The following is a 57042-nucleotide window of genomic DNA, read 5'->3' as shown; positions in this document are numbered from 1 at the left end:
CAGGGTTCTTCTGGCTGTTTAACTAAAAAACCCAGTTTCATATTCTCTGCGATAGCCGATTGTGACATAACCGCAGCGAGACCGATCGCCGCCAGTGCTTTAGTAAATTTGTGCATGGTAAACTCCAGCTTTAGTGCTCTTTTATGTAGGGAAAAATCTAATTTCTGAATTTATTCGGACATAAAACAACGCATTAGCATCGATCACAGCAACAATGCCCATGTGAGTTTATTAATAGCGGGAAATTAATTATCCATAAGAGAGCGCCATCACACCGCAGAATTACAGTAATTGAGTGCATAGATTTAGCGAGAAATGACATAATTTTTAACGTATTCATCATACAATAGCACCGGGCTATGGCAGAATTATCCATGCCACCAGCCAACTTATCCTCATCGGCCTGCCAGCACGGCATTGGCGGGCATTTTCGCTGTCGGGCGCCGGGACTTTTTCTGAAAGATTTTTACGCTGTGGCAAAAAGATCGCCAGATCTACAGAGAATTAACGAAATGCCTCATTCAGATTTTCTTTTATTTTACCGGTAACAATCATTTTTTTGTCATATTATCAGGCTCGTATTTTACAGATAATATCTTTGTATTAAATATCAGCCAGATACATTATATATATTTTAGAAAATGTCTTAAAAAGGGTTAATTCCGCACTACTGTAACCAAACGTAAAGAGTAAAATTTAGGTATTTTCTTATTCGATATTTCGCGTTATTATCTTGTCCGCGATATAAATCATATTTGGTATCGTCATCTCTCAACGTTATTACGTTTATTATTTATGGTGCACGCGCGCTGTTTACAGCTGCCGTGCGCGTGATTTCTACATGTAATTTAGGATATTAGTATGACTGTCAACGGAATGGCGCAAAAGCTGAATGCTCAGATGAACCTTGAATTCTATGCCTCTAACCTGTGCCTGCGTTTTAGCGAATGGTGCAGTGAGCGTCGTCTGAACGGCACCGCCACTTTCCTGCGTAATCAGGCACAACTGAACGTGACGAAAATGATGCGCATGTTTGATTTTATGAAAACGTCCGGCGCATGTCCGATGATTAAAGCCGTAGATACTTCCGATGCGACCTGTTCCACACTGGAAGACTTGTTTCTGAAATCGCTCGAAGAACATCAGCAGCGCAGCAATACGCTCTCCGCACTGACGGCAGAAGCAAAGGCCATTCAGGATGGTGCAACCCTGAGCTTCCTTCACCTGCTGGAAGAAGAACAGCAGCAGGATGGCCTGTTATTGCAAACGATTCTGGAAGAAGTTCGCAACGCTAAGCAGGCGGGTCTTTGCCCGGAACAAACCGACGAGCATGTGCTGAACGTCGTTAAATTCCAGAAACATTAATTGCCCCTGCGACAAACCTTCCTTTGAGACCGTTAAGTCTGGTGTCCTGCCGCGGCAGGACACCGGATTAATGGGCTTCGCCCTGCGGGGTAAATTTCAGTTCGATCAGCGCAATCGCTTTCTGAATGGCGCGGCGCGTCACCGGATCCACCCCCGCCTGCTGGCCGGAAAAATCAATCGACTTCAGCTGTGACGCCATCTTGTCGCGCACTTCAACCGGTGCAATCACGTCAATCACATCCAGAATTTGCTTAATCACCAGTTGGCAGGCCACGACGTCTGAGACCAGTTCATCATTAGCGGAAAGTTGTTGTGACATTTTTTACTCCTCCTTAGCGGAGCGCCATAGTACCCTAAAACGCGGTTGACGCGGGGCATAAAACTATCAATAAAAAATGGCAGTGGGACACCAACATTGAGCAGCGAAGGCAAACCAGCAGTACGTAACACACTTTCCACACAGGGATCCCGGGGAATTTCACCCGCCGCACTACTGGTTGCGGGGGCCTTTTTTATGGAGTTTCTCGATGGCACCGTTATCGCCACCGCCCTGCCCGATATGGCGAAAACCTTCGCCGTCCAGGCGGTGGATCTGAATATCGGGATCAGCGCCTATCTGATTACCCTCGCCGTGTTGATTCCGGCGAGCGGCTGGATAGCTGACCGTTTTGGCGCGCGCCACGTTTTCAGCCTCGCGCTGGCGATATTCACCCTCGCTTCGGTCTTTTGCGGGCTAGCCACCAGCGTCGACAGCTTCGTCGCGATGCGCATTTTGCAGGGCGTCGGCGGCGCGCTGATGGTGCCCGTCGGGCGACTCGCGGTGCTGCGCACCACGCCGAAACATCAGTTAATCACCGCCATCGCCACCCTCACCTGGCCCGCGCTGGTGGCGCCCATCATCGGCCCGGCGCTCGGCGGGTTCATCACCAGCTACGCCAGCTGGCGCTGGATCTTCTTTATTAATGTTCCCCTGGGTCTGGTGGCGATTGTGCTGGCGTTGCGCATTATCCCGGATATTCGTGAAACGGAGCGCCGCCCGTTCGATCTGCCCGGTTTTCTGGCGACAGCGCTGGCGATGGTTTGTCTGGTGTATGCCATGGAAATGCTGGGATCGACAACATCACAAACCCTGCAGACAGTGGCGTTGTTGCTGACCGGCGGGCTGGCGTTTGCCTTTGCGTTGCGCCATTTTCGCCGCACGCCCTGGCCGATGATCCGTCTGGATTCGCTGAAAATCGCCACCTTTCGCATCACCATGTACGGGGGTTCGCTGTTTCGTGCGTCGATCAGCGCCGTGCCGTTTCTGCTGCCGCTGCTGTTTCAGGTCGGATTCGGACTGGACCCTTTCCACGCCGGGCTGCTGGTGCTGGCGGTTTTCGTCGGCAATCTGACCATCAAGCCCGCCACCACACCGCTGATCCGCTGGCTCGGGTTTCGTAAATTACTGCTGATCAACGGCTCGCTGAACGTGCTGGCGTTGCTGGCCTGCGCGCTGCTGACACCGCAAACGCCCGTCTGGCTGACGTTGCTTATCCTCTACCTCGGCGGCGTGTTCCGCTCCATCCAGTTTACCGGTATCAGCACGCTGGCATTCGCTGATGTCGCCTCACCGCAGATGAGTTACGCCAATACGCTGTTCAGCACCGCGACACAACTGGCAACCGGGCTAGGGATCACACTGGGGGCGATAGGTATTCGTCTGGGGGAAAAGGCGAGTGTCTGGCTGGATCTGGCGACATTACCCGGCATCAGTTTCCGGCTGGCCTTCGTGTTCATTGCCCTGATTTGTCTGGCAGGCATGGCAGATACGCTACAGCTTACCCGCGATGCCGGTAGCGCTGTGTCGCGAAAAAGCCAGTAAAAACCCGGCGGGATGAGACTCGCCGGGTTGCGGTATTTCGCCGGTTACGCCAGTCTCTCGCGCACAAACGCTTCGATGGCGCTGTCCTGGCAGTTATCAAAGAAACACTGCTGGAAGCGCGGCCCGGAAATGGCGGTTTTCACCAGTTCAGGATCGATAGCGCGTAGCGTATCGAGATAATTCTCTTTCACTACCGCCGCTTTCACTTGATTCAGGATCCCGGCATTGCGCACCTGGGGCTCCTTGCGCTCCGGCGGATAGCCTTCGCCATTGCGCCCGGTGAACGCTTTCTCAAAGATAAAGCGCACGTTCAGTTCCGCGCCCCAGCCAAAGCCTTTGGCGAATGGCAGCGACAGCGCATTACCGTTGTTGATCTGGGCGAACAGGAAAGCATCCGCCGGATCGATGCAATAACCGCACACCACGCCCGGGTGGATGTTCAGCGACATCAGCGCCCCCTGCCCGGTACCGCAGCCGGTCACCACGAAATCCACCGCTTTTGAATTCAGCAAGATACTGGCCATAATGCCGAGGTGAATGTAGGTCAGATGATGATCCTGCTCATCGCTCATGCCGACGTTATACACCGGAAACCCTTTTTCACCGGCCACGGTATTCAGTTCTTTCAGGATGATGGCGTTCTTGCTCGCCTGGCTGTTTTCCATCATCAGTGCAATCTTCATGTCTTCACTCCTGATTACGGCGGGGAAACCCGCGATGAATAAGCACACTGGTTCACACCTTACTATCCAGTGAACTCACTTTCAAATTTAATGAAAAATAGTTTTATAAATCAGGAAAAATAAAGGCGAAAAGTTAATAAAAAGATCTACCCGCGTTGTGAACGGTTCGTTAAACTGATGAATACTGCCCGCTTTATTAGGATTGCTTCTGTGAATCGTCGATGGCGCCAGTTGCTAAAAAGGTCACGTTACGCAGTACAGGTTATTCTCTTCCTGTTCTGCGCAGCACCGCTGTTTGCCGCACAAAAACCAGTGCCGGTCTGGCTGTATGACGATGAAAATTTCGAATTCTGGCGTGATGCCAGTGGACATTATCAGGGTTATTACCAGGATCTCTTTCGCGCCATTAACGAGAAGTATGGGTATAACTTCCAGCTTCATCCGGTCGGTGGCGAAGAGATCAACCGCCTCTTTAATGACAACCACTATGGCCTGTATGCCGGTGTATTACGCACCGAAGAACGCGCGACCAGCAAAATCCTCTCCATGCGGTTATTTGATAATGAAGTGGTGGCCGCCAGCCTGATCCGCAATGTCAGTACGTCGGATGACCTGGACCACGCGCGGGTGGCTTTTCGTCGCAATGACGCCACCTTCGACCAGGTCAGAAAACGCTACCCCGAACTGAAATTTCGCAACGTGTTGCTGGTCGATGACAGCCAGTTGGGTTTTGACCTGCTGCGTGACGGTAAGGCCGATTACTATATTAACGATGACTCGGAAATGGATGACACACAGCACTATTACACCATTTCGCGTCCGTTCCCGGATCTCCGCATTCCGGTGACGATCGGCTTCAGCCCCGAATTAAAGAACGTCCGCAGCAATATCAATCAGTTAATCAGCGAATGGCAGCAAAACGGTAAACTGCGGCAACTGGAAGAAAATAGCCGACGCAATTATCTGGTGAGCCGCATTCAGTTGACGCCGCAGGAAAGCGCGTGGATCAAACAGAACACGCTGGATATCTGGCTGCCGAAAAGCGAGAACTTCTCGCCGCTGATCTGGCAGGACCGCAACGGCTATCACGGCACAGCAATCGATATGATCAAGGATATGCGGGACCTGCTGCATATCAACGTGAACGTGCATTACGTGGATAACTACGTCGCGCGCATGCGCGAGGAGAACTGGCCGGTGCGGCTGGTCGATATCCTGAACGACGAGAATCCGCTGCATACCCGCGGGATTATCGGACCATTGCAGTCCTGGCATAACGCCTGGTATACCCGCATCGATGAGCCTTTTATTCGCGACGAAGAACAGATCCGTTTTCAGCGTGTCGGGGTGCTGCGCAACTCCTATGCCAGCCTTTACCTGCGGCAGCGCTTCGGCAACGACATCACGCTGGTACCGGTCGATTCTGTTGATCAGCTGTTCGATGCCATCGATAACCATCGCGTCGACTACATTCTTGGCGATCTCAGCTCGCTGGAGCTGGCACTGCGCGGCAATGAGCTGTTTCGCGGTGTGCTGAAAGTGGCCGGGCTGACGCACTCTGATGACCAAATCGGTGCCTGGGTCGCGCCGGGGCATCCGCTGCATTCACTGTTAACCGAAGTTCATCGCATCTCCAGCCTGCGCGCCCAGTTAGAACGGCATCACGAGCCGCCAGCGACGCTGGACATCAGCAAAAACACGCTCAAAGTGATCAGCGTTATCCTGCTGATTACCGCCCTGTTCAGCCTGTTCCTGGTGCTGCTGTTGCGTCGGCAAATCAGAAAAAATCAGCTGGTAAACCGCAGCATCGTGGAAGCGATGGAAAAAGTGAACCGCGCGCATGACGATGAAACCGGCAGCCATATTCAGCGCGTATCGGCCTATTGCGGGTTGCTGGCGCGGGAACTGAAACTGCCGCATCGCACAGCGAGAGATATTGAGCGCTTTGCCTCGTTGCATGACGTCGGCAAAATCGCCGTACCGGAACGCATTCTGCGTAAAGAAGGGCCGCTGACGGAAGAAGAGTTCAGCGAGATGAAACTTCATACGCTGAAAGGCTGGCGAATTATTCGGGGGCTTGGCCTCGGCGCCATTGCCGAAAACATCATTCACTATCACCATGAAAAATGGGACGGTAGTGGCTACCCGGAAGGCCTGAAAGGCACTGAAATTCCCATCGAAGCACGCATTCTGGCGCTGGCGGATGTCTATGATGCGCTGCGGCAAAAACGCGTTTATAAACCGGGTTTCAGCCACGAGCAGGCCTGCGAGTTGATTTTCCCCGGCGCCGGTAAGCATTTTGACCCGCAGCTGATCGCGCTGTTTCGCCAGCTGCACCCCAAATTCCGCGAGATTTTCGACGCACGCGCCGATTAGCGCCGCCGTTGCGATAACTAAGCACCGATTCATCGGTTATTCTGCGGATTGCCGCCGCATCAGGCGGTTACGATAGGAAGATTTCAGTGCTTCCAGAGCGATACCATGAATAAATTTCTCCTTGCCGCTGCTGTTATTTCGTTGTCTGCCTGTACCATCACACGCCAGGCGGAGGTCAGTAACGTGGATGCGAACAGTGGCGTCGTGCGTCTCTCCTACGGGCAGGCCATATTGCAGTCCGCGCGGACCGATGATTATCTGGCGAACGGAACGGCGACGAAGCAATGTCAGCAGCTCGGTTACGCCACCGCCGTCAGCTACGGCCAGCCGATCGTCACCTGCACCACCACCAGCGGTTCGCTGTGCCTTAACAACAGCGTGACGATTCAGTATCAGTGCCGCGGTATCGCGATCACCCAACCCAAATATAACGGTTACTGGTAATAAAAATGGCCGACAACAGACTGTCGGCTTTTTATTTTAAAGCAGAATCATTCTTATTCTCTTTTTATTATTTACCGGTAATGCGTGTTATTCCCATTCGCATTTTTAATAATTACTTTTCTTATTTTACCTTTTGCAAATAATTAGATAACAATTTATAGTGAGCCGCACAATAATCTGAACAGTTTGTTTTTGCGGAGAAATACGATGCTGAAATCTGAAATGATTGAACAACTCAATGAGCAGATGAACCTTGAGCTCTATTCTTCCCTGCTTTACCAGCAGATGAGCGCCTGGTGCAGCTACCACAGCTTCGAAGGGGCCGCCGCGTTCCTGCGCCGTCACGCGCAGGAAGAGATGACGCACATGCAGCGCCTGTTTGATTACCTGACAGACACCGGCAGTCTGCCGCGTATTTCTGCCATCCAGAGCCCGTTTGAAGAATATTCCTCACTGGCTGAACTGTTCCGTAAAACGTATGAGCACGAGCAGCTCATCACGCAGAAAATTAACGAACTGGCACACGCTGCCATGACCTGTCAGGATTACCCGACCTTTAATTTCCTGCAGTGGTATGTCGCGGAACAGCACGAAGAAGAGAAACTGTTTAAATCGGTTATCGACAAACTGTCGCTGGTCGGTCAAAGCGGCGAAGGTCTTTATTTCATCGACAAAGAACTGTCGACCCTCGATACGCAAAACTAAGTGTGATGGCGGCAGTTTTTACTGCCGCTTTTTTTTGCCCTCCTCTGCAGCCCCGCTAACATCCGTAAACATATCAGTACACTCGCTGTAATTCATATTTGACGAAGCGGTAGATTTCCCCTACGCTGCGCGGCATATTTTGTTGTTATGACGTTCGGTAGCAGAGGAAAGCGTGAAGAACCGCATTCTGGGTAGTATTTTAATCGTTGCGGGCACCACGATTGGCGCAGGGATGCTGGCAATGCCGTTGGCGTCAGCGGGTGTCGGTTTTGGTGTCACTCTGGGGTTACTGGTGTGTTTGTGGGGGCTGATGTGTTACACCGCCCTGCTGTTGCTGGAAGTCTATCAGCACGTTCCTGCTGATACCGGGTTGGGTTCGCTGGCGCTGCGCTATCTCGGGCGCTACGGCCAGTGGGTAACCGGCTTCAGCATGCTGTTTTTGATGTATGCGTTAACCGCTGCGTATATCAGCGGTGCTGGCGAGCTGCTGGCGTCCAGCCTGAGCCAGTGGCTGTCGGTGAGCATGTCGCCTGCCACCGGCGTGTTGCTGTTCACCCTCGTCGGCGGCTGTATTATCTGCGTCGGCACTTCGCTGGTGGATTTCTTTAACCGTTTTCTGTTCAGCGCCAAAATCATCTTTCTGATCATTATGCTGGCGCTGCTGCTGCCGCATATTCACCGGATCAACCTGCTGACGCTGCCCGTTGAGCAAGGTCTGGCGCTGTCGGCCATTCCGGTCATTTTTACCTCGTTCGGCTTTCACGGTAGCGTACCGAGCATTGTCAGCTATCTGAACGGTGATGTGCGTAAACTGCGCCGGGTGTTTATCATTGGCAGTTTTATTCCGCTGGTGGCTTATATCTTCTGGCAGCTCGCGACGCTCGGCAGTATCGACTCGCCAGTGTTTAACGCTTTACTGGCGACGAACAGCGGTCTGAACGGGTTACTGCAGGCGATCCGCGAAGTGGTGGCATCTGCACATGTCGAACTCGCCGTGCATCTGTTTGCCGACCTGGCGCTGGCGACGTCTTTCCTCGGTGTGGCGCTTGGCTTGTTTGATTATCTGGCCGATCTGTTCCAGCGGAAAAACACCGTGCGCGGACGCATGCAAACCGGCGCGATTACCTTTCTGCCGCCGCTGATTTTTGCGCTGTTCTACCCGCGCGGATTCGTGATGGCGCTCGGTTATGCTGGCGTGGCGCTGGCGATACTGGCGCTGGTGATCCCTTCGCTGCTGGTCATGCGCAGCCGTCGGCGTCACCCGGAAGCAGCTTATCGCGTGGCAGGCGGCAACCTCGCCTTATGGCTGGTGTTCGCCTGCGGGATCGCGGTGATTGCCGTGCAGTTTTGTATCGCCACCGGGCTGCTTCCGGCAGTCGGATAACGAAAACGGCCTTTCGGCCGTTTTTTTATTGCTGACAGCAGTTTTTATACTTTTTACCGCTGCCGCACGGGCAGGGATCGTTACGTCCGATTTTCGCTTCGTTACGTACCGGCTGTTTGACGACGGCCGCTTTCGGGTGCGCTGTCCAGTAATCGAAAAGCGACAGCGCCGCAGGGGCAATTTTCTCAATGCTGTCGATAAATTCTTCCGCCGTGAACGTATCCAGACGAGCAAAATTCTCTTCTTTACCGTGCAGGGCGATAGCATCCAGCGCCTGCTGTTCCGCTTCCGGTAAGCCGGACCAGTCCGCCAGTGCCACACCACGCATATAGCCAAAGCACCACTCTTCGACAATCGTCAGGATCTGCCCCTCTTCTTCGCGGGTACCAAACAGCGGTTCGAACTGATCCGGGTATTCGCCAAGGCGCTCGGCGATATCGCTCATGTGTTGCAACGTAAGATTGATAAAACGATCGCGTTCGCGTTCATCCTTCCAGCGCGGAACCGCATCTGCCCCGCCCCACACTGCCAGCAACCAGTCGGCAGGTTCAATGTCATTCGGTGCCGACAGAATGGCAGTCAGCATGCCGTCCAGTTCAGAAACATCAAGGACGGATTTCTCGCTGCCGTGCGTCGCCAGCGTGTCGTCGAGCCACTCGAGTTCGTTTTCGTTCAGGGGGCCGGTTTTCATTACGGGATACTCTTCAGAAAATAGTGATGGGGCATTTTAATCAAAACCGGTAGAAATTTCTCTTTGTCCGGGGGATATTGTTATTACACACTGAACAGGAGACGTCCATGTATTACACGTTCGGCAACACCACCATCCATTTTTACCGTTATCAGAGTACGTTGTATGTCGCCCACTGGGATGGTGGCAATGTGAGCAGTGAGAATTTTAAGCAGTTTATCGAACAGATAACGCAGAAGACGGGCATTGACGAGAAAGAGATTGATGTCGCCGCGCGCGACTACTTCAATAATGTTGATTAGCGTACCCTGCCGCGATGGCAAAAAAAACGGCTCTCTGTAAAGAAAGCCGTTATGAGTGACATTGCTGCTAACGCGGGAATATCGATTTAAAGCAGGTCGAAACGATCCAGGTTCATCACTTTCACCCAGGCCGCGACGAAATCCTTCACAAATTTCTCGCGCGCGTCATTGCTGGCATACACTTCAGCCAGTGCACGCAACACAGAGTTAGAACCAAATACCAGGTCAGCACGGGTCGCGGTGTACTTCACGTCCCCATTCTGACGATCGCGCCCTTCAAACAGTTCGCCCGACTCGTCAGTCGCTTTCCATTCCGTCCCCATATCCAGCAAATTCACGAAGAAATCGGTGCTGAGAACGCCCACCCGATCGGTAAAGACACCGTTCTTACTGCTGTCAAAGTTGGTTCCCAGTACGCGCATCCCGCCGACCAGTGCCGTCATTTCCGGCGCCGTCAGCGTCAATTGCTGCGCTTTATCGATCAACAGTGATTCGGTGGTAGAAACATCCAGTCTTGCGCGATAGTTACGGAAGCCATCGGCAATCGGTTCAAGCAGTTCAAACATCCCGATATCGGTCTGATCCTGACGCGCATCGACGCGACCCGGCGTAAACGGTACGCTGATGCTGACGCCCGCAGCACTGGCTGCCTGTTCAACACCGACAACGCCCGCCAGTACGATAGTATCGGCCAGCGAGACTTTGCCCGTCGATTTCTGCAGATTCTCCAGCACCGGCAACACACGCACCGCGGCGGCGTTAACGTCCCAGTCACGCTGCGGCGCTAATGCCAGACGCGCACCGTTGGCCCCGCCACGCTTGTCACCGCCACGGAACGTAGAAGCAGAGGCCCAGGCAACGGAAACCAGTTCACTGACAGACAACCCGGACGACGCAATCGCCGCTTTCAGGTTGATGATGTCTTCTTCACTGGGGTGGCAGACGGGTTGCGGTAAAGGATCCTGCCAGATCAGATCTTCTTTTGGCACTTCCGGGCCAATGTAACGCGCTTTCGGCCCCATATCCCTGTGCGTCAGTTTGAACCAGGCACGGGCAAACGCTTCGTTAAATGCCTGTGGATCGTTGAGGAAACGACGAGAGATTTTTTCGAATTCCGGATCAAAACGCAGCGTCAGGTCGGTGACCAGCATGGTAGGTTTGCGCTTTTTCGACGGGTCGAACGGATCAGGAATGATTTCTGGCGCATCCACGGCTTCAAACTGGATTGCCCCAGCCGGACTCCGCGTTTGCACCCATTCATATTTGAACAGGTTCTCGAAGAAGTAGTTGCTCCATTGCGTCGGCGTTTGTGACCAGACCACCTCCAGACCTGAGGTAATCGCGTCCGCGCCCACCCCGCTGCCGTGGCTGCTTGCCCAGCCTAGTCCCTGAGCTTCAATAGATGCGGCTTCCGGATCCGGCCCGACGTGAGAAGCTGCCGCCATACCGTGCGTTTTACCGAGCGTGTGCCCACCGCCGATCAACGCTACGGTCTCTTCGTCATTCATTCCCATGTTGCCGAACGTGGCACGAATTGCTGCTGCCGCAGACAGCGGTTCACCGCTATGATCCGGCCCTTCCGGGTTCACGTAAATCAGCCCCATCTCTGTTGCGCCCAGCGGAGCTTTCGCCAGCGCTTCCGGATGACGGTGCGTCAGCCAGGCTTTTTCATCGCCCCAGTTCACATCGAGATCAGGTTCCCAGACGTCTTCGCGCCCCGCACCGAAACCAAAGGTGCGAAAACCTGCGTTTTCCAGCGCCACGTTGCCCGCCAGAATAAACAGATCCGCCCAGGAAATTTTTTGCCCATATTTTTGTTTGACTGGCCACAGCAAACGACGCGCCTTATCCAGACTGACGTTATCCGGCCATGAGTTCAGTGGCGCAAAACGCTGTTGACCGCGACCTGCGCCACCTCGTCCGTCAATGGAACGGTAGGTGCCTGCGCCGTGCCAGGCCATACGAATAAACAGACCCGCGTATGTGCCCCAGTCAGCAGGCCACCACGGTTGCGATTCGGTGAGAAGCGCCCGGAGGTCACCTTTGAGCGCGTGATAATCTAACTTGCTAAATTCTTTGCGGTAGTCGAAGTCCTCACCCAGGGGGTTCGAACGGCTGGAATGCTGGTTTAAGAGATCCACACGGAGTTGCTTCGGCCACCAGTCGCGGCTGGCTGTCCCCGCTCCGGCGCTCTGGTCATGACCGCCCTCATGGAACGGACATTTTCCGGTAGATAAGGTGTTATGGGAATCATCGGTCGTGCTCATATCCTAGCTCCTTCTATTATTTTAGAGTTACGATAAACACCAACAACAATAAAATATAGTCAAATCAGTCCATATATTCGATAGGCCATACCTCTTATATTTCCCGATTAGCCAAACGGCCCGATACAATCGCAAAATTCAGATCGTCCCGGTCGTTGACAGCCAGAATAAGGATTAATAATTCAGGATTAAAATGCGTTAAGTATGTCAGGAGCGCTTATTTCAGGCATAAAAAAACCGCCTGAGAAGGCGGTTACACGACACTGCTTATCATTGATTTTATTCGTCTTTCCCAATGGTACCCGGAGCGGGACTTGAACCCGCACAGCGCGAACGCCGAGGGATTTTAAATCCCTTGTGTCTACCGATTCCACCATCCGGGCTCGGGATGTAAAGTGGAGGCGCGTTCCGGAGTCGAACCGGACTAGACGGATTTGCAATCCGCTACATAACCGCTTTGCTAACGCGCCTGAGTACTGCCACACCCGCAAAATTGCCGATGTCTTAAACTGGAGCGGGAAACGAGACTCGAACTCGCGACCCCGACCTTGGCAAGGTCGTGCTCTACCAACTGAGCTATTCCCGCATCATCAAGCGTGCTTAATCACTTGATTTTATTATCGTCTGGCAATCTGCGCTGCCGTTCGATGCGTTGCATTCTACTTACCTGACGCACTGAGTCAACGATATTTTTCGCATTCAGGATCGTTTGCTGAATTTTGCGGCGAAACGATCACTGTTCAAGCAAATCGCCGCGCGCAGCGTTGAGATACTGCAACATGGACCACAGCGTCAGCACGGCAGCCACGAAGAACAGGCCAATTCCGGCCCATTCCACCCAGTCGTTCGGACGCCATAACATCCAGACCAGCGCGGTCATTTGCGCCGTGGTTTTCACTTTGCCGATCCACGATACTGCCACGCTGCTGCGTTTACCCAGCTCCGCCATCCACTCGCGCAGCGCCGAGATGATGATCTCACGGGCGATCATCGTTGCCGCCGGTAGCGTTACCCACCAGGTATGATAGTGCTCGGCCACCAGCACCATCGCGATCGCCACCATCACTTTATCGGCCACCGGATCGAGAAAAGCGCCAAAGCGCGTGCTCTGGTTCCAGCGACGCGCCAGAAAGCCATCGAACCAGTCAGTTACCGCCGCCACCAGGAAAATCAGCGCACACAGAAACGGCGCCCAGGTGAACGGCAGATAAAATGCCAGTACAAAGAATGGGATAAGGATGACGCGAAACAGAGTGAGCAACGTAGGGATATTAAATTGCATGGTGACGGTAACTATCTGTTGTCAGTAAAATATTAGCCCTATGTTGCTACAGGACCCCTAATGTTTCAACGAGTAGTAGATCTTTTCTGCCAGACCGTGCGATATGCCCGGCACTTTGGCAATGTCCTCGACACTCGCCTTCTGCAAACCTTGCAAACCGCCCATGTACTTCAACAGCATCTGGCGGCGCTTTGGCCCCACGCCTTCGATGGTCTCAAGCGTACTGGTGCTCTTAACCTTAGCGCGTTTTTTCCGGTGCCCGGTGATCGCGTGATCATGCGATTCGTCGCGGATATGCTGGATGACATGCAGCGCGGGCGAATCGGGCGGCAGACTGAACCCCTCGCCTTCCGGTTCGAAGAACAACGTTTCCAGACCGGCTTTACGATCTGACCCTTTTGCCACACCGAGCAAAATCGGGTGATGCTTGTCCCACGTGACATCCAGTTCGGCAAACACCGCTTTCGCCTGCCCTAACTGACCTTTACCGCCATCGATAAGAATGACGTCGGGGATTTTGTTGTCATCAATCGCCTTGCCGTAACGACGACGCAGCACCTGATTCATGGCCGCGTAATCATCACCTGGCGTGATGCCCGTAATATTATAACGGCGATAGTCGGCGCGCAGTGGCCCATTTGTGTCAAACACCACGCAGGAGGCGATGGTCTGTTCGCCCATCGTATGGCTGATGTCAAAACACTCCATGCGTTTAATTTCAGGCAGTTTGAGCACCGTCGCCAGCGCCGTTAAGCGCTGGGTGATGGTCGACTGCTGCGACAGTTTCGTGACCAGCGCGGTCGCCGCATTGGTACGGGCCAGTTTCAGGTAACGCGCCCGATCACCACGCGGCTTCGTCTGCACGTTGATCCGCCGTCCGGCGAATTCAGTGAGGGTATCCGCCAGCAGGGTTTTGTCCGCAAGGGCGAAATCAAGCAGGATCTCACCCGGCAGAGTTCTCGACTGGCTTCCCTGCAAGTAAAACTGGCCGACAAACGTCTCGACGATTTCGCCCGGCTCGGTGCCACCTGGTACTTTCGGGAAATAACTGCGGCTTCCCAGCACTTTCCCCTGCCGGATAAACAGCACATGAACGCAGGCCATACCGGCATCAAACGCGACGCCGATAACGTCGAGATCATCGCCAGTATTGGAGACAAATTGTTTTTCAGTGACCCGACGCACAGCCTGGATCTGGTCGCGAATGCGCGCGGCCTCTTCAAATTCCAGCGACTGGCTGGCTTTTTCCATCCGCGCGATCAACTGCGTCAGCACCTGATCATCTTTCCCGGAAAGGAACAGGCGAACGTAATCCACCTGCCGGGCGTACTCGTCTTCACTCACCAGCCCGGCGACACACGGCCCGAGACAACGGCCAATCTGGTATTGCAGGCAGGGACGAGAGCGGTTGCGATAAACGCTGTTCTCGCACTGGCGGATCGGGAAGATTTTTTGCAACAGCGCCAGGGTTTCACGCACCGCGTAGCCGTTCGGGAACGGCCCGAAATACTCCCCTTTCGCATGCTTCGCGCCACGATGGACAGCCAGACGCGGGTGGGTATCGCCGCTGAGAAAAATGAACGGATAGGATTTGTCATCCCGCAACAGCACGTTATAGCGCGGCTGATACAGCTTGATGTAGTTATGCTCCAGCAACAACGCTTCCGTCTCGGTATGAGTCACGGTCACATCGATCTGGGTGATTTGCGACACCAGCGCTTCGGTTTTGCGGGAGGCGAGATTGCTGCGGAAATAGCTGGAAAGCCGTTTTTTCAGGTCTTTCGCTTTACCGACATAAATAACCGTGCCGCCGGCGTCATACATACGATACACGCCGGGCTGGCTGGTCACTGTTTTCAGGAAGGCTTTCGAATCAAACACATCACTCACTGATTTGCTAACGACTCCGCATTGCACAGGCCATGGCGAATTGCCAGGTGTGTCAGCTCGACATCGCCATGAATGTTAAGTTTACTAAACATTCTGTAGCGGTAGCTGTTCACCGTTTTAGGACTGAGATTCAGTTGTTCTGAGATCTCATTGACCTTCTGACCTTTGGTGATCATCAGCATAATCTGCAATTCGCGTTCAGACAAACTGGCGAAGGGCGATTCTGTTTTGTCCGGCTCAATCTGACTCAACGCCATCTGCTGAGCGATGTCAGAAGCGATATAACGCTGACCGGCGAAGACCGAACGAATGGCATTAACAACTTCCTGCGGCGCGGCCCCTTTGCTCAGGTAACCTGCGGCTCCCGCCTGCATAACCCTGGCGGGGAGTGGGTTTTCAGTATGCACGGTCAGCATAATGACTTTGGTGTCGACACAGGCGCGGGCAATTTTCCGCGTCGCTTCGAGCCCACCAATGCCGGGCATGTTCATATCCATCAACACGACGTCGACAGCATTTGCGCGGCACCATTTAACGGCATCCTCACCGCAGCAGACTTCACCGGCAACTTTAATACCCTTTATATCTTCCAGAATGCGTCGTATCCCTGCGCGCACCAGTTCGTGGTCATCAACAAGAAGGACGTTGATCAAAGGAATAATCTCCAGAATAGGGATAACGCTACTGATTCTATATCACCACCATATTAACGGGTTTTATCTTAACTTTGAAACTTAAAAAATGTCCTGCTCCGCATTTTACTCCTTTTTCTGGAAATCAGACTGTACATCTACTGGAAAGTCACCTGAAACATTGGCTGTGCGTTAACTTTTTTTAAGAAATTTCCATACCCCACTTCCGAAAAACCCAAGAAAAGTCTGAGAGAATAATGGCGGAATTAAATATGTAACAAGAATTAACCAGAGAAGAACCTGATTTAAACAATATTGGCGGCCATATATCGGAGCGGCAGTTTAATGTCATCCACAATTGGATTTTTCATTGATAATTAGAGCAAAAAACAAGCACTCCATTTTTTGACTAATCTTGTGGTATACTTCGCCGCCTTAACTTTACGTAACGCATATATACACAATCATTGCCAACAAGCCGCCACCGGCGGGATGATGTGAGACGTGCGAAAGACCTTAACGAGGAACCAGATGAGCACACCGGATTTTTCCACTGCCGAAAGTAATCAACAACTTGCCCAGGAAGTGACCTGTCTGAAAGCGCTGCTGACGCTGATGCTGCAGGCAATGGGTCAGGCCGACGCGGGCCGGGTGATTATCAAAATGGAAAAGCAAATCACGCAGATGGAAGATGAGGCTCAGGCTGCCGTTTTTTCCAGCACTGTTAAGCAGATTAAACAAGCGTACCGTCAGTAATCACCTTCAGACCGGCTGATCACAACACGTCAGCCGGTTTCCCGTCGCGCATGACACTCAGATGATCCCCGTGGCAGCCGCATAGCAGGCAATCTGCGTTTTATTCGGCGCGTTGAATTTCTTTTGCATATTTTTCTGGTGAAAATTCACCGTATTCTCTGAGATGGAGAGGATCATCGCGATTTCTGCGGAGGTCTTGCCTTCCGCCGTCCATTTCAGAATTTCCAGTTCCCGCTTGCTGAACCGCATTTCCGCCGGAACCACCATCTCGTCTTCCAGTCGCAGCAGCGCCAGCAGGCTCTGTTCGGTCAGGGTCTGCAGCCGAAGCTCCATTTCATCGTCCTCACAGACAGCAACGTCCGGCTCGTTTTCCCGCGACACGGACAAAAAACCCATCGCCCGGTTCGGCAACATCAGACATTGTGTCACGCCGTTGCGTACCCCGTGATCCCGTGCGGAATCCCATAATAATGAAGCGTCGCTAAATAAGTCATCGTCCCAGCGTAAATGCCCGCGATGAAAATTCTCCGCTTTTAATACCGGATCGATAGTATGGAATTTCTCCGCCATATAATGCGACCACCAGCGCGTGGGATAGGTGGTGTGAATAGAAAGCTTCGGGCGGGTAAAAGGAACCGGGTGCCGGACGCACAGTGAAAAATAGTCATATTCCAGCCGTTCGGTTTGCTGCTGCAAAAGCGTATAGATCTGCTCGCTGGTTGTTATTGCCTGGAAATGTTGCAGCATTTCCCGCCGCCATCTGAAAAAATCATTATCCCTCATAGCCAACGAATAAACCTCTAAGTAATAATCATTATTATGAATCTCGAAATTAGCACATATTTCTTATTCGTATGTATGAAATATCCCATACCGTGAAATAAAAGGGTAATTCATTCTGCGGGAAATGTTAATGGCACAGGTGACCGAATGCGCGGACAACGCGCCTGCGGTGATGACCGGGCGCGTTGTCGGCAGCGGAGTCCGTTAGTGGACGAGTTACTTAATGAGAAATTTAGCGAGGAACTGGCGAGTACGCGGCTGCTTCGGATCAGTGAACAAGGTTTTGGCATCGCCCTGCTCCACAATGCGACCCTGATCCATAAAAATCGCTCTGTCCGCAACATCGCGGGCAAAACTCATTTCATGGGTGACGATCACCATGGTGCGTTTTTCCTTCGCCAGCTGGCGGATGGTATTCAGCACTTCGCCCACCAGTTCAGGATCCAGCGCTGACGTCGGCTCATCAAACAAGATCACGTCCGGGCGCATCGCCAGCGCGCGGGCAATCGCCACACGCTGCTGCTGACCGCCGGAAAGACGCCGCGGATAGCTGGTCTCTTTTCCTTTCAGCCCGACTTTTTCGAGCAGATCCAGCGCGCGTTCACTGGCGTTGGCTTTGTTTTCGCCTTTAACAAACACCGGCCCTTCAATGATGTTTTCCAGCACCGTGCGGTGCGGGAAGAGATTAAAGTTCTGGAACACAAAGCCCACATGCTGACGCAGACGGCGGATCAGCCCTTTCTGCTGACTGAGCGCCCGCCCGGTATCAATGGTGATTTCCCCGACTTTGATCGTGCCGCTTTCAGGCTGTTCCAGCAGGTTGATACTGCGCAGCAGCGTGGTTTTTCCCGAGCCACTGGGGCCGATGATCGCGACGACTTCACCCGCATTCACTTGCAGATCGATACCGTGCAGCACCGTCTGCCCATGGAATTTCTTCACCAGGTTTTTGACTTCGATAGCACTCATTTCGGATCACGCTCCTGGCGGTTAAGCTGATTTTCAAAATAGTTCTGCAACGTCGACAGTACCGTCGCCATCACCCAGTAAATCAGCGATGCCGCCAGATACATGGTGAAGACTTCCAGCGTACGCGAGGTGATGAGCTGCGCCTGACGGAACAGTTCCGGCACCTGAATCGTGGCGGCGAGCGAGGTGTCTTTCACCAGGCTGATGAAACTGTTCGACAGCGGCGGCAGCGCCACGCGTGCCGCCTGCGGCAGAATGGCACGACGCAGTGTCTGCCACGGGGTCATACCGATACTGGCAGCCGCTTCCCACTGCCCTTTATCAATCGACGAAATGGCGGCGCGCAGCGTTTCAGACGCGTACGCGGCAGTGTTGAGCGACAGACCAATCATCGCCGCCGGGATCGGATCCAGTTCGATGCCGAACTGCGGCAGACCGTAGTAGATCATAAACAGCTGCGCGATGAGCGGCGTGCCACGAAAGACCGAGATATAAAACCGGGCCAGCCATCTGACCGGCCACAAGGTCGACATGCGCATCAGCGCCAGAATGAACCCCAGCAACAGGCCGAAAATCATGCCACCGACACTGAGCTGAAGCGTAAAAATGGCCCCGTTTAACAGAAACGGCGCCGAATCGAGCACCAGTTGTATACTTTCTTGCATTATCGTTTTTCTGCGTTAGATGTGAGGATGGTAAGCAAACAGCGCTGGCGCCCCGCCCGTATGAACAAACAAAATGGCGCCGTCATCCCTGAAACGCTTCTGAGTAATGCCGTCGATAAGCCCGGCCATCGCTTTACCGGTGTACACCGGATCGAGCAGAATGCCTTCAAGCGAGGCCAGCAGTTTGACTGCCTCCATCCCCGCGTCGTTAGGGGTTCCGTAGCCAGGCGCGAAATAGTCATCCCACAGTTGAATGTCCGCTTTCGCATCAAGTTCGAGGCTGGCGGCAATCGCCTGTTGCAGTGCCACCACTTTCGGCTTCTGTTCCGCCACGGTGCGCGACACGGTGACGCCAATCAGCGAAACGTCCGGCAACAGTTGCTCAAGGCCCACCGCCAGCCCGGCGTGAGTTCCTGCGCTGCCGGAAGCGACCACAATGGCCGACAAATCCACCACATCTTCACACTGTTGCGCAATTTCCAGCGCACTTTCGACGTAGCCAAGTGCGCCCAGCGCGTTCGAGCCGCCCACCGGGATCACATACGGACGAAAGCCCTGCAGTTCCAGACGGGTTGCCAGTTCGTCGAGTTGCGCGGTCGGGTCGGTCAGCGCATCGCACATTTCAACCTGGGTGTTAAACAGATCCAGCAACAGACGGTTGCCGTTGGTGAGGTAGTTTTCTGCACGCGTATTGATCGGGTTTTCCAGCAGCGCGACGCAGTGCAGGCCGAGCTTTGCCGCGACCGCCGCGGTCTGGCGCACGTGGTTGGACTGAATCGCCCCGGCGGTGACCAGCGTATCAGCGCCTTCACGCAGCGCATCGGCGGCGAGAAATTCCAGCTTACGCAGCTTGTTGCCACCCATCGCCATGGGCGTGACGTCATCGCGCTTGATGAAAATTTCGCGGCCAAGGTGATCGGAAAGACGAGGCAAAAACTCCAGTGGTGTCGGTGCGCCAATAAATTCCAGCCGCGGAAAGCGTGTTAAATTTTGCAGTGACATAGCATCTCCTGATTCATCTGTTTTTATTATGCACGCACTTGCCGGGGAAATAAAAAAAGGCGCCAGAATCAGCGCCTTTTTTAACCAATGGTGCTTATTGGGTCACATCAGCACCAAACCATTTCTCAGACAGCGCCTTCAGGCTACCGTCTTTTTGCATATCGGCAATCGCACCGTCAATCGCTTTCAGCAGATCGTCGTTGCCTTTACGCAGCGCGACACCCGCTTCCTGACGGGAGAACGCTTCACCGGTCACGGCCAGTGTGTTGTTGGTTTTCTTCACCAGGTCCAGCGCCGCCAGGCGGTCAACCAGAATGGCGTCGATACGGCCAACGCGCAGATCCTGGTATTTCGTCGGGTCGTCGTCATAGGTACGGATATCCACACCCGGAACATTGCCGCGTAACCACTCTTCGTAATTGGTTCCGAGGCCGACACCCACTTTTTTGCCTTTCAGATCAGCGGCGGTTTTGATAGCGCCTTCATTGCCCTTTTTCACCAGCGCCTGAATACCGGAAACGGTGTACGGCGTGGAGAAATCATATTTTTTCTTACGTTCGTCAGAGATGGTGACCTGGTTGATGACCACATCGATACGTTTAGAATCGAGCGCCGCCAGCATCCCGTCCCATTTGGTCGGTTTGAGATCAGCCTTCACCCCGAGGTGTTTTGCCAGTTCATTAGCGAACTCCACCTCGAAACCGGTCAGCTTGCCATCGTCACCCTGGAAGCTGAACGGAGGATAGGTTCCCTCAAGGCCAACCCGCAGCGAACCGCGCTCTTTGACCTGATTCAACAGATTTTCAGCAGCGAACGTTTTGGCGCTAATTCCCGCCATCAATGCCACCGCCATGACACCCATCAGAGCCTGACGGCCAATTAGAGCTAGCTTCATCGTTTTCCCATCATCCCAATAGTTTTAAATAGTTACTGTAGTGTACGGTGTTTATTGCCAATGGCAAACACGACTACGCTACATCTTATTCAAATTTAATATATATCCGAGGTTGTGGGATAAGCCAGATTTTGCATCTTTACCGGGGAAGTCAGCGCCTGAAACTGGGCGTACTTGCGCAGGGCGATGCGATAGTTATTGGTGCTGGTGGCAGGCAGCCACGGCGCCAGGTTGTCATCCAGATAGCCGTTAGTCAGCAGCTCCCGTGGAACGTTAAGCTCCGTCAGGTGATTGCCGAGGCGACGCAGACGGACAACGTATTCGCGCACCGTGCCGGGGCTCATGTCGGTCTGTTCGAAAAGGTATTGTTTAAAGCCGATAATATCGAAAAAGTCGCTCTGCTCTTTGCAATGCAAATCGCCGCAGAAACGACACAGTGCGACCCAATCCTGGCGCTCCTGTTGCCACTCTTCTTCGTTCATTAAGGTGTCGAGACGGGAAATCGCGATTTTATTGACTATCTCACCGCGCCTGACCAGCGTGATGCGGTCGAGCAACTTATGGCAGTGAGCACAATGCGTTTGGCTATGTTTAAAGTCTTTAAGGTAGCGGCTTAACGGCCGTCTTTTTACTTGCTGCACCGTCATGATAACTCCTGGTTGTCATTGGTTGTGCGGCATTTTTCAGGGGTGATGAACTCATCAACATCCTATAACTTACCCAGCTTAGTACGCAGACGTTTGATGGCCTGGCTGTGCAACTGGCTGACCCGCGATTCGCCCACTTCCAGTACCGCGCCAATCTCTTTGAGATTAAGCTCTTCCTGGTAGTACAGCGTCAGCACCAGCTGTTCGCGTTCTGGCAGCGCTTCGATCGCCTCGATCACACGCTGCCGCAAGTTGCCTTCCATTAACTGGAAGAGCGGGTTTTCCTGTTGATTCTCCTCGGTCACCAATTCAATACTGTCGCCATGCTCTTCTCTCCATTCATCGTAAGAGAAAAGCTGGCTGTTATTGGTATCCAGAAGCATCTGTCGATACTCCTCAACAGGAATTCCGAGTCGTTGAGAGACCTCGGTTTCCGTGGCGTTACGCCCCAGCTCTTGTTCCAGCTGCCCCATCGCCTGCGCCACTTCGCGCGCGTTGCGTCGGACGCTGCGCGGCACCCAGTCCCGGCTGCGCAATTCATCCAGCATCGCACCACGAATGCGTTGCACTGCGTAAGTAGTAAATGCCGTTCCTTGCAGAGCATCGTAACGTTCCACAGCATTCAATAACCCGATGCCGCCCGCCTGAAGCAAATCGTCCAGTTCCACGCTCGCCGGCAACCGCACCTGTAGGCGCAATGCTTCATGGCGCACCAGAGGTACGTAACGTTGCCACAGCGAGTGTTTATCCATTACACCTTCAGCGGTATACAGTGAATTCACGATAAACAGCCCTGCAATAGTTGAGTTATCGGCATGATTATCCGTTCCTGCAGGGGTTTTAATCGGCAGAATAGTGGTCTAAATCGGCGTTTATTTGCAGCTTATGATGCAATTGCCTGAAAATTCAGGTGTTATTTTTAGCCCTAAGCGAAACGCTTTTAGCCTGTTGTGAGAGGGGAATGCATGGATACCGCGGATTGCACGGTATCCTGGGGGACTATTTAAAAACGCGCTTATTACTGTTTGAACGATGAATTTTGGCTGGATTGCCAAAAGCGACAGCATTATCTGCCAAATCCTTTGTGACCACCGAGCCCATGCCGACCACCACATCGTTACCAATCACCGACAGCTCTTTGATAACGCAGTTCATGCCGAGAAACGTGCCCTCGCCAATCGTCGTTTTCCCGCCCAGCGACACCTGGCTGCAGACCACGCTGTGGGCGCCCACATGACAGTCGTGACTGATGTAGGTGTTGGGCTGAATCAATGCGTTATCGTCGAGCGTGACGTTACACGAGATAAACGCTCCCTGCCCGACCAGCACGCCCGCGCCAATGTTGGTATCGTCGGGCACAAACACCCCCGGGTGCACCAGCGTCGCCAGGCGAGCTTTTGCTAACACTTTGTTCGCCAGCGTGCGCCGGTGTGCGGGTTCACCCAGCGCAATGGAAATTTCCAGATCGTGAAAATCCAGCGCCTCAAAGCGATACACCGGCACGCCGGATACCGCCGTTGCGTTGGTGAGATCATCAATAAAAAAGATCTCATCCCAGCGCGCGTCAACCTGATTAATCTGGCGGGCAAGTACCAGCGTTTCGCGTCCCTGCCCGCCTGTTCCGTAGATACCTAATTTCATGCAACCTTATCCACCTGAGTCAGCCCAACCTGTTGGCGAATAATATTCACGACACGGGCCTGATCTTCAAGGGTGAGATCGGGGTAAATCGGTAAACAGAGTATTTTCTCAGCAATGTCGCTGGCGATCGGCAGGCGTTCCGGCGCGGCTGACGGCAGATGACGGTACATTGAGAAAGAACTGATCAGCGGATAAAAATAACGACGCGAATAGATGTTTTGCGCTTTCAGGGCGTCATACAGCCAGTCGCGGCTGACCGGGAACGTGCTTTCCACGCGGATCGGGAAATACGCATGGTTCCACTCCACATCATCGGTGACTGAGAAAGTGCCTATCCCCGGAATATCATTCAGCCACTCACAATAGCGCTGATAAATTTCCGCACGGCGCGCCAGCGCATGATCAATATGCCCCAGTTGCACCAGACCAAATGCCGCCTGCACTTCATTCATTTTGGCGTTAATCCCCGGCGCCACCACAGTGGTTTCCCCGGCAAAACCAAAGTTTTTCAGATAATCGATGCGCTGCTTCATCCGCGCGTCCGGGCAAATAATCGCCCCGCCCTCGAAGGTATTAAACACTTTGGTGGCATGGAAGCTGAGAATAGACAGATCGCCGCAGTTCAGGATGCTGTGGTTATTTTTCTTCACCCCAAATGCATGGGCGGCATCGTAAATGACTTTCAGGCCCCACGCATCGGCGATGGTTTGAATTTTATCGACGTTGCAGGGAATGCCATAACAATGCACCGGTAAAATCGCGGATGTCGCCGGGGTAATTAACGCTTCAATTTTGTCCGGGTCAATATTACAGGTCACCGGGTCGATATCGGCAAAGACCGGCGTTAATCCATTCCACAGCAACGAATGAGACGTCGCCACGAAGGAATAAGGCGTGGTGATCACCTCGCCGGTAATGCGCAGCGCCTGTAACGCGGTGAGCAACGCCAGCGTGCCGTTGGCAAACAGGCACAGGTGCTCAACGCCCAGGTATTCTGCCAGCTCTTTTTCTAACTGTTGATGCCAGGCGCCGCCATTGGTCAGAAATTTTTTCTCCCAGATCTTCTCCAGGTACGGAATAAACTCTTCCAGTGGCGGAAGCAACGGGCTGGTGACATAGATGTCTTTCATCAAAACCTCTGCGAAGCGTATTTTTAGTAAACGGTTCCACCACCGTCTGTCGATAAGCGCGTGGCGTTACCTGCTTCGTCAATAACAAAAGAGTGCGGCGTCTGCCCCTGGCAATACAGCGTCCAGGCATGGCGCAGCGCATATTCCAGATGCTCCGCAGCATTAAAACCGTCTTTCGTCTCAACAGGTATTTGGTTACGCATTCCGAGTCGGATGGCATTGAGTTCATCAAAATGGTCACGCCAGTACAGGGCTTTATTGACGTAGTCATCTTTATCCATCGCAATAAACTGACTCAGCCCATAACTGTTCATATTTTCCACGCCCTGACGGCAGGCGAGTGTGTCGCCGCATAATGTCAGCGTCGGCACGCCCATCCATGCCGCGTGGTTAGTGGTGGTTCCACCGGTATACGGGAAGGTATCGAGCAAAATATCAACGCGGTGATGACAGGCGAGATATTCATGTAGCGGCATGCGCCCCTGGAAAATGAGCCGTTCTTCGCCGATGCCAAGCGCCGCGAGCTGCCGTGTAAGGCTCTGGATCACGGTTGCATCGTTCATAAAACCAATTAACAACCGGGACTGCGGATATTTGATTAATATCTCAGCCCACAGACGCAACACCTCTTCGTTTATTTTTTTCGGTCGGTTGAAGCTGCCGAACGTGATATAGCCGTTGGTCAGCGCGGGCAGCAGATTTATTTCCGGGCTGTTTTTATCCGGCTCGAACAATTTACGCATCGGCACATAGATGATTTTTTCGAGGAACTGTTTCTCAAGGCCTGGCGGGTTCATACAGCCGGTCGAGAGAATGCGGTAGTCCATCGCCGAAAGCCCGGAAGTGCCCGGATAGCCAATCCAGGTCATCTGTACTGGCGCCGGGCGCAGTGCAAACACCGGCAGGCGTGTAAAGGTGGTGTGGCCGGAAAGATCGATCAGGATATCAATCTCATCGGCATTGATCTGTTTCGCCAGTTCAATGTCGCTCATCAGCTCGGCGTCGCGCCACAGTACCGCCCCGGCTTGCAGGTGTTCGGTGATGCGGTCTTTTACCGGCGAAGCGCTGTAGCCCACCAGTTCGAAATGCTGGCGATTAAAACTGTCCCAGAACGGCAGCAGGAAGTTACTCACCGGATGCTGGCGCAGGTCACCGGAGACAAAACCTATGCGCAGTTTTCGCTGCGGATCGGTATTGATACGGCGGTCCGGGGTAAAAGCACAGCGTCGTGCCCACGCCTCGACGCGTCGGCCATACTCCTTGTGTTTCTCCAGTTGTTCTGCCGGACTCAGGCGGTGGTCGTGGGTCACCACAAACAGCAGGCTGGTAAAACTGTCGAAATAATCAGGTGACAGTTCAAGGGATTTCTTGAGGAAATATCTGGCTTCATCCAGCTTCTGGTTATCGCTGAGGATCACGCCGAGCATCGCTACATAGAGGGAACTTTCCGGCTGATAGCGGAACGCCTCACGGCTACACTTTTCCGCCATCGGGTTATCACCCTTTGCGTGATAAAGCGTCGCCAGTGTGTGCCAGAATCCGGCGCTTTTGCCATCCAGACGCAGCAATCCATGGATGATCTTCCGCGCGTAAAAGTGCTGTTCCAGTTTTTGCAGCGCTGTCGCCAGGTCGAAGTAAATATCAAGGCTCGAAAAGTAATAGCCCATCAGCTTGCAGAGCGCGGAAAGTGCGTCCTGCCAGGCGCTGGTCAGAATACAGGCACGGGAATAACAGCGCAGAATGTGCAGATCATCCGGCGATTCCGCCAGCAGGCCTCGCGCGTAGTCGCGAGCTTCCCTGGCTTTGCCAAGTCTAATCAGCCGGTTCACTTCGGCATAGATGGCTTCTACGGCCTGCTTATCATACGCCGCCTTCGGCTCCTGATAGCGCTCGTCAGCCAGTAGTCCTCCGCGCTTCACACTGACACTGAGCAACAGCAGCGTGGCGATGAGCGGTTTCAGTTTCGCCGGATCGCCCTGGCGCAAAAAACGCTGGATCGCTGTTTTCCACGCGTCCGTTGAGCCTGTCAGCATTCCCTTGGCACGCAACGACATAAAGCTGTCCCAGGCGTCATCGTCGGTGGCGGCTAACCCTGACCGGAGATACCGCTGCTCCTGTGCCGTCACCTCAACAACCCCACCCCACAGGTTTGTGGTCGTTGTCGTCTCTTCAGTCAACAAACACAGCGGCTGGAGTTCACTGCCCTGCACGTCGTTATACGGGCCAGCAAAAGCGCTCCAGTGCAGGCCGTCCGGGTGGATCAGGAACAGATCGCGTAACGATTCACGTACCGCATCACGGGTGTCGCCAGGTTTTTCCGGCAAACGGGTATTGAAAACCAGTTGTTCGAAGCTGAGGCTCATCGGCCATGCGCCGCCGAGCAGGTCGAGAATTTGCAGCGTCACCTCGTTGGGCGTACTCACCGGCTGGCCGCTGGCGCTACGGTGACCATTCATGATCCGTCCATCATCCGTCAGCATGCGGGTAAAACTCCCGGCCCAATGGAGTTGCTCCAGAGATTGCAGATCGGGTTTCGCCTGCGGTGCCTGGTTAACCTGCGCCGAAAGCAGCGTTACGCGTTCCGCCCGGCTTACCGCCAGATCCAGATACTGCTGAGAGATCGGTCGTGACGTATTTCCGGAAATCAGACCGTGCAGTTGTTGCAGCGCATCGCTGTAGATCTCCGGCAGCTCAGACTGCGGGATGGCATCGCCCACCGGGCACAACCCGAGTTCCGCCATGTGCTGGTGAAAATCGCTGTACCAGGCGGCAGGCGCGGAATCGATCAGATACGCAAAGGTGAGCGCGGTGTCGTCCAGCGCTTCCGCCTCCAGCACCCGGTTTTTCAGTTCGCCATCAGGCAGCGTCATCGCCATCCAACCCAGAATGCCACGGGCGCTGGTCAGCGGATCGGCGTTTTCATCGCCACGACGCAGATGGAACGCCAGCGCGTCACGCAACTGTTGTGCGCTACTGGCGCCGGGCAGCACCGCATGTTGCAGGCAGATAATGCCCTCGGCGGAGAGATGCTCACGGCACCACGCCAGCAGCGCATCACGCTCTGTCGCGCCTGAGCAGGCAAAAACGCCATGAATAATGATGTAGTCAAACTGCCCCGGATCCACCGCCAGCAGATCGCCCAGCCCGGCGGCAAACGGTTCAATATTGTTTAGCGCCAGCGTGGTGATCTGCGCTCTTGCCTGTGCAATCAGGTTTTCATCAATGTCGACGCCAATACAGACGCTCTGGGGCCACGCGCGCGCATGAGCGATAAGCCCCCCGGCGTTACCGCAGCCTAACTCGAGGATCCGCGCAGTGGCGGGCAAAGCCAGCGCCATGCCGTGCAGCAGTGCGCTGGCATGAAGGGCGACAGGCGTCATATGGCGGTTCAGGTACTGCATATTCACAGGCGACATCCGTAGTGTGTTCAGTAAGCTTCATGCGCTGCGAGGTATTTTTCGCAGAGGGCTGTTTTATATTGCTGGTATGCACCATCACCGTTTTTGTGCGTGGTAATGATCCAACTGAAGGCAGTATTCTGATGATTAATATCGATTAAGCGCGACGTCGGCTCCCGGCCAATTTTCATTTGTTCGACCGCCGGAAGTACATCTACGGCGAAGGAGAGCGCCACCTGATCAAGGAACCAAGCGGCATTTCCGCTCGCCAGATTGCGGTCGATAAAGCGGGCGACAGTGTCCAGATAGCGGAAACCCGGCTCACTGGCGTCGGCATAGAGGAACCCGCCCTGCACCCGCTCCCACAATGGTGCCGCGTCGTTCTGCGTCAGAATCAACCCTTTCGGGTTGATGGTGTCGAGCGTCTCCTGCCAGCGCTGACGCACCAGACAGTCAGCGTCAAGCAGCAGCACCGGGGCAGCGAACTGCTCAAGTGCATAGCGCATGAAAACAAAACGGCGTGAAGCGTAATGGACGTTGATCCCATACACGGCAGGCACCGCTTCGGCACTGAGCGAGACAGCAAGGCCAGGGAAACGCTGCGCCAGTTCACGCACCTGCGCTTCCAGATCGTCGTCGCAGTTATACACATGCAGGTGAATATTTAATTCCGTGCCATTGGTGTCATAGACAGAAGCCACCAGCGCGCGGGCATGTTCGAGGTAATATTTTTTATCGCAGGCCACCAGCACAGTGGTTTTGCCGTTCCCGACATGCGGAATGCGCCACTGGTAGCGGGAATAATCCGGCACTGGCTCGGCTTCCGCCAGCGGGCGGAAATCAATAAACGATTCAGGAACGCCGCCCAGCCGGTAGATGCCGCAGACCACCATCAGCAGAGTAAAGGGATCTTCGCCAATCAGGGCTGAATCCGCCGTCAGATGCTGGATAACGATCTGCGCCTGGTTATCGTCTTCTTCCATCAAACAGATCAGCAGCAGGATTTTCAGCACCGGAGCGGAATTGCTGAGCAGGGAAAGGTTGTTGGAAATCAGGAACAGCGTGGATTCGATTTCATTAATCCGGAACAGAATTTGTACTGCTGCGACAACAAAATTAAGCGATTTCTCTTTTTGCAGCGCCGCAACCACATAGTTGGTCACGGCTTCCGCCATCGTTGCGGGATACGTTTGCTGCTGGCCCTGCTTTTTGTAATCAAAGGCATGGTTCGCCAGTGTAATGGCACACATTAAGGCTTTCAACGCCTCATCTTTCTCTGCCTCAAGCCCGGTGACCGCGGCCATCAGCGTTGGCTTCATGGCGGTAAGATCACTGTTGCTGTAATGCAAAATCTCGGCGACCACGTGCGCGGGCAACACATCCGCTTCCGGCAGATCGATCGTTCGGGTAAAAACATCACGGTAATACTGGTGCATGGCACGCGTGCGAGAAAATTTTGTCATTCTTTTCGGCTCAATAGTTGCGTGACCTGAAGCGCGCTCGTTCAGGCAGAGTGAGGCTAGTTTTTGATAAATTAACATCCGCAATCGCAGAGTGATGGAAGGATAAAAAACACAATTAGCGGCTTATTTTGCACATTGCCTGGCGGCCTGAATCGGCAATAAAAAAGGCTGCTGTTGCCAGCAACCTTTTTTGTGACTCTGCGTAAGAATTAACGCAGCAGGGACAGCATGGTCTGCGGAACCTGGTTTGCCTGAGACAGAACAGAAGTACCAGCCTGCTGCAGGATCTGCGCGCGGGACATGTTGGAAACTTCAGTTGCGTAGTCAGCGTCCTGGATACGGGACTGAGCAGCAGACAGGTTGTTGATAGAGTTGTTCAGGTTGTTGATGGTAGATTCAAAACGGTTCTGAATCGCACCCATGTTAGAACGTGCGGTATCAACTTTCTCAATTGCAGCATCAGCAAGATCGATAACTGCCTGTGCGGTGGTAATATCGTCGGTGATAGCAGTGCTCAGACCTGCACCTAAACTACCAGATGTCGCGTTGATTAACGCAGTGCTGTCAATAGTAATTGTATCGTTATCAGAGGTACCTGCGCCCACCTGAATCTTCAACGATGTATCATCAGCGTTCAACAACGATTTGCCGTTGAAGTTCGCAGAACCTGCGATACGGTCGATTTCTTCAACGCGCTGCTTGATTTCAGTATTGATAGATTTTAAATCAGTATCACCATTTGTACCGTTTGCTGCCTGAACCGCCAGCTCACGGATACGCTGTAAGTTGGTGTTGATTTCGTTCAGGTTACCTTCAGCGGTCTGAACCAGAGAGATACCGTCGTTCGCGTTACGCGCCGCCTGAGTCATCCCTTTCAGCTGGGAAGTCATACGGTTAGTGATCGCCTGGCCAGCAGCGTCATCTTTCGCGCTGTTGATACGCAGACCAGAGGACAGACGCTCAATAGCAGTGCCCAGAGAGGACTGAGATTTGTTCAGGTTGTTCTGAGTGGTCAGGGACAACAGGTTAGTATTGATAACTGCCATAATTCATTTTCCTTCATATTGGATTCTAGGGTCGGTGCCTAACACCCACGGCGTCTCTCACCGTCAACAGGGGTATCGGCGGCAGTTAAAAAGACTTTAGAATCAAATTCAAAAAAATAGTAACTTATTGATATATAACCACTTTTAATTTTATTGTTTTATCTTTGGTTTGTTTTAATCTTTATTTGAGTCAAATTTTCGTCAGCCCGTTTTTATCCCTTATTATTACGTCACGTTCGCCGGGCTATTATCTAAACTCAAACCTGACGCCCCCTTCTCTGTTTAACCAATCCGATTATAAACCGACAAACGCCTGTGCTATTCCGGGGATTATTTTTTCATCTGATGTGTAAACTTTCCTGACACTGCGCCGATAAGAGTCTGAAACGCCCACAGACATCAAGGAAAATTTGTATGGCTTCAATCAGCAACCTCGGTGCAGGAACAAGTCTGGACCTGAACACGCTCTATACCCAGCTGGAAACCGCGGAACAGAGCAAGCTGACCACCATCACTAACCAGCAGAGCACCTACAATGCCCAGCTGAGTGCGTGGGGTAAACTGCAAAGCTCTCTGCAAAGTCTCCAGACCGCTACGGCGGCGCTAGGGAAAACGGATACCTGGAACTCGGCCTCTGTCACCAGCACCAACACGTCGTTTACTGCGACGACGACAAGCGGGGCGGCAGTGGGTTCCTATACGATTAACGTGACGCAAGTTGCCAAAGCGCAGGTGTTAACCACCGCCAGCATGGCCAGCAGCTCTACTCAACTGGGCAGCACGACCGGCGGGACACGGACCCTTACGATTACCCAACCGGGAACCAAAGATCCGATCAAAATTGAGTTGTCTGACTCGGCGGATACTTCGTTGAATGGCATCGCCAAAGCAATCAACAACGCGGGCGGTAACGTTAACGCCAGCGTCATTAAAGCCACTGACGGCGATTATCGCCTGATGCTGACGTCAAAAACGACCGGTACCGATAGCGATATGACGATTACGGTCACCGGCGACGACGCGTTACAGAATGCGATTGGCTACGATTCAACCACCAAAACCGGTGCGATGACCGTTCAGTCTGCTTCGCAGAACGCCAAACTGACCGTCAATAACATTGATATTGAGCGTCAGTCGAACAGCATTACTGATGTTTTGCCGGGTGTAACGCTGTCGCCGAAAAGTCAAAGTACGGCGGACGAAACGCTGGAAGTGTCGCGCGCCACTGATGCCAACAAAAAGGCCATCACCGACTGGGTGAGTGCGTACAACTCGCTGCAGTCCACGATCAACAGCCTGACCAAGTATGTGGCGGTTGATCCGGGCACCACGCAGTCAAGCACCAACGGCCCGCTGATTGGCGACAGCCAGGTGCGTTCTGTGCAGTCTCAATTGCGTGGTCTGCTGACGGAAGTTCAGGGCAGCGGCGCGTATAAGCTGATGTCGCAACTGGGGATTACTCAGGATCCGACCATTGCGGCTGACGGCACGCTCGGCAACCTGAAAATTGACGATACGAAATTAACAAAAGCATTAACCGATAACCCGGAAGCGATTCAGGATTATTTCGTCGGCGACGGTAAAACCACCGGTTTTGCCACCCAGATGAATAACACCCTGACCACGATGCTCAGCACGACGACGGGCAAAGAAGGGATCGTGCAGAATGCGAAAGATGGCATCAACAGCACCCTGAAAACCCTGGATAAGCGTTACGACGATATGCAGGCGTCTATTGATGCCACCATGGCACGTTATAAGACGCAGTTCACTAACCTCAGTACGCTGGTGAACAAACTGACTAACACGTCGAACTACCTGACTCAGCAGTTCAATTCGAGCAGTTAAGGAAAGGATATGTATAACCATTCTGGTGCTCAGGCATACCAGAAAGTGGGGCTGGAGAGCGCGGTGCTCAGCGCCAGCCCCCATCAGCTTGTCGTGATGTTATTCGATGGGGCATTAAGCTCTATGGTACGGGCGCGGCTGTTTCTTGAGCAAGGCAATATCGCCGCCAAGGGCGAAGCGCTGTCCAAAGCGATCAACATCATTGAGAACGGCCTGAAAGCGGGTCTTAACATGGATGTTGGGGGCGATCTGCCCCATAACTTGTCAGCGTTATATGACTATATGGTGCGACGCCTGTTGCATGCCAATCTGCGCAATGATGCCGCAGCAATTGCTGAAGTTGAACAGTTGCTGGACAACATTGCCGATGCCTGGAAACAGATAGGCCCGAACTCACCATCAACCCAGGACTCGTTCTGATGACCGACTTCATCTCATCCCTGCACAACTGGCACGCGCTTTTTGCTTTAAGTAACACGATGCTCAACCTCGCCCGGGCCGGGAGGTGGGATGAGCTGATAGATCATGAAGTCAAATATGTCTCTTTAGTGGAAGAGATTGCCCTGAATCCTTTACCGGCAGGTAACGCGACGCTGCAGGAAAAAGCACGCGCCCTGCTGGTGAAGATCCTCAGCAACGAGTCGGAGCTCAAAACGCTGCTGCAGTCCCGGATGTCGGAACTGCAGACGCTGATTGACCAGACCGGCAAGCAGAAATCGCTGACCACCGCGTACGGAAAACTGTCCGGCAACATTCTTATCCCGAACGAATTTAATCCCTGATTTCCCCCTTCGTCAGGGATACGCCATACTCCAGAGGTCAGTCTGTTGGCCATCTGGAGTGAGGCACATGATAAATCCCACCTTATTACAATGTTTTCATTGGTATTACCCCACCGGCGGCGAGCTATGGCAGGAAGTTGAAGCTCTCGCCCCCAATCTGAACGAAATCGGTATCAATATGATCTGGCTGCCGCCCATCAGCAAAGGCGCGTCCGGCGGCTATTCTGTGGGTTACGACACCTACGATCTGTTTGATATCGGCGAGTTTGACCAGAAAGGTTCCGTGGCGACGAAATACGGTGATAAAGCGCAACTGCTTTCCGCCATCGACGCCCTGCAACGTCACGAGATTGCCGTGCTGATTGATGTGGTGGTCAACCACAAAATGGGCGCGGATGAAAAAGAGCCAGTGCGCGTGCAGCGCGTCAACGAACAGGACCGCACACAAATCGACGATGAGATCATCGAATGCGAAGCCTGGACCCGTTACACCTTCCCTGCCCGCCAGGGAAAATATTCGCAGTTCATCTGGGACTACAAATGCTTCAGCGGCATTGACCACATTGAAAACCCCGATGAAGACGGCCTGTTCAAGATCGTCAACGACTACACCGGCGACGGCTGGAACGATCAGGTCGATGATGAGATGGGTAACTTCGATTACCTGATGGGTGAAAACATCGATTATCGCAACCATGCGGTGACTGAAGAGATTAAATACTGGGCGCGCTGGGTCATGGAACAGACGCATTGCGACGGGTTCCGCCTCGACGCGGTGAAGCATATCCCGGCCTGGTTTTATAAGGAGTGGATCGAGCACGTGCAGGAGGTGGCGCCGAAGCCGCTGTTTATTGTCGCTGAGTACTGGTCCCATGAAGTGGAAAAATTGCAGCAGTACATCGACCAGGTCGGCGGGCAAACGATGCTTTTTGATGCGCCGTTGCAAATGCATTTTCATGAAGCGTCGCTGAAAGGTCGCGATTACGACATCAGCCAGATTTTCACCGGCACGCTGGTGGAAGCCGATCCCTTCCACGCCGTAACGCTGGTCACCAATCACGACACTCAGCCACTTCAGGCACTGGAAGCCCCGGTCGAACCCTGGTTCAAGCCGCTGGCTTACGCACTGATCCTGCTGCGTGAAAACGGCGTACCGTCGGTGTTTTACCCGGATCTGTTTGGCGCCAGCTATGAAGACACCGGCGGTGACGGCAATACGTATCAGATTGACATGCCGGTGATCGAGCAGTTACACGAGCTGATCGACGCCCGCCAGCGGTTTGCTCATGGCGTGCAGACGCTGTATTTCGATCACCCCAACTGCATCGCCTTCAGCCGCAGCGGTACCGACGAGGCGCCCGGCTGCGTGGTGGTGCTTTCCAATGGCGACGATGGCGAGAAAACGCTGACGCTCGGAGATAACTACGGCGGCAAACGCTGGGTGGATTTTCTGGGTAACCGTGAAGAGACGGTTGAAACCGACGAGGAAGGCACCGCAGTCTTTACCTGCAATGCAGGCAGCGTCAGCGTGTGGGTGATGGAAGCGATCCTCTGATAACACGCCCCGGCAGCGTTGCGCCTGCCGGGGAATCATTATTATCAGGGCTTATTCAGCTAAGCCGTTTTTCGCCATCGCGTCCGCACACTCCGGCGTCGGGCGGTCAACGCGCTGTAGCTCAAGGCGATCATACTCAAGAATGCCATCGTCAATATCGAGGCTGTAAGCCGCCAGTTTACTGTTCGCGACCACGTTATAGTAATCATCATCACGCTGCATCAGTTTGCCGCGCACCGCCGTTACGCGCTTCCACTGGCGGCAATCGAGCGTATCGCCCTCTTTGGTAATGATCAGGCTGGCTATCGCTTCCGGGCTGACCATCACGCTTTGCGGCCCTTTCGACTGCCAGTAACCCGCCAGTTGCGCGGGCGCGGGCGCTTTCACCACCGCATTGTAATTATCGACCTGCACACAACCCGCCAGCATCAGCATCGTGCTCGCCATGACTAATTTCTTCATCACTCATCCTGCAAACGGAGAAAAAAATATTGTGGCATTAACGGATGCGCTCCGCCACCCTTTCGCGGTGCAGAAAAATCTGATGCAGAATTGATTTTCATGCTGATATCTTTCGGAATTTTCGAATAAATATTGAGGTAACGCTCATTTTTCAGGCAAAGGCGGGACTAGTGTAAGGGTAATTTCCCGGAGGACCTACCCATGAAAAAGTTACTGATATGCTGTCTGTTCGGCAATACCGCGAATTCGCTGGCGAAAAAAATGCAAAAGGTGGCGGATGAACAGGGTTACCCGGTTCTGATCAGCGCCGTGGGGCTGGAGAATTTTGCCAGTGTCGCCCCTGCTTTTGATGCGTTTCTGCTCGCGCCGCACGTGCAATACAAACTCGAAGAACTGAATACGATTATTGCGGATTCCCGCCCGATTTATGTCATCGAAAGCTTACCCTTCGCCTCACTGGATGGCGAAAAAGTACTGATGTTTGCGTTAGAGCAAATGCCAGAGCTGGCTGAATAACGTCCCAAAACCAGGCGACTCAGGGAGGAGTCGCGGCAACATGTCTCTGTGTCATTACATCTGCATCGACATCATTTCCTGATAGGCCGACACCAGTTTATTACGCACCTGAATCCCCATCTGCAGTAAAACGGACGATTTTTGCAGATCGGTCATGACATCGTTCAGCGCAACTCCCGGTTCGCCGATAGAAAATTTTTCCGCCTGAATGCGTGCGGTGTTCTGTGTGTCGCTGATGCGATCCAGTGCCGCGGTCAGTTGCCCGGCGAAACTGATGCTCTCCTGAGGCGCTTCCACCTGATTTTTCGCGGCGCTCACCGCCATTTGCATCTGATTCAGAACGCCTTCGATCCCCTGAACAGCCATGATAATCCCCTGGTTAGATTTTTCTGGTGATGAGATTACCAGCTTGTCAATAAGATAAAGGCGCTAATTAGCGATAAAAAAACAGGTTATTTAACGCATAGAAAATCCTGAAGCATCAAATAATGAGATGGCTTTCTTTATGCGATTGTCGACCCGGGAGTCTGTTTTGTTTCTGAATCTCTTTTTCGCCACTGGCCAGGATTTACGAGGTGCGCAATGAGCGCGACTGCAACGACCACGCCACATACTAAAATTCCAGAGTGGGTCAATCGCCTGCGTTCCAACCCCCGAATCCCCTTGATGGTGGCAAGTGCCGCTGCGGTCGCAATCGTCGTCGCACTGGTACTGTGGGCAAAAAGCCCGGACTACCGCACCCTGTTTTCGAATCTGTCTGACCAGGATGGCGGCGCGATCGTCACCCAGTTACAGCAGATGAACGTTCCCTATCGCTTCGCCGACAACGGCGGCGCGCTTGAAGTTCCGGCCGATAAAGTGCACGAGCTGCGTCTGCGTCTTGCACAACAAGGGTTGCCGAAAGGCGGCGCGGTCGGTTTTGAACTGCTGGATCAGGAAAAATTCGGCATCAGCCAGTTCAGCGAACAGGTGAACTACCAGCGCGCGCTGGAAGGTGAACTGGCCCGCACTATCGAAACCCTCGGCCCGGTGAAAAGCGCCCGCGTGCACCTCGCGATGCCGAAACCGTCGCTGTTTGTCCGCGAACAAAAGTCCCCTTCCGCTTCCGTCACCCTGAATCTCGAAACCGGGCGTGCGCTGGATGAAGGGCAGATCGCCGCCGTCGTACACCTCGTTTCCAGCGCGGTCGCAGGCTTACCGCCGGGCAACGTGACGCTGGTTGATCAGGGCGGTCATCTGCTGACGCAATCCAACACCGGCGATCGCGATCTGAACGACGCGCAACTGAAGTACGCCGCCGATGTTGAAAGCCGTATTCAGCGCCGCATTGAAGCGATTCTCTCTCCGGTGGTCGGCAACGGTAACGTCCATGCGCAGGTCACCGCGCAGATCGATTTTGATAACAAAGAGCAGACCGAAGAGCAGTATCGTCCGAACGGCGATGCCAGCCAGGCGGTATTGCGTTCACGTCAGGTGAATGAGAGCGAACAGGTCGGCAGCCCGTATCCGGGCGGCGTACCGGGCGCGCTCTCCAACTCGCCTGCCCCGGCGCCCAGCGCACCGCTGTCAACGCCACCGGCGAACCAACAGAACGCGCAGAACACCACGCAGCGGACGGAAAGCAACGGCCCGCGCAATACCCAGCGTAACGAAACCAGCAACTACGAAGTTGACCGCACCATCCGCCATACCAAAAAGAACATTGGCGATATCCAGCGTCTCTCCGTTGCTGTGGTGGTCAACTATCGCAACCTGCCGGACGGCAAACCGCTGCCGTTAACCGCTGAACAACTGAAACAAATTGAAGATCTGACCCGCGAAGCGATGGGCTTTACCGATACGCGCGGCGATACCCTGAACGTGGTGAACTCACCGTTCAATGCGTCAGACGACACCGGTGGCGAACTGCCGTTCTGGAAACAGCAGATGTTTATCGATCAGCTGATGTCCGCAGGTCGCTGGCTACTGGTGGCGCTGGTCGCGTGGCTGCTGTGGCGCAGAGCCATCCGTCCGCAGCTTATTCGTCGTCAGGAAGAGATCAAGCTGGCGCAGGAAGAAGCCCGACTTCGTCAGGAAACGGAAGAGGCGGTGGAAGTTACCCTCAGCAAAGACGAAGTGGTGCAGCAGCGTCGTGCTAACCAGCGTCTCGGCGCTGAGGTGATGAGCCAGCGTATTCGTGAAATGTCAGATAACGATCCGCGCGTTGTGGCGCTGGTCATTCGCCAGTGGATGAGTAACGAACATGAGTAACAACCTTACAGGAATCGATAAAAGCGTCATCCTGCTGATGACCATTGGCGAAGATCGCGCGGCGGAGGTGTTCAAGCACCTCTCCACCCGTGAAGTACAAACACTCAGTTCGGCCATGGCCAACGTGCGTCAGATTTCCAACAAACAGCTCACCGAAGTGCTGGCGGAGTTTGAGCAGGAAGCCGAACAGTTTGCCGCGCTGAACGTCAACGCCAACGAATACCTGCGTTCGGTGCTAGTCAAAGCGCTCGGCGAAGAACGTGCCGCCAGCCTGCTGGAAGATATTCTCGAAACCCGCGAAAGCACCAGCGGCATCGAAACGCTCAACTTTATGGAGCCGCAGAGCGCCGCCGACCTTATTCGCGACGAGCACCCGCAGATTATCGCCACCATCCTTGTGCATCTCAAGCGCGCGCAGGCGGCCGATATTCTGGCCCTGTTCGACGAGCGTATGCGCCATGACGTGATGCTGCGTATCGCCACCTTCGGCGGTGTCCAGCCAGCGGCGCTGGCGGAACTGACCGAAGTGCTCAACAACCTGCTCGACGGTACCAACCTCAAGCGCAGCAAAATGGGCGGCGTGAGAACCGCTGCGGAAATTATCAACCTGATGAAAACGCAGCAGGAAGAAGCGGTTATTACCGCTGTGCGCGAATTCGACGGCGAGCTGGCGCAGAAAATCATCGACGAAATGTTCCTGTTCGAAAACCTGGTCGATGTCGACGACCGCAGCGTCCAGCGCCTGCTGCAGGAAGTGGATTCCGAATCGCTGCTTATCGCGCTCAAAGGCGCCGAGCAGCCGCTGCGCGAGAAATTCCTGCGCAACATGTCGCAGCGTGCTGCCGACATTCTGCGCGACGACCTCGCCAACCGTGGCCCGGTACGCATGTCTCAGGTCGAGAACGAACAGAAGGCAATTCTGCTGATTGTCCGCCGTCTGGCGGAAACCGGCGAGATGGTGATCGGCAGCGGAGACGATACCTATGTCTGATACCACGCCGTGGAAGGTCTGGTTGCCTGACGATCTGGCTTCCCCACTCCATGAATTTGCGCCTGCGATAAATGAGCCGGAGCTGGAGATCGAGGAAGTCGAAGAAGAAGCGTTGAGCGAAGAGCAGATACTTCAGCAACAGCTGGCACATCTTCAGATGCAGGCGCATGAGCAGGGTTATGCCGCCGGTCTGAAAGAAGGGCGCGCCGCCGGTCACGAACAGGGTTATCAGGAAGGGCTGGCGCAGGGGCTTGAACAGGGCCAGAAACAGGCGCAACAGCAACAGGCGCCGATCCACGCGCGGATGCAGCAACTGGTCAGCGAATTCCAGCACACGCTGGACGCGCTTGACAGCGTGATCGCCTCACGCCTGATGCAGATGGCGCTGGAGGCCGCGCGTCAGGTGATTGGCCAGACGCCGACCGTCGATAACTCGGCGTTGATTAAACAGATCCAGTTGCTGCTGCAACAGGAGCCTCTGTTCAGCGGTAAACCGCAACTGCGTGTTCACCCGGATGATTTACAGCGCGTGGAAGAGATGCTTGGTGCCACCCTCAGCCTGCACGGCTGGCGTTTGCGCGGCGATCCAACGTTGCATCACGGCGGCTGCAAAGTCTCGGCGGATGAGGGCGACCTCGATGCCAGCGTGGCGACGCGCTGGCAGGAACTGTGCCGCCTTGCTGCCCCTGGAGCCTGCTGATGACGGCTCGACTGACGCGCTGGCTGAACACGCTGGATAACTTCGAGGCCAAAATCGCCCAGCTTCCGGCGGTGCGTCGCTATGGTCGTCTGACCCGCGCCACCGGTCTGGTGCTGGAAGCAACAGGCCTGCAACTTCCGCTCGGCGCGACCTGCATCATTGAACGGCAGGAGGGCAACGAGACGCAGGAAGTGGAAAGTGAAGTGGTGGGTTTCAACGGTCATCGTCTGTTTCTGATGCCGCTGGAAGAAGTGGAAGGCATTTTACCCGGTGCGCGCGTGTATGCCCGCAGCATGACGGGTGAAGGTTTGCAAAGCGGTAAACAGTTGCCGCTGGGCCCGGCGCTGCTCGGTCGGGTGCTGGATGGCAGTGGCAGACCGCTGGACAGTTTGCCGGCACCGGATACCACGGAAACCGGCGCGTTGATTACGCCGCCGTTTAACCCGTTGCAGCGTACGGCTATCGAACACGTGCTGGACACCGGTGTTCGCCCGATCAACGCCCTGCTCACCGTCGGACGCGGTCAGCGTATGGGGTTGTTTGCCGGTTCCGGGGTCGGGAAAAGTGTCCTGCTCGGCATGATGGCGCGTTACACCCAGGCTGACGTGATTGTCGTGGGGCTTATCGGCGAGCGTGGCCGTGAAGTTAAAGATTTTATTGAAAATATTCTGGGTGCCGATGGCCGTGCCCGTTCCGTGGTGGTCGCTGCACCGGCTGACGTGTCGCCGCTGCTGCGTTTGCAGGGCGCCGCCTATGCCACCCGCATCGCCGAAGATTTTCGCGATCGCGGGCAGCACGTATTGCTGATCATGGACTCCCTCACCCGCTACGCGATGGCGCAGCGTGAAATCGCCCTGGCGATCGGTGAGCCACCCGCCACCAAAGGGTATCCGCCTTCGGTGTTTGCCAAATTGCCCGCGTTGGTGGAACGCGCCGGTAACGGCATCAGCGGCGGGGGTTCGATCACGGCATTTTATACGGTTCTGACTGAAGGGGATGACCAACAGGATCCGATTGCCGACTCGGCGCGCGCCATTCTGGATGGTCACATCGTGCTTTCCCGTCGTCTGGCCGAAGCCGGGCACTACCCGGCCATTGATATTGAAGCGTCGATCAGTCGTGCGATGACCGCGCTGATTACTGAGCAACACTACGCACGGGTTCGACATTTTAAACAGCTGCTCTCCAGTTTCCAGCGCAACCGCGATCTGGTGAGCGTCGGGGCCTATGCCAAAGGCAGCGATCCGATGCTGGACAAAGCCATTGCGCTCTGGCCACAGCTGGAAGCCTTTTTACAACAAGGCATTTTTGAACGCGCAGGATGGGAAGATTCGCTACAGGCGCTGGAATTGATATTCCCGTCGGCGTGATGAAGCAGGAGGACAGCAGTCATGGCGGAACATGGTGCATTAACAACGCTAAAAGAGCTGGCCGAAAAGGAAGTCGAAAATGCGGCGCAACGCCTGGGTGAGATGCGACGCGGCTGCCAGCAGGCAGAAGAACAACTGAAGATGCTGATGGATTATCAGCTGGAATATCAGCACAACCTCGCCGGGGATATGTCCCGCGGGATGGGCAGTCTGCGCTGGCAAAATTACCAGCAGTTTATCGACACGCTGGAAAAGGCTATCGACCAGCATCGACAGCAGTTGACGCAATGGACGCAGAAAGTGGATCAGGCGCTGAATTTCTGGCGCGAGAAAAAACAGCGTTTGCAGGCATGGCAGACGCTGCAGGACAGACAAACCGCCGCCGCACAAATGGCGGAAAACCGTCTCGATCAGAAGAAAATGGATGAATTCGCTCAACGCGCAACCTTAAGGAAACCCGAATGATTACGTTGCCGAAACTTATCCTTAGCGATACCGATGCCGCCGCGGGTCAAACGGCGAAATTTTCCGGTGATGCGCAGGATTTTCTCTCACTGCTGGCGGGTGCGCTCAGCGGTAAAGGCACTGGCGAAGGCAAAACCGCGCTGACGCTGGCCGATCTACAAAACGTCGCCGCCGGGTTGCCGAAGGGCGATATCAAAACCAGTGCGCAAAAGCTGAGTCAGTTGCTAAATCAGCAGGATGACACAGCGACGCTGACGGACCCGAACGCGCTGTCAGACGCCCAGGCGCTGCTGACCTCCCTCACCTCACGTCTGACGGGGGTTGATACGTCGCAGGCTGTCGCGCAGACCGATAACAGCAAAGACGCCCTGAAAAAACCGGCCGATGATACCGCGCTCAACGACGATGAACTGGCAAGCCTCAGCGCGCTGATGGCGATGTTGCCGCAGCCGCAGACCGTGACGGCACCGCGCACCGTGGCCGCGACTGCGGGCGCGTCAGTGCCGGGGCTGGCGACCGCGACCGCTGCCCGCGCAGGGGCGGATAAAGCATTGCCGGGGATGACAACGAAAGGCGACGCGAAAGCACCTGCACAAGCGGTGAAAGGCGCAGACAACGCCGCCTTCGCGCAGACCACGTCGCTGGCCGCCAGCGCCGCCGTGCATGCCGAGGCCGACAGTACAACGTCCGCAACCGCCTCCACCACCCCACTGGCGCCGGTGATGAGCCACACCACCGCGCAACCTGTGGCGCAGCCGTCTGCCGCCGCGGCGACAGTAAACGCCCCGCTCGGCAGCCCGGACTGGCAGCAGTCGGTGAGCCAGCACATTACGATGTTTACCCGTCAGGGCCAGCAGACCGCCGAACTGCGTCTGCACCCGGAAGAGCTGGGTCAGGTACATATCACCCTCAAGGTGGACGATAACCAGGCGCAGTTGCAGATGGTGTCGCCGCACAGCCACGTTCGCGCCGCGCTGGAAGCCGCATTGCCGGTTCTGCGTACTCAACTGGCCGATAACGGCATTCAACTGGGGCAGAGCAGCATCAGCAGTGAAAGCTCCGGCGGACAACAACAGCAGCAGTCCTTCGCACAGCAACAGCACGCGTCGGGTTCATCCGGCAATGGCGGGCTGCAGGCGGAGAACGACGAGGCCTTACTCGTGCCCGCCAGTCTGCAATCCCTCTCGCGGGGTAACGGCGCTGTCGACATCTTCGCCTAACGCCAGAGGTAGCGTGATTATTCCCGTCTTTTCCGCGCTTTGACCGACGCGCGAGACGGGATAATCAACCGATAAGCTGTAAACAGGATGACCGTAACAGATGACAGACTCTGCTCTCAGTAAAAAACGTAAGCGCTCAATCTGGGTCCCGTTGCTGGTGCTGGTGACGCTCGCCGCCTGCGCTACCGCGGGCTATAGTTACTGGCGTATGCAGCAGCAACCTACCCCGGTAGCCGCTAACCAACCACCGCCGCCACCGGCGCCGGTGTTCTATGCTCTCGATACCTTTACGGTAAACCTGGGGGATGCTGACCGCGTTCTGTATGTCGGTATCACGCTGCGTCTGGGAGACGAAGCGACCCGCTTACGCCTTAGCGAATATTTGCCAGAAGTACGCAGCCGTCTGTTGCTGCTCTTCTCCCGCCAGAACGCCAATGAACTTGCCACCGATGTCGGCAAGCAGAACCTGGTCGAGGCGATTAAGAGCACGCTGTCTCAGCCGCTGGTTGCGGGTCAACCCAAGCAGGAAGTGACTGACGTTCTGTACACAGCATTCATTCTGCGGTAATCACATGGGCGATAGCATTCTTTCTCAGGCCGAAATCGACGCACTGCTCAATGGCGACAGTGATCAGTCCGATGAGCCGCAAGGGGGTCATCTGGGCGATACCGATATTCGTCCTTACGATCCGAATACCCAGCGTCGCGTGGTGCGCGAGCGCCTGCAGGCGCTGGAGATCATTAACGAGCGTTTTGCCCGTCAGTTCCGTATGGGGCTGTTCAACCTGCTGCGCCGTAGCCCGGATATTACTGTCGGGGCCATTCGTATTCAGCCCTATCATGAGTTTGCCCGTAACCTTCCGGTGCCGACCAACCTGAACCTGATCCACCTGAAGCCGCTGCGCGGCACCGGGCTGTTTGTCTTTTCACCAAGTCTGGTGTTCATTGCGGTCGATAACCTGTTTGGCGGCGACGGTCGTTTCCCGACGAAAGTGGAAGGCCGCGAATTTACCCATACCGAACAGCGGGTCATCAACCGCATGCTGAAACTGGCGCTGGAAGCGTACAGCGACGCGTGGAAAGCCATCAACCCGCTGGACGTTGAGTATGTACGTTCCGAAATGCAGGTGAAGTTTACCAATATCACCACCTCCCCGAACGACATCGTGGTGAATACACCGTTCCATGTTGAGATCGGCAACCTGACCGGGGAGTTCAATATCTGCCTGCCGTTCAGCATGATCGAGCCGCTGCGCGAACTGCTGGTCAACCCGCCGCTGGAGAACTCCCGCAGCGAAGACCAGAACTGGCGTGAGAATCTGGTGCGCCAGGTACAGCATTCGGAACTGGAACTGGTCGCTAACTTTGCTGATATCTCCATGCGATTGTCGCAAATTCTGAAGCTCCAACCCGGCGACGTGCTGCCCATTGATAAGCCCGATCGCATTATTGCCCATGTCGACGGTGTACCGGTGTTGACCAGCCATTACGGCACGCTCAACGGTCAATACGCGCTACGCGTAGAGCATTTGATAAACCCGATACTGAATTCGCTGAATGAGGAACAGCCCAAATGAGTGATATTAATAACCCGTCCGACGAAAACAGCGGAGAAGTGGACGATCTGTGGGCTGAGGCGTTAAACGAGCAGAAAACCACGACGGGTAAAAGCGCCGCTGATGCGGTATTCCAGCAACTGGGCGGCGGCGATGCCAGCGGCACATTGCAGGATATCGATTTAATCATGGATATCCCGGTGAAATTAACCGTGGAACTGGGCCGCACCCGGATGACCATTAAAGAGCTGTTGCGCCTGACGCAGGGTTCTGTGGTGTCACTGGACGGTCTGGCGGGTGAACCGCTGGATATTCTGATTAACGGCTATCTGATTGCCCAGGGTGAAGTGGTCGTTGTTGCCGACAAATATGGCGTGCGTATTACCGACATCATTACGCCGTCCGAGCGGATGCGCCGTCTGAGCCGTTAAGATGAAAACCCAGGCTACCGTTACTCAGCCAACCGTTGATAGCACGTCGCCGCTGATACAGGTCAGCGGCGCCCTGCTGGGTGTTATCCTGTTGATCCTCGCCGCCGCCTGGCTGGTGAAACGCGTCGGTTTCGGTGGCATTAAGCCGACCGGTTCGCAGGGTCTGAAAGTCAGCGCCAGCACCTCCCTTGGCCCGCGCGAGCGCGTGGTGATTGTCAATGTGGATGATGCCCGCCTGGTGCTCGGCGTGACGGCAAACCAGGTCACCCTGCTGCACACATTGCCTCCCGCACCCGTTGAGAGTGAAGAACAGAAAGCGGCTGCACCCGATTTCTCCTCGATGATGAAGAACATAATGAAGCGTTCCGGGAGATCCTGATGCGCCGTGTATTACGCCTTTCCCTGCTGGTGCTGTGGCTGTTATCCCCTGCCGCCTTTGCCCAGTTGCCCGGGCTGGTCAGCCAGCCATTACCGAACGGCGGCCAGAGCTGGTCGCTGCCGGTTCAGACGCTGGTTTTCATCACCTCACTGACGTTTATTCCGGCCATTTTGCTGATGATGACCAGCTTTACCCGCATCATCATCGTCTTTGGCCTGCTGCGCAACGCGCTCGGTACGCCGTCCGCGCCGCCAAACCAGGTGCTGCTTGGGCTGGCGCTGTTTCTCACCTTTTTCATTATGTCGCCAGTGATCGACAAAATTTATGTCGACGCGTACCAGCCGTTTAGCGAAAACAAAATTTCAATGGAGCAGGCGCTGGATAAAGGCGCGCAGCCGCTGCGCGAATTCATGCTGCGCCAGACCCGCGAAGCCGATCTGGCGCTGTTCGCCCGCCTGTCCAATACCGCGCCATTGCAGGGACCGGAAGCGGTGCCGATGCGTATTTTGCTGCCTGCATACGTCACCAGCGAGCTGAAAACCGCCTTTCAGATTGGCTTCACCATATTCATTCCGTTCCTGATTATCGACCTGGTGATCGCCAGCGTGTTAATGGCGCTCGGGATGATGATGGTGCCGCCTGCCACCATCGCCCTGCCCTTTAAGCTCATGCTCTTCGTGCTGGTCGACGGCTGGCAGTTGCTGATCGGTTCGCTGGCGCAGAGTTTTTACAGTTAAGGAGCCCGACAATGACACCCGAATCGGTCATGATGATGGGTACGGAAGCGATGAAAATGGCGCTGACGCTGGCGGCGCCGTTACTGCTGGTTTCGCTCATCACCGGTCTGTTGATCAGTATTCTGCAGGCCGCCACGCAGATTAACGAAATGACACTGTCGTTCATTCCGAAAATCATTGCCGTTTTTATCGCTATTATCGTCGCCGGTCCGTGGATGCTGAACCTGCTGATTGATTATGTGCGCACGTTGTTCACCAACCTGCCCTACATCATCGGATAACCCGCCATGTTGCAGGTGAGCAGCGATCAGTGGCTGCACTGGCTGAGTCTTTATTTCTGGCCGATGCTGCGCGTGCTGGCGCTGATTTCTACCGCTCCCATTCTCAGCGAAAGATCGATACCCAAACGGGTGAAGCTGGGGCTGGGGTTAATCATTACGTTTATTATCGCTCCGACGCTACCGCCGACTGACGTCACCCTCTTTTCCCCCAATGCGCTGTGGCTGGCGATGCAACAGGTGATGATTGGCGTGGCGCTGGGGTTCACCATGCAGTTTGCTTTTGCCGCCGTGCGTTATGCGGGGGAAGTGATTGGTCTGCAGATGGGCCTGTCGTTCGCCACCTTCGTCGATCCGAGCAGCAACCTGAACATGCCGGTGCTGGCGCGCATCGTTGATATGCTCGCCATGCTGCTGTTTCTGGTGTTTAACGGCCATCTGTGGCTGTTGTCGCTGTTGGTGGATACCTTCCATACGCTGCCCATCGGCGGCGAGCCTATCAACAGCAACGCGTTTATGGCGCTTTCCCGGGCCGGTGGGCTTATCTTCCTCAATGGTCTGATGCTGGCGATGCCGGTCATTACGCTGCTGCTGACCATCAACTTCGCATTAGGCATGCTTAACCGAATGGCGCCTCAGCTTTCGGTGTTTGTCATCGGCTTTCCGATTACCCTCACCGTCGGGATTTTGTTGATGTCGGCGTTAATGCCATTGATTGCACCTTTCTGCGAACATTTATTTAGTGAGATTTTTGACCTACTTGCAGATATTATCAGTGAGCTGCCGAAAATAAATTCCCCCTGATCGTTGTATTGTTACCCTAAGGAAAATCTTAAAATAAAACTTTAAAAACATCTTCCAGGATATATCTGGTGCGGCTTATTTGTTTTTACGCAGTTCACAGAACATAACATTTACTTTACTTTGAGACGATTCCTGGCAAATTATAAGACACTTTACGGGATAGTTGAGGTCGCCTGATTGCCTTCGCCTGTTTTTTTAAGGATTAAATTCAGGCCGTTTGGCAGTGGTCAAGGCGATGGGTTAATTATCGTTACACATTGAGTGAGGGTATGCCATGTCAACGATTATTATGGATCTATGCAGTTACACCCGGCTGGGATTGACCGGGTACCTGGCAAGTCGGGGGGTGAAAAAACGTGATATCTGCGATGTCGACAACGTCGACTTACTCGCCAAAGTCTGTGATGCACGCCAGCCGTCTGTCGTGTTCATTAATGAAGATTGCTTCATCCACGACCCTGGAAGCAGTCAGCTGATCAAGCAGATCATTAATCAACATCCCAGGACGCTGTTCATTGTATTCATGGCAATAGCGAATATTCATTTCGATGAGTATTTACTGGTCCGGAAAAATTTGCTTATTAGCTCTAAATCAATAAAACCGGAATCATTGGACGATATTTTAGGTGATCTACTGAAAACAGAAGAAGATAGCGTTACGCAGATTAATCTACCGACGTTATCATTAAGCCGTACTGAATCCAGTATGTTAAAAATGTGGATGTCCGGACAGGGAACCATCCAGATTTCAGATCAGATGAATATTAAAGCTAAAACCGTATCATCACATAAAGGTAATATTAAAAAGAAAATAAAAACGCATAATAAACAGGTTATCTATCATGTCGTTCGACTGACTGATAACGTGACTTCAGGCATTTACGTCAATATGCGTTGATCCTGACAAACTGGCGGCACGTGCCGCCGTTTGTCAGATACCTCAATACCCTACTCTACCTTCTCGACAAAAATGCCGTCCGCATGACCGAGTTCATTGAAGAACCAGATGCCCAACGGATAATCTTCCAGTGATACCAGATACATCGTCCCTTCGCTGAACGTTTCAATTGCCAGCACTACGCCTGGACGTCGCGGACCGCCATCCGTCTTTACCGTTACCCGGTCATTCACCTGCATACCTGTCATCTCCTGATTGCTTTTGTGCAGTGTAGAACAAATCAGAATGCCTGACAGCGCCCGCGTGCGCGAATGATGATTTTATCGGCGTCTATACTTACTGGGGTTGCCGCATGTGTTGAGAGGTAAGTTAATGAAAATCGCCAAAGAGTACAGTGACACCGCCAAACGCGAGGTGAACGTTGACGTTGATGCCTTGCTGGCGGCCATTAACGAAATCAGTGAAAGCGAAGTGCACCGCTGTGCCGACGACCCGCATCATGTCAGCATTGACGGACGCGAGTATCACACCTGGCGCGAGCTGGCGGAAGCCTTTGAGCTGGATGTGCATGATTTCAGCGTGTCTGAGGTCAATCGCTAGCCAGCCACGGCTGAAAAAAATCCCGCCGCCAGTGAGGGTCGGGATCAAAACTTGCGACTGCAAGAAGCACTTGAAAATTCGTTACACCAGGAAATCTGATGCGATGGAAACATTATCCGCAATTATTTTGCGAGACAAGGATTATTCTTAAGGGAAATAATTGAAATTGCCTGGTTTTTACTCAGACTCCGCAGCAATCCCGCACGCCGACTGGTATTTAAGAAATCGGTTCCAGGCGCATTATTTTCTCTTCTCGCGAATTTTTAGGATTATTCTTAGGCCATAAAGCAAATCAGGCTAAAACAGGTTATCGTTTATAACGTATCCACATCCGAAGCGCAGACCCGGTTGCGCCCGCCCTGTTTCGCCAGATACAAGCGGCTATCGGCGACAGACTGCAATAGTTCAAAATCGTACTGGCCGTTTTCTTCGCTGCTGCTGACTCCCAGTGAGGCGCTGATGCGCATGGTGGTTCCTTTCCCCACCAGAATTTCACGCATATTGATGCGAGAACGAATACGCTCAGCAATTTCCAGCGCCATCTCGCGGGAGGCCCCCGGCAGCACCACGCAGAACTCTTCACCGCCAACACGCCCGGCGATGTCGGTATCGCGGATTTTACTGCTGATCAGGCTGGCGGCGTGCGAGAGCACCCGGTCACCTGCCTGATGGCCATACTGGTCGTTAATGCGTTTGAAATGGTCGAGGTCAATCTGAATGACCGAGATCGGCAGTTGCTTCAGTTTGCAATCCTGGACGGCATCAAGCGCGCGCTCAAACAGCGCGCCACGGTTATAGAGCCGGGTCAGCGCATCATACCAGGCCCGCCATTGCAGCGATTCCTGCAATCCCGCCATGTTGGCGACCATCCGGCGGATCACCCACCAGGCAATAAGTTGCATGATGGTGAACAACATCCACACCAGCGCCAGCGCGATGGTGATGCTGCCGAAGTCGCCGCGCACTCCTTCGTGCAGGTGATGAATGCGCAGCAGCACGCCGTCGAAATTACGCAGCTTTTCCCAACTGATGTAGCTGGTCACCAGGCGCACTCCGCCACGGTTATCAAAGCTGAATTCATGTGACAGCTGCGCCTCTTCCCGTACGGTCAGGCGTGTGGGATAGTCATTTGTCCCCGCCGAGGTGGCAATCAGGTTCATGCGGCTGTCGTAGAGCTGATACTCCCCCTCTTTTTCCCCTTCCACCGCACTCATCAGAAAAGCCTTCATTTCGCTGACGGAAAAATCCATCGCCAGCACGCCAAACCAGTAATGATCGACGTCGATGGGGACGGAGGCGGTCACCAGTTGGGCTTCTGTCGCGACGCTGTCAGACGCCTGGATCGTATTCCAGCGAATGCCCCGCGCCGGATTGTTGCGCTGTGACTGCATCGCGAACCACGGGCTGGTCACCAGTCCGTAATAGGTGGAAATAATGGCCTGAGCATTCTGGCTCGGGTCGCTGGAGAGAAAAAAGCCCCCACGCGACACATACAACATACGCTCCGCCAGGCGCTGCGAATTGTGCGACAGCCGCAACAAATAGCCCAGTTCCAGCGTGGCGGTGATTTCATTTTCCAGTAGCGCGTTGTCACGGTTGAGGATGGAGGTTTTATTGACGAAATCATCAGATACGCCAAACACCGGCAACGTGCGGCGTTTGTCGATCGTGATGCTCCAGTCGGGCGCCTGGCGTTTCTGTTCGAATTCGCCCCGCGCGTTGTTGAGCACGTCAAAGGCCAGCGGCGTGCTGATCGCGGACTGGACGCCATTGCGGAAAAAAAGCAGACGATCGACGTTGAACTGCAGTTGCGCATCCATTTCATGCGCCACGTTTTCGAGGTTATTGCGCTGGCTTGAGATATAGGCATCTTCAAGCACGACGATCTCGCGCCAGGTCAGCAGCGTTGAGAAAAAGAGTACGATGACGAAACAAAAATTGACCACCCGTCCCGGATTTTTACGGCGGCTGAGCATCTTCAGCCACGACGGTTTCTCCTCGGATGTTTCACCTTGCACACAAGCCCCTGATTGTCCCGCCAGGACACAGTCAGATTAACCAGTAAAACGCCCGGCGAAATCGCCGGGCGTTGTCGTTACGCCTCATCCCGAACCCGCCCGTCGCCGGGCATCAGTTCATCTTCACGGAAAGCTTCCCGCTTCACGCCAAAACCGTCATACCAGCGACACTCCACCATTCCGCTGGAGTAGCCGGTAACGACCATGCGTGGCCCGCCGCTTTTAGGCTTAACTTCATCACTGACCAAAAAGACCATCATTGCCTCCTGTATCAGGGTGAAACTTTTTCACCTTAGACGAAATTTGCCCGTTTTGCATAATGGCAGACCGAACTTTATTCTTATGATGAACGCAACCGGCTCACCACATTCACCACCGCTAACACCACCGCGCCAACGATAAAACCCAGCACGAGATTAAACAGCGTTGGCAGCAGCCATTGCACCGCACTCACCTGTTCAGCGGTGAAGGCTTCAATGGCGTGATGCAACGGCGCCAGGCCGTGAACAATAATCCCGCCACCGACCAGAAACATGGCCAGCGTTCCCACGACAGAAAGCGATTTCATCAGCCACGGCGCGATAAACAACAGACTCTTGCCCAGTGCCTGCGCCAGCACGCTGGATTTTTCCGCCAGCCAGTAACCCATGTCATCCAGTTTGACGATGACACCCACCAGGCCATACACGCCAATGGTCACCAGAATGGCGATCCCCGACAGGATCAACACCTGATTGAGGAGCGGCGCATCGGCGACGATGCCGAGCGTAATCGCCACGATCTCTGCCGAAAGAATAAAATCAGTGCGGATCGCCCCTTTGATTTTATCGCGCTCGACCACGCGCATATCCTGATTTGCCAGCGCCTCCAGACGTTGCTGGCGCGCCTGTTCATCATTCTGATGTTTACGGGCATGCAGGGTATGCACCACTTTCTCCACCCCTTCATAGCAGAGAAACGCCCCGCCAATCATCAGCAGCGGCGTGATCGCCCACGGCAAAAAGGCGCTGATCAACAACGCCAGCGGCACCAGAATCACCTTGTTGACGAACGAACCTTTGGCAACGCCCCAGACCACCGGCAGTTCACGGTTCGCCCGTACGCCGGATACCTGCTGCGCGTTAAGCGACAGGTCATCGCCCAGCACACCCGCCGTTTTCTTTGCCGCCAGTTTGCCCATCATGGAGATGTCATCCAGCAGCGTCGCAATATCATCCAGAAGTGTTAAAAGACTTGAACCCGCCAAAATCGTATTCCTTTGTTTTTTAGTCTGTACAGATAAAGTATGAAGTAAAATTTTGCACCTGCATATAGCGCTTACTGTCAACAAATTTAATACATTGTTGTGATAACTTTAACTCTCGCCAGCCAGGTTGTTTTGACGTTTACTATAAGCGACCTTTCTATTTTGCCGTGAGGAAGTATGCGCGTCCGACAGTTACTGCCGCTCCTGAGTTCACTTTTTGCGCTCTACATCATCTGGGGATCTACTTATTTTGCTATCAGCATCGGCGTGGAAAGCTGGCCACCGTTCATGATGGCGGGCGTTCGTTTTCTCTGTGCCGGTGTTTTACTGTTAGGTTTTCTGCTGGCGACCGGGCATAAGCTTCCGGCGCGTCGCCCGCTGCTGAATGCCGCGCTGATTGGCGTGTTGCTGTTGGCCGTGGGTAATGGCTTCGTGACGGTGGCTGAGCACCAGCACGTGCCGTCAGGGATCGCCGCAGTGATGGTCGCCACCGTGCCGCTGTTCACCCTTTGCTTTAGCCGCTTTTTCGGTATTGCCACCCGCAAGCTGGAATGGCTGGGCATCGCCATCGGTCTCGCCGGGATTGTTCTGCTGAACAGCGGCGGGAATCTGAGCGGCAACCCGTGGGGCGCCATCCTCATTCTGATCGGCTCCGTCAGTTGGGCGTTTGGCTCGGTGTACGGTTCACGCATTGAACTGCCGGTCGGCATGATGGCGGGGGCGATTGAAATGCTGGCGGCGGGGATTGTCCTGATGTGCGCCTCGCTCCTGACTGGCGAGAAACTGACTGTTATGCCGTCGATGTCCGGGTTTCTGGCGGTGGGTTATCTGTCGCTGTTTGGGTCGATTATCGCCATTAATGCCTATATGTACCTGATCCGCAACGTCTCCCCGGCGATTGCCACCAGCTATGCGTACGTAAACCCTGTGGTTGCCGTTCTGCTGGGCACCGGGTTTGGCGGCGAGCATCTTTCTCAGGTCGAGTGGCTGGCGCTGGCCGTGATTATTTTCGCCGTGGTGCTGGTAACGCTGGGCAAATATCTGTTGCCGGGTCGCCCGGAAGTCACGCCCTGCGAAGTGAAGAAGTAATGCCCTGAGTGTCGATTTGTGCGGCGGTGTTACCGCCGCAGATCCACTCTTCCAGCCGTGCGGTTAACGCCTCGCCGCTGAGTTTTTTTCGCCCCCGCAACGCGCATTCCCACACCACCAGCACCCGCCAGCCCTGCTCAATCAACAACGCCATATCACGCTCGTCACGGGTGACGTTTTTGCCGATTTTCTCCAGCCAGAAATCGGTACGCGTTGCAGGTACTTTAAACAAGTAGCAGTCGTGGTGATGCCAGAAACAGCCGTGGGTGAAAATGACGCACTGATAGTCGGCGACCACAAAATCAGGTCGCCCCGGCAGCGACGCATCCTGCACGGTGTACGTAAACCCGGCGGATTCCAGCAGCAGCGCGAGCCGTTTTTCGATAGCCGTATCCCGCGTACCGATGGCGCGCATGTTTTTACTGCGGGTGGCTTTATCGTGAACGTCCGCCACGTTTTGCCTCTTTTTCCCGCATTGCCACGGCCTGCAAAATGCGTGACTCCAGCATTTTCGCCACCGCCGCAAAGGCTGGCACCACCACTGAATTACCGAACTGCCGGTAAGCCTGCGTGTCCGACACTGGAATGCGGAACTGATAACCCTGCGGCGATTCAAAGCCCATCAGGCGGGCGCATTCGCGTGGCGTCAGACGACGCGGGCGACGCTGCTGGTTTTGTGGATCATCAAAATGTTGTTCGCCGAGCGGTTTATCCCAGCCGCGATCGACCAGGATTTCGGCACCATCTTTGTAGTAACGGGCGGACAGCGTTCGCGCCACGCTGTGCGGATTGGTGGGATCCACCATGCCGAAACCAAAACCGTTGCCGCGCGCCTGATGTTTCTTCGCATAACGATAAAGGTATTTCCACAGCACTGGCGTCAGAATGAATTTAGCGTCGACCGTCGGCTCCAGCAATTCGCCAAAAGTGGGACGGCGTGACGGATAAAACGCGGGGATATCGCGCAGGGTGAAGCCCTGTTGCAGGTTTAAATCGCGACGAAAACCCACCAGCACGATGCGCTCCCGGTGCTGCGGTAAGAAGTGCTGCCCGTCGATGATTTTCGGATCGTCCGGCCCCATCTCGGCGGCATCGGCAACGTCATAACCGAGTTCATCGAGCGTCTGCATAATAATGCGGAACGTTTTGCCTTTATCATGGCTCTTCAGGTTCTTGACGTTTTCCAGCACGAATATCGCCGGTCTGCGGGCGTCAATAATGCGTACCACATCGAAAAATAACGTCCCCTGCGTATCGCAAGCGAATCCGTGGGCGCGCCCGAGGGCGTTTTTTTTCGAAACGCCCGCCAGCGAAAACGGCTGACAGGGGAAACCGGCCAGCAACACATCATGTTCGGGGATGACCGCGCGGATATGCTCTGCGGCGGCGGCATCAGTGATATTCGGGCGGTGGCTGAGGGTGACGTCGCGGATGTCCTCATTAAACTGATGCTGGTCGGGATCACAGTACCAGTTCGCTTTGTAAGTACGAACCGCGTGTTTATTCCATTCGCTGGTGAAAATGCACTGCCCGCCAATGGCTTCAAAGCCGTGGCGAATGCCGCCAATACCCGCGAAGAGATCGACGAAGCGAAACGCATACCGCGCATGGTGCTGCGGCGGTTTTGGCAGCAACGCGGAAAGCCGCGCGCATTCGGTTTCACTCAGCCGCTTGTCCGCACGCGCCATCTCCACCACGCGTTTTAGGATCGCGGGGCTCCAGTGTTGCTCCCCCACCGCATTGAGCTGTGCAACCAGGGTTTTGACATCATAAATGCTCAGCAACCGGGTCAGGAGCGCGTTAGGATCCACCGCATTTGCATCAGTAGCTTGCGGTGTCGGGACGTTTAACGAGATGTTTTCCTGCATGGGCGTAACCGGACAAGACAAAGTTGGACTGAGAGTATCACAAAAATACACAGCCAGTCGCCACCCCCCATTTATTATTTCCGTGTATTTATTTTCACTATTGATAGCACAGCCAAATAATTAAAATATCCGATTGCAGACTTTTATTTTCGTCCATTTCATGTCATTATTTTTCCGTTATTAGCCTTAGTTGTTTCACACTGCCCTCGTTATAACTTCCTGATTAATCCTTTACCCAACCCCCCCGTTGGGTATTTTTTTTCCCGGCCACCATACATATCAACAATCGATTATTAATGAGTTTTCATAACCACAATCAATTCATTATAAATCAATGAGATAAATAGTTTCGATCTTGTGCATTCATTATATTTATAACGCCTGATTTAGAAACATTTTGCAATATTACAAATAATTTAATTACATTTTTCTTTTAAATTAAACTGAACTATATGGCTAGTATTTCCCCTGTAATCCATGACGGCATTACAAATATTCACGTCAATTATAATCTGAAGGGAATATATAATGAAAAGAAAAGTTCTGGCAATTATTGTGCCTGCCTTATTACTGGCTGGCGCTGCAAATGCGGCTGAAATGTACAATAAAGACGGCAATAAAGTTGACCTGTACGGCAAAATCGATGCACGCCATACGTTTTCCGATAACCCGGGTGACGACGGCGATGAAACGTACGTGCAGATCGGCTTTAAAGGCGAAACACAGATTACTGACCAACTGACCGGCTACGGCCAGTGGGAATACAAAACCTACGCTAACAATACCGAAGATGCTACTGACAATTCCTTCACCCGTCTGGCGTTCGCCGGCCTGAAGTTCGGCGAATACGGTTCTTTTGATTATGGCCGTAACTATGGCGCGGTGTACGACATTGAAAGTTGGACCGATATGCTGCCAGTGTTCGGTGGCGACTCCTACACCTGGACCGATAACTTCATGGTTGGCCGTGCCAACGGTGTGGCAACCTACCGCAACGCAGACTTCTTCGGTCTGGTGGACGGCCTGAACTTCGCGCTGCAGTACCAGGGCAATAACGAAGGCTCCAATGCCAGTGAAGATCAGGAAGGCACCAAGAACCGTGGCGATTCAGACGTTCGTTACGATAACGGTGACGGCTACGCGATGTCCACCACTTATAACTTTGATTTTGGTCTGAGCCTGGGTGCGGCATACTCCGCTTCTGACCGTACCAATGACCAGGTCGCTTATGGTGCAGGCAGTGGTAACCGCTACGTCAAATACGCGGGTGGTGAAAACGCGGAAGTATGGACGTTTGGCGCGAAATATGACGCGAACGACATCTACCTGGCGATGATGTATGCCGAAACCCGCAATATGACCCCGTACGGTGATGACGGTATTGCCAACAAAACGCAGAACTTTGAAGCAGTCGCGCAGTATCAGTTCGACTTCGGTCTGCGTCCGTCACTGGCGTGGGTTTACTCGAAAGGGAAAGATCTCGGCGGTAACGACTACAACACCAGCAATGGTTACGACTATGTAGACCAGGATCTGGTGAACTATGTTGAAGTGGGTGCGTACTACAACTTCAACAAAAACTTCACCGCGTACGTTGATTACAAAATCAACCTGCTGGATGAAGACGATGACTTCTATTCCGACAACGGTATCTCCACCGATGACGTTGTGGGCGTAGGAATGATCTATCAGTTCTGATGTAAAAAAACCGGGGAAGCCACTTCCCCGGTTTTGTTTTGTCACGTGAACCTGCTACGTCATCAGAACGAGGCTTTAATCCCCACCATCGCAGCGGTATCGCTGTAGCCTTTGTCGCCAACCTGCTGACCAACGTTACCCCACAGGGCGACGTTCTTCGTCAGTTGACCTTCAACACCGGCTTTCAGTTCACCAATATTGCGGGCGCCTGCCAGCTCTACCTGCTGACCGTTCAGCGACACACCAAAGTCCTTGCTGTTGTGGATCCAGTTGGCTTCCACGAACGGCTGGAAGGTGCGGCCTTTACCATCGTCCAGTTTGTTGTGGCCGTGGCCGTACAGACGCACGCCAACGCGGGTCTGAATGTTGCCGTCACCATTGCCTTCGACACGGGTGCCGTTGGTTTCTTTATGCGAATCCGCTTTCACGCCCATCCAGGTGACCTGCGCTTTCGGCTGGATGTACAGCGCGTTACGTTCGCTGATGTCTGCCAGTTTCCAGGTATAGCCGGATTCCACAGACGCCGTGAAGCCTTTGGATTTGTACGACTCCGCCGCAACGTCATCACCGGACACGGTGTTATCGAACCAGTTGTACTGCGCCCAGCTGTCAACATATGCGCCTTCCAGCGTGTCGTTATCCTGCAGCCACGTGCCGTAGACGCCGACGCTGTAACCGTCGATGCTGCCGGTGGCGTGGTTGCTGTTACGATGGTTGACCGCTCGGCTCTTCTGGTTGGCATAACCGGCCATCACACCGAGGTGATAACGGTCAGCCTCGTCAGAACTCCACTGCGCGATATCGCCACCCAGTTGCATCACATAGCGGTTGCTCTGCATGTTCACCAGACCACTGCTGTCTTTCTGACGGGTGTGCCCGCCGACGTTGCGCAGCCACATGCTGGTCACCGCAGTTTCACCGGTCAGCGCGTCAACGTAGTGCGTCTCACCGAGACGGTCATGCAGACGGGTGGTAAACAGGTTGTTGGCCGCCTGCAGGTTCAT

Annotated in this window: 59 protein-coding genes and 3 tRNA genes (1 of these 62 only partly in view); 30 read left to right on the top strand and 32 right to left on the bottom strand. The window is 54.1% G+C overall.

The features are described from left to right. Positions 1–116: the start of an arabinose ABC transporter substrate-binding protein gene (locus AOY23_RS17735; RefSeq protein ID WP_054180689.1), read on the bottom strand. The gene continues 865 nt to the left of window position 1, outside the view; the window shows 116 of its 981 coding nt (coding positions 1–116); its start codon is at positions 114–116; its stop codon lies beyond the left edge, outside the window. Positions 117–861: 745 nt separating this feature from the next. On the opposite strand from AOY23_RS17735, the gene AOY23_RS17730 reads away from it, so the two are divergent. After that, positions 862–1365: a non-heme ferritin-like protein gene (locus tag AOY23_RS17730; protein WP_054180690.1), complete on the top strand. Its 504-nt coding sequence runs from the start codon at positions 862–864 to the stop codon at positions 1363–1365. Positions 1366–1432: 67 nt separating this feature from the next. Here the strand turns inward: AOY23_RS17730 and AOY23_RS17725 are convergent, their stop codons facing one another. Next, entirely contained in the window at positions 1433–1684 is a 252-nt protein-coding gene (locus AOY23_RS17725) for a DUF2766 family protein (protein ID WP_054180691.1), read from the bottom strand. A 156-nt stretch (positions 1685–1840) separates the two neighbouring features. On the opposite strand from AOY23_RS17725, the gene AOY23_RS17720 reads away from it, so the two are divergent. Continuing rightward, positions 1841–3226 (top strand): MFS transporter, encoded by a 1386-nt coding sequence (locus AOY23_RS17720; RefSeq protein ID WP_268807247.1) that lies wholly within the window; start codon positions 1841–1843, stop codon positions 3224–3226. A gap of 44 nt (positions 3227–3270) precedes the next feature. Here the strand turns inward: AOY23_RS17720 and AOY23_RS17715 are convergent, their stop codons facing one another. Then, complete coding sequence (locus AOY23_RS17715) at positions 3271–3909, bottom strand: RpiB/LacA/LacB family sugar-phosphate isomerase (protein ID WP_054180693.1); 639 nt, start codon at positions 3907–3909, stop codon at positions 3271–3273. A 210-nt stretch (positions 3910–4119) separates the two neighbouring features. On the opposite strand from AOY23_RS17715, the gene AOY23_RS17710 reads away from it, so the two are divergent. The 4 genes from AOY23_RS17710 (at position 4120) to tyrP (ending at position 8818) form a co-directional block, all read left to right on the top strand. After that, entirely contained in the window at positions 4120–6285 is a 2166-nt protein-coding gene (locus AOY23_RS17710) for an HD domain-containing phosphohydrolase (protein WP_235501615.1), read from the top strand. Positions 6286–6390: 105 nt separating this feature from the next. After that, positions 6391–6729, top strand: coding sequence for a YecR family lipoprotein (gene yecR / locus AOY23_RS17705; protein WP_054180695.1), 339 nt, complete (start codon positions 6391–6393; stop codon positions 6727–6729). Between the two features lie 207 nt (positions 6730–6936). Then, complete coding sequence (ftnA, locus tag AOY23_RS17700) at positions 6937–7434, top strand: non-heme ferritin (protein ID WP_054180696.1); 498 nt, start codon at positions 6937–6939, stop codon at positions 7432–7434. A 172-nt stretch (positions 7435–7606) separates the two neighbouring features. Continuing rightward, entirely contained in the window at positions 7607–8818 is a 1212-nt protein-coding gene (gene tyrP / locus AOY23_RS17695; protein WP_054180697.1) for a tyrosine transporter TyrP, read from the top strand. A 25-nt stretch (positions 8819–8843) separates the two neighbouring features. On the opposite strand, the gene AOY23_RS17690 is transcribed toward tyrP, so the two are convergent. Further along, a complete protein-coding gene (locus AOY23_RS17690) occupies positions 8844–9509 on the bottom strand; it encodes a YecA/YgfB family protein (protein WP_054180698.1) in 666 nt (221 codons plus the stop codon). Between the two features lie 107 nt (positions 9510–9616). On the opposite strand from AOY23_RS17690, the gene AOY23_RS17685 reads away from it, so the two are divergent. After that, positions 9617–9811, top strand: coding sequence for a hypothetical protein (locus AOY23_RS17685; protein ID WP_054180699.1), 195 nt, complete (start codon positions 9617–9619; stop codon positions 9809–9811). An 86-nt stretch (positions 9812–9897) separates the two neighbouring features. On the opposite strand, the gene katG is transcribed toward AOY23_RS17685, so the two are convergent. The 7 genes from katG to uvrY form a co-directional block, all read right to left on the bottom strand. Next, on the bottom strand, positions 9898–12078 hold the full coding sequence (katG, locus tag AOY23_RS17680) for a catalase/peroxidase HPI (RefSeq protein WP_054180700.1): 2181 nt from the start codon (positions 12076–12078) through the stop codon (positions 9898–9900). 296 nt (positions 12079–12374) lie between these two features. Further along, positions 12375–12461: transfer RNA gene (locus AOY23_RS17675), tRNA-Leu, on the bottom strand. Between the two features lie 13 nt (positions 12462–12474). Beyond that, a tRNA-Cys gene (locus AOY23_RS17670) sits at positions 12475–12548 on the bottom strand. 40 nt (positions 12549–12588) lie between these two features. Continuing rightward, positions 12589–12664: transfer RNA gene (locus AOY23_RS17665), tRNA-Gly, on the bottom strand. A gap of 147 nt (positions 12665–12811) precedes the next feature. Continuing rightward, entirely contained in the window at positions 12812–13360 is a 549-nt protein-coding gene (gene pgsA / locus AOY23_RS17660; RefSeq protein WP_038153316.1) for a CDP-diacylglycerol--glycerol-3-phosphate 3-phosphatidyltransferase, read from the bottom strand. Between the two features lie 57 nt (positions 13361–13417). Then, the gene (uvrC, locus tag AOY23_RS17655; RefSeq protein WP_054180701.1) at positions 13418–15250 is read right to left on the bottom strand and encodes an excinuclease ABC subunit UvrC; all 1833 of its coding nucleotides are present in this window, start codon (positions 15248–15250) and stop codon (positions 13418–13420) included. After that, positions 15247–15903, bottom strand: coding sequence for a UvrY/SirA/GacA family response regulator transcription factor (gene uvrY / locus AOY23_RS17650; protein ID WP_054180702.1), 657 nt, complete (start codon positions 15901–15903; stop codon positions 15247–15249). The genes uvrC and uvrY overlap by 4 nt, the downstream gene beginning before the upstream one ends. A gap of 510 nt (positions 15904–16413) precedes the next feature. On the opposite strand from uvrY, the gene AOY23_RS17645 reads away from it, so the two are divergent. Further along, positions 16414–16638, top strand: coding sequence for a DUF2594 family protein (locus tag AOY23_RS17645; protein ID WP_054180703.1), 225 nt, complete (start codon positions 16414–16416; stop codon positions 16636–16638). Between the two features lie 57 nt (positions 16639–16695). Here the strand turns inward: AOY23_RS17645 and sdiA are convergent, their stop codons facing one another. The 12 genes from sdiA to AOY23_RS17585 all read right to left on the bottom strand — a co-directional run bounded on the left by sdiA (position 16696) and on the right by AOY23_RS17585 (position 30277). Then, positions 16696–17421, bottom strand: a complete 726-nt coding sequence (sdiA, locus tag AOY23_RS17640) for a transcriptional regulator SdiA (RefSeq protein ID WP_054180704.1) — start codon at positions 17419–17421, stop codon at positions 16696–16698. A 216-nt stretch (positions 17422–17637) separates the two neighbouring features. Beyond that, entirely contained in the window at positions 17638–18390 is a 753-nt protein-coding gene (gene tcyN / locus AOY23_RS17635; RefSeq protein WP_054180705.1) for an L-cystine ABC transporter ATP-binding protein TcyN, read from the bottom strand. Further along, the gene (gene tcyL / locus AOY23_RS17630; RefSeq protein ID WP_054180706.1) at positions 18387–19055 is read right to left on the bottom strand and encodes a cystine ABC transporter permease; all 669 of its coding nucleotides are present in this window, start codon (positions 19053–19055) and stop codon (positions 18387–18389) included. Before tcyL ends, tcyN begins: the two co-directional genes overlap by 4 nt. 15 nt (positions 19056–19070) lie before the next feature. Beyond that, complete coding sequence (gene dcyD / locus AOY23_RS17625; protein WP_054180707.1) at positions 19071–20057, bottom strand: D-cysteine desulfhydrase; 987 nt, start codon at positions 20055–20057, stop codon at positions 19071–19073. Between the two features lie 94 nt (positions 20058–20151). Next, the gene (tcyJ, locus tag AOY23_RS17620) at positions 20152–20952 is read right to left on the bottom strand and encodes a cystine ABC transporter substrate-binding protein (protein ID WP_038153298.1); all 801 of its coding nucleotides are present in this window, start codon (positions 20950–20952) and stop codon (positions 20152–20154) included. Positions 20953–21047: 95 nt separating this feature from the next. Then, the gene (fliZ, locus tag AOY23_RS17615) at positions 21048–21599 is read right to left on the bottom strand and encodes a flagella biosynthesis regulatory protein FliZ (protein ID WP_054180708.1); all 552 of its coding nucleotides are present in this window, start codon (positions 21597–21599) and stop codon (positions 21048–21050) included. Positions 21600–21661: 62 nt separating this feature from the next. Continuing rightward, on the bottom strand, positions 21662–22381 hold the full coding sequence (locus tag AOY23_RS17610) for an RNA polymerase sigma factor FliA (protein ID WP_038153294.1): 720 nt from the start codon (positions 22379–22381) through the stop codon (positions 21662–21664). 217 nt (positions 22382–22598) lie between these two features. Continuing rightward, complete coding sequence (locus AOY23_RS17605) at positions 22599–23240, bottom strand: NeuD/PglB/VioB family sugar acetyltransferase (protein ID WP_054180709.1); 642 nt, start codon at positions 23238–23240, stop codon at positions 22599–22601. Next, positions 23237–24370: a DegT/DnrJ/EryC1/StrS family aminotransferase gene (locus tag AOY23_RS17600; protein WP_054180710.1), complete on the bottom strand. Its 1134-nt coding sequence runs from the start codon at positions 24368–24370 to the stop codon at positions 23237–23239. The genes AOY23_RS17605 and AOY23_RS17600 overlap by 4 nt, the downstream gene beginning before the upstream one ends. A 23-nt stretch (positions 24371–24393) precedes the next feature. Then, positions 24394–27786: an O-linked N-acetylglucosamine transferase family protein gene (locus AOY23_RS17595; protein WP_054180711.1), complete on the bottom strand. Its 3393-nt coding sequence runs from the start codon at positions 27784–27786 to the stop codon at positions 24394–24396. A gap of 11 nt (positions 27787–27797) precedes the next feature. Then, positions 27798–29231: a hypothetical protein gene (locus AOY23_RS17590; RefSeq protein ID WP_054180712.1), complete on the bottom strand. Its 1434-nt coding sequence runs from the start codon at positions 29229–29231 to the stop codon at positions 27798–27800. A 209-nt stretch (positions 29232–29440) separates the two neighbouring features. Beyond that, positions 29441–30277 carry a flagellin N-terminal helical domain-containing protein gene (locus tag AOY23_RS17585; RefSeq protein WP_054180713.1) on the bottom strand — a complete coding sequence of 279 codons (837 nt, stop codon included), beginning with the start codon at positions 30275–30277 and terminating at the stop codon, positions 29441–29443. A gap of 414 nt (positions 30278–30691) precedes the next feature. Between AOY23_RS17585 and fliD the strand changes: the two genes are divergently transcribed. The 4 genes from fliD (at position 30692) to amyA (ending at position 34462) form a co-directional block, all read left to right on the top strand. Continuing rightward, complete coding sequence (gene fliD / locus AOY23_RS17580; protein ID WP_054180714.1) at positions 30692–32125, top strand: flagellar filament capping protein FliD; 1434 nt, start codon at positions 30692–30694, stop codon at positions 32123–32125. A 9-nt stretch (positions 32126–32134) separates the two neighbouring features. Further along, entirely contained in the window at positions 32135–32545 is a 411-nt protein-coding gene (fliS, locus tag AOY23_RS17575) for a flagellar export chaperone FliS (protein WP_054180715.1), read from the top strand. Continuing rightward, positions 32545–32907: a flagella biosynthesis regulatory protein FliT gene (gene fliT, locus AOY23_RS17570; protein ID WP_054180716.1), complete on the top strand. Its 363-nt coding sequence runs from the start codon at positions 32545–32547 to the stop codon at positions 32905–32907. The genes fliS and fliT overlap by 1 nt, the downstream gene beginning before the upstream one ends. A 67-nt stretch (positions 32908–32974) precedes the next feature. Further along, positions 32975–34462, top strand: coding sequence for an alpha-amylase (amyA, locus tag AOY23_RS17565; protein ID WP_054180717.1), 1488 nt, complete (start codon positions 32975–32977; stop codon positions 34460–34462). A 51-nt stretch (positions 34463–34513) separates the two neighbouring features. Here the strand turns inward: amyA and yedD are convergent, their stop codons facing one another. Continuing rightward, positions 34514–34924 (bottom strand): lipoprotein YedD, encoded by a 411-nt coding sequence (gene yedD / locus AOY23_RS17560; RefSeq protein WP_054180718.1) that lies wholly within the window; start codon positions 34922–34924, stop codon positions 34514–34516. A gap of 201 nt (positions 34925–35125) precedes the next feature. Here yedD and AOY23_RS17555 point away from each other — a divergent pair, with 201 nt between their 5' ends. Next, the gene (locus AOY23_RS17555) at positions 35126–35440 is read left to right on the top strand and encodes a PTS sugar transporter subunit IIB (RefSeq protein ID WP_038153273.1); all 315 of its coding nucleotides are present in this window, start codon (positions 35126–35128) and stop codon (positions 35438–35440) included. Between the two features lie 54 nt (positions 35441–35494). Here the strand turns inward: AOY23_RS17555 and fliE are convergent, their stop codons facing one another. Beyond that, complete coding sequence (fliE, locus tag AOY23_RS17550) at positions 35495–35806, bottom strand: flagellar hook-basal body complex protein FliE (protein WP_054180719.1); 312 nt, start codon at positions 35804–35806, stop codon at positions 35495–35497. 216 nt (positions 35807–36022) lie between these two features. Between fliE and fliF the strand changes: the two genes are divergently transcribed. From fliF to rcsA, 14 genes are all read left to right on the top strand, one after another. Then, complete coding sequence (gene fliF / locus AOY23_RS17545; RefSeq protein WP_054180720.1) at positions 36023–37690, top strand: flagellar basal-body MS-ring/collar protein FliF; 1668 nt, start codon at positions 36023–36025, stop codon at positions 37688–37690. Then, on the top strand, positions 37683–38681 hold the full coding sequence (fliG, locus tag AOY23_RS17540; protein WP_054180721.1) for a flagellar motor switch protein FliG: 999 nt from the start codon (positions 37683–37685) through the stop codon (positions 38679–38681). Before fliF ends, fliG begins: the two co-directional genes overlap by 8 nt. Then, positions 38674–39381, top strand: a complete 708-nt coding sequence (gene fliH, locus AOY23_RS17535; RefSeq protein ID WP_054180722.1) for a flagellar assembly protein FliH — start codon at positions 38674–38676, stop codon at positions 39379–39381. The genes fliG and fliH overlap by 8 nt, the downstream gene beginning before the upstream one ends. Then, on the top strand, positions 39381–40751 hold the full coding sequence (gene fliI / locus AOY23_RS17530) for a flagellar protein export ATPase FliI (protein ID WP_054180723.1): 1371 nt from the start codon (positions 39381–39383) through the stop codon (positions 40749–40751). Before fliH ends, fliI begins: the two co-directional genes overlap by 1 nt. 21 nt (positions 40752–40772) lie before the next feature. Then, on the top strand, positions 40773–41216 hold the full coding sequence (gene fliJ, locus AOY23_RS17525) for a flagellar export protein FliJ (protein ID WP_054180724.1): 444 nt from the start codon (positions 40773–40775) through the stop codon (positions 41214–41216). Continuing rightward, positions 41213–42436: a flagellar hook length control protein FliK gene (fliK, locus tag AOY23_RS17520; RefSeq protein WP_054180725.1), complete on the top strand. Its 1224-nt coding sequence runs from the start codon at positions 41213–41215 to the stop codon at positions 42434–42436. Before fliJ ends, fliK begins: the two co-directional genes overlap by 4 nt. A 100-nt stretch (positions 42437–42536) precedes the next feature. Further along, entirely contained in the window at positions 42537–43004 is a 468-nt protein-coding gene (gene fliL / locus AOY23_RS17515) for a flagellar basal body-associated protein FliL (protein WP_054180726.1), read from the top strand. A 4-nt stretch (positions 43005–43008) separates the two neighbouring features. After that, a complete protein-coding gene (fliM, locus tag AOY23_RS17510) occupies positions 43009–44013 on the top strand; it encodes a flagellar motor switch protein FliM (protein WP_054180727.1) in 1005 nt (334 codons plus the stop codon). Next, positions 44010–44423 (top strand): flagellar motor switch protein FliN, encoded by a 414-nt coding sequence (gene fliN, locus AOY23_RS17505; protein ID WP_049848961.1) that lies wholly within the window; start codon positions 44010–44012, stop codon positions 44421–44423. The genes fliM and fliN overlap by 4 nt, the downstream gene beginning before the upstream one ends. A gap of 1 nt (position 44424) precedes the next feature. Next, entirely contained in the window at positions 44425–44802 is a 378-nt protein-coding gene (gene fliO, locus AOY23_RS17500; protein WP_054180728.1) for a flagellar biosynthetic protein FliO, read from the top strand. Further along, complete coding sequence (fliP, locus tag AOY23_RS17495) at positions 44802–45539, top strand: flagellar type III secretion system pore protein FliP (protein ID WP_054180729.1); 738 nt, start codon at positions 44802–44804, stop codon at positions 45537–45539. Before fliO ends, fliP begins: the two co-directional genes overlap by 1 nt. A gap of 11 nt (positions 45540–45550) precedes the next feature. Next, the gene (fliQ, locus tag AOY23_RS17490) at positions 45551–45820 is read left to right on the top strand and encodes a flagellar biosynthesis protein FliQ (protein WP_054180730.1); all 270 of its coding nucleotides are present in this window, start codon (positions 45551–45553) and stop codon (positions 45818–45820) included. Between the two features lie 6 nt (positions 45821–45826). Further along, positions 45827–46621, top strand: a complete 795-nt coding sequence (fliR, locus tag AOY23_RS17485) for a flagellar biosynthetic protein FliR (RefSeq protein ID WP_054180731.1) — start codon at positions 45827–45829, stop codon at positions 46619–46621. Positions 46622–46895: 274 nt separating this feature from the next. Continuing rightward, a complete protein-coding gene (gene rcsA, locus AOY23_RS17480; protein ID WP_054180732.1) occupies positions 46896–47519 on the top strand; it encodes a transcriptional regulator RcsA in 624 nt (207 codons plus the stop codon). Positions 47520–47569: 50 nt separating this feature from the next. On the opposite strand, the gene dsrB is transcribed toward rcsA, so the two are convergent. Beyond that, complete coding sequence (gene dsrB, locus AOY23_RS17475; RefSeq protein WP_054180733.1) at positions 47570–47758, bottom strand: protein DsrB; 189 nt, start codon at positions 47756–47758, stop codon at positions 47570–47572. Positions 47759–47891: 133 nt separating this feature from the next. Here dsrB and yodD point away from each other — a divergent pair, with 133 nt between their 5' ends. Beyond that, a complete protein-coding gene (gene yodD, locus AOY23_RS17470) occupies positions 47892–48119 on the top strand; it encodes a YodD family peroxide/acid resistance protein (protein WP_054180734.1) in 228 nt (75 codons plus the stop codon). Positions 48120–48433: 314 nt separating this feature from the next. On the opposite strand, the gene dgcQ is transcribed toward yodD, so the two are convergent. From dgcQ to AOY23_RS17455, 3 genes are all read right to left on the bottom strand, one after another. Continuing rightward, entirely contained in the window at positions 48434–50137 is a 1704-nt protein-coding gene (dgcQ, locus tag AOY23_RS17465) for a cellulose biosynthesis regulator diguanylate cyclase DgcQ (protein WP_072171047.1), read from the bottom strand. Between the two features lie 77 nt (positions 50138–50214). Continuing rightward, positions 50215–50394 (bottom strand): YodC family protein, encoded by a 180-nt coding sequence (locus AOY23_RS17460; RefSeq protein ID WP_054180735.1) that lies wholly within the window; start codon positions 50392–50394, stop codon positions 50215–50217. An 83-nt stretch (positions 50395–50477) separates the two neighbouring features. Further along, positions 50478–51383: a DUF808 family protein gene (locus AOY23_RS17455; protein ID WP_054180736.1), complete on the bottom strand. Its 906-nt coding sequence runs from the start codon at positions 51381–51383 to the stop codon at positions 50478–50480. Positions 51384–51560: 177 nt separating this feature from the next. Between AOY23_RS17455 and yedA the strand changes: the two genes are divergently transcribed. Further along, positions 51561–52472 (top strand): drug/metabolite exporter YedA, encoded by a 912-nt coding sequence (gene yedA / locus AOY23_RS17450; protein ID WP_054180737.1) that lies wholly within the window; start codon positions 51561–51563, stop codon positions 52470–52472. Here the strand turns inward: yedA and AOY23_RS17445 are convergent. Together AOY23_RS17445 and AOY23_RS17440 are read right to left on the bottom strand one after the other, a co-directional pair. After that, on the bottom strand, positions 52447–52926 hold the full coding sequence (locus AOY23_RS17445) for a very short patch repair endonuclease (protein ID WP_054180738.1): 480 nt from the start codon (positions 52924–52926) through the stop codon (positions 52447–52449). The two genes, yedA and AOY23_RS17445, sit on opposite strands and share 26 nt — an antisense overlap. Further along, the gene (locus tag AOY23_RS17440) at positions 52907–54340 is read right to left on the bottom strand and encodes a DNA cytosine methyltransferase (RefSeq protein WP_054180739.1); all 1434 of its coding nucleotides are present in this window, start codon (positions 54338–54340) and stop codon (positions 52907–52909) included. Before AOY23_RS17440 ends, AOY23_RS17445 begins: the two co-directional genes overlap by 20 nt. 528 nt (positions 54341–54868) lie before the next feature. Here AOY23_RS17440 and ompC point away from each other — a divergent pair. Next, positions 54869–56038, top strand: a complete 1170-nt coding sequence (gene ompC / locus AOY23_RS17435; protein WP_054180740.1) for a porin OmpC — start codon at positions 54869–54871, stop codon at positions 56036–56038. A 62-nt stretch (positions 56039–56100) separates the two neighbouring features. On the opposite strand, the gene AOY23_RS17430 is transcribed toward ompC, so the two are convergent. Further along, on the bottom strand, positions 56101–57042 hold a 942-nt coding region (locus tag AOY23_RS17430), incomplete at its 5' end, for an autotransporter outer membrane beta-barrel domain-containing protein (RefSeq protein ID WP_152958606.1).

The organism is Trabulsiella odontotermitis, from assembly GCF_001297775.1.
In the GTDB taxonomy this organism is placed as follows: Bacteria; Pseudomonadota; Gammaproteobacteria; order Enterobacterales; family Enterobacteriaceae; genus Trabulsiella; species Trabulsiella odontotermitis.
The sequence above is the reverse complement of the archived record's forward strand: the minus strand, read 5'-3'. Positions and strand labels throughout refer to the sequence as shown.

Coding starts and splice junctions, on each gene's coding strand:
- AOY23_RS17730 (WP_054180690.1), top strand. CDS start 862: ATGACTGTCAACGGAATGGCGCAAAAGCTGAATGCTCAGATGAACCTT.
- AOY23_RS17725 (WP_054180691.1), bottom strand. CDS start 1,684: ATGTCACAACAACTTTCCGCTAATGATGAACTGGTCTCAGACGTCGTG.
- AOY23_RS17715 (WP_054180693.1), bottom strand. CDS start 3,909: ATGAAGATTGCACTGATGATGGAAAACAGCCAGGCGAGCAAGAACGCC.
- yecR (WP_054180695.1), top strand. CDS start 6,391: ATGAATAAATTTCTCCTTGCCGCTGCTGTTATTTCGTTGTCTGCCTGT.
- ftnA (WP_054180696.1), top strand. CDS start 6,937: ATGCTGAAATCTGAAATGATTGAACAACTCAATGAGCAGATGAACCTT.
- AOY23_RS17690 (WP_054180698.1), bottom strand. CDS start 9,509: ATGAAAACCGGCCCCCTGAACGAAAACGAACTCGAGTGGCTCGACGAC.
- AOY23_RS17685 (WP_054180699.1), top strand. CDS start 9,617: ATGTATTACACGTTCGGCAACACCACCATCCATTTTTACCGTTATCAG.
- katG (WP_054180700.1), bottom strand. CDS start 12,078: ATGAGCACGACCGATGATTCCCATAACACCTTATCTACCGGAAAATGT.
- pgsA (WP_038153316.1), bottom strand. CDS start 13,360: ATGCAATTTAATATCCCTACGTTGCTCACTCTGTTTCGCGTCATCCTT.
- AOY23_RS17645 (WP_054180703.1), top strand. CDS start 16,414: ATGAGCACACCGGATTTTTCCACTGCCGAAAGTAATCAACAACTTGCC.
- sdiA (WP_054180704.1), bottom strand. CDS start 17,421: ATGAGGGATAATGATTTTTTCAGATGGCGGCGGGAAATGCTGCAACAT.
- tcyN (WP_054180705.1), bottom strand. CDS start 18,390: ATGAGTGCTATCGAAGTCAAAAACCTGGTGAAGAAATTCCATGGGCAG.
- tcyL (WP_054180706.1), bottom strand. CDS start 19,055: ATGCAAGAAAGTATACAACTGGTGCTCGATTCGGCGCCGTTTCTGTTA.
- dcyD (WP_054180707.1), bottom strand. CDS start 20,057: ATGTCACTGCAAAATTTAACACGCTTTCCGCGGCTGGAATTTATTGGC.
- tcyJ (WP_038153298.1), bottom strand. CDS start 20,952: ATGAAGCTAGCTCTAATTGGCCGTCAGGCTCTGATGGGTGTCATGGCG.
- fliZ (WP_054180708.1), bottom strand. CDS start 21,599: ATGACGGTGCAGCAAGTAAAAAGACGGCCGTTAAGCCGCTACCTTAAA.
- AOY23_RS17605 (WP_054180709.1), bottom strand. CDS start 23,240: ATGAAATTAGGTATCTACGGAACAGGCGGGCAGGGACGCGAAACGCTG.
- AOY23_RS17600 (WP_054180710.1), bottom strand. CDS start 24,370: ATGAAAGACATCTATGTCACCAGCCCGTTGCTTCCGCCACTGGAAGAG.
- AOY23_RS17595 (WP_054180711.1), bottom strand. CDS start 27,786: ATGTCGCCTGTGAATATGCAGTACCTGAACCGCCATATGACGCCTGTC.
- AOY23_RS17590 (WP_054180712.1), bottom strand. CDS start 29,231: ATGACAAAATTTTCTCGCACGCGTGCCATGCACCAGTATTACCGTGAT.
- AOY23_RS17585 (WP_054180713.1), bottom strand. CDS start 30,277: ATGGCAGTTATCAATACTAACCTGTTGTCCCTGACCACTCAGAACAAC.
- fliD (WP_054180714.1), top strand. CDS start 30,692: ATGGCTTCAATCAGCAACCTCGGTGCAGGAACAAGTCTGGACCTGAAC.
- fliS (WP_054180715.1), top strand. CDS start 32,135: ATGTATAACCATTCTGGTGCTCAGGCATACCAGAAAGTGGGGCTGGAG.
- fliT (WP_054180716.1), top strand. CDS start 32,545: ATGACCGACTTCATCTCATCCCTGCACAACTGGCACGCGCTTTTTGCT.
- amyA (WP_054180717.1), top strand. CDS start 32,975: ATGATAAATCCCACCTTATTACAATGTTTTCATTGGTATTACCCCACC.
- yedD (WP_054180718.1), bottom strand. CDS start 34,924: ATGAAGAAATTAGTCATGGCGAGCACGATGCTGATGCTGGCGGGTTGT.
- AOY23_RS17555 (WP_038153273.1), top strand. CDS start 35,126: ATGAAAAAGTTACTGATATGCTGTCTGTTCGGCAATACCGCGAATTCG.
- fliE (WP_054180719.1), bottom strand. CDS start 35,806: ATGGCTGTTCAGGGGATCGAAGGCGTTCTGAATCAGATGCAAATGGCG.
- fliF (WP_054180720.1), top strand. CDS start 36,023: ATGAGCGCGACTGCAACGACCACGCCACATACTAAAATTCCAGAGTGG.
- fliG (WP_054180721.1), top strand. CDS start 37,683: ATGAGTAACAACCTTACAGGAATCGATAAAAGCGTCATCCTGCTGATG.
- fliH (WP_054180722.1), top strand. CDS start 38,674: ATGTCTGATACCACGCCGTGGAAGGTCTGGTTGCCTGACGATCTGGCT.
- fliI (WP_054180723.1), top strand. CDS start 39,381: ATGACGGCTCGACTGACGCGCTGGCTGAACACGCTGGATAACTTCGAG.
- fliJ (WP_054180724.1), top strand. CDS start 40,773: ATGGCGGAACATGGTGCATTAACAACGCTAAAAGAGCTGGCCGAAAAG.
- fliK (WP_054180725.1), top strand. CDS start 41,213: ATGATTACGTTGCCGAAACTTATCCTTAGCGATACCGATGCCGCCGCG.
- fliL (WP_054180726.1), top strand. CDS start 42,537: ATGACAGACTCTGCTCTCAGTAAAAAACGTAAGCGCTCAATCTGGGTC.
- fliM (WP_054180727.1), top strand. CDS start 43,009: ATGGGCGATAGCATTCTTTCTCAGGCCGAAATCGACGCACTGCTCAAT.
- fliN (WP_049848961.1), top strand. CDS start 44,010: ATGAGTGATATTAATAACCCGTCCGACGAAAACAGCGGAGAAGTGGAC.
- fliO (WP_054180728.1), top strand. CDS start 44,425: ATGAAAACCCAGGCTACCGTTACTCAGCCAACCGTTGATAGCACGTCG.
- fliP (WP_054180729.1), top strand. CDS start 44,802: ATGCGCCGTGTATTACGCCTTTCCCTGCTGGTGCTGTGGCTGTTATCC.
- fliQ (WP_054180730.1), top strand. CDS start 45,551: ATGACACCCGAATCGGTCATGATGATGGGTACGGAAGCGATGAAAATG.
- fliR (WP_054180731.1), top strand. CDS start 45,827: ATGTTGCAGGTGAGCAGCGATCAGTGGCTGCACTGGCTGAGTCTTTAT.
- rcsA (WP_054180732.1), top strand. CDS start 46,896: ATGTCAACGATTATTATGGATCTATGCAGTTACACCCGGCTGGGATTG.
- dsrB (WP_054180733.1), bottom strand. CDS start 47,758: ATGCAGGTGAATGACCGGGTAACGGTAAAGACGGATGGCGGTCCGCGA.
- yodD (WP_054180734.1), top strand. CDS start 47,892: ATGAAAATCGCCAAAGAGTACAGTGACACCGCCAAACGCGAGGTGAAC.
- AOY23_RS17460 (WP_054180735.1), bottom strand. CDS start 50,394: ATGGTCTTTTTGGTCAGTGATGAAGTTAAGCCTAAAAGCGGCGGGCCA.
- yedA (WP_054180737.1), top strand. CDS start 51,561: ATGCGCGTCCGACAGTTACTGCCGCTCCTGAGTTCACTTTTTGCGCTC.
- AOY23_RS17440 (WP_054180739.1), bottom strand. CDS start 54,340: ATGCAGGAAAACATCTCGTTAAACGTCCCGACACCGCAAGCTACTGAT.
- ompC (WP_054180740.1), top strand. CDS start 54,869: ATGAAAAGAAAAGTTCTGGCAATTATTGTGCCTGCCTTATTACTGGCT.